Raw genomic sequence first — 55,057 nt, forward strand, 5'->3', positions numbered from 1 at the left:
CCCCCCCCCCCCCCCCCCCCCCCCCCCCCCCCCCCCCCCCCCCCCCCCCCCTTTTTTCAAGCAGAAGACGGCATACGCGATCTACTCAGTCGTCTCGTGGGCTCGGAGATGTGTATAAGAGACAGGTACTCACGCCCGCCGCACCCGCGCCCGCGCCTCCGCGCACCCACGCACGCCGCACCCGCGAACGCGCACGGCACGCGCCCGGCTCACACCCGCGGCCCCCCGCCCGCCCACGCGCACACGCCCGCGGCATCACTCGCCGGGCACGGCACGCCGACGGCCCGGGCCAGGAGCCCGCGAACCGCCTCGCGACGCGTTCTACAGCTTGGTGATGGGCGCGATCTTGACGAGCAGCTTCTTCGGCCCGACCGTGTCGAAGCGCACGTGCGCCACGCGCTTGGCGCCTTCGCCGGTCACGGCGTCTACACGGCCCTCGCCGAAGTCGTCGTGACGGATGCGGTCGCCCGACGCGAGCTGCATGTCGCCGTTGTCACGGACCTTCGCCGGGATGCGGTTGGGGAACTTGCTCGGGTCGGCCGGCGCGCGCTTGGGCAGCGGCACGAGGTCGTCGCCGTAGCGGTTACCCGCGCTCCCGGCCTGGCCGGGGCGTCGTCCACGGGCGTTGAGCGCACGCGACTGCGAGCCCCCGCGGCCGTTGACGTCGCCGGGCGACTGCCGCCAGTCGATGAGGTCGGCGGGGATCTCCTGTAGGAACCGGCTGGGCATCGCGACCGTGACCTCGCCGAACTGCGCGCGGGTCATCGCGAGCGAGAGGTGCAGACGCTTGCGGGCGCGGGTGATGCCGACGTAGAACAGCCGGCGTTCCTCCTGTGGCCCGCCCGGCTCGTTCGCCGAGATGCGGTGCGGGAGCAGGTCTTCTTCGACGCCGGTGAGGAACACCGCGTCGTACTCGAGCCCCTTCGCCGTGTGCAAAGTCATGAGCGACACCGAGCCCGACGCGTCGTCGAGGTCGTCGGCGTCGGCCACGAGGGTGACCTCGGTGAGGAAGTCGATGATCGTGCCCTCGGGGTTGTTGCGCGCGAACTCCCGCGTCACCGCGACGAGCTCGTCGAGGTTCTCGAGACGCGCCTCGTCCTGCGGGTCTTTGCTCGCGCGCAGGGCGTCGAAGTAGCCGCTCTTGTTCAGCAGCAGCGTGAGACCCTCGGTGACCGAGGTGGAGGGAGCGAGCTCTCCGGATGCCGGGAGCATGACCGCCGTGGCCTCGGTCAGCACCGCGTCGAGCTGGTCGATGGCCTTCTGCAGCTTGGGGCCGACGCCGATCTGGGCCGAGTTGGCCAGGGCATCGCGGAAGGTGATCCCGTGCTCTGCGGCGTAGCGGGCGATGGCCGTCTCGGTGACGTCGCCGATACCGCGGCGCGGCCGGTTGAGGATGCGCCGGAGGGCCATCGAGTCGGCGGGATTGGCCACGGCGACGAGGTATGCGAGGGCGTCTTTGATCTCGGCGCGCTCGTAGAACTTGGTGCCGCCCATGATCTTGTAGGGCACGGCCGAGCGGATGAAGATCTCTTCGAGCGCACGCGACTGCGAGTTGGTGCGGTAGAACACCGCGACGCCCGAGTAGTCGACGCCCTTCTTGTGGAGTGCCTCAATCTCGTCGGCGACGAACTGCGCCTCATCGTGCTGCGAGTAGCCGGTGAAGCCGATGATCGGATCGCCGGCGCCGACGTCGGTCCAGAGCTTCTTGTCTTTGCGGTCGAAGTTGTTCGAGATCACCGCGTTGGCCGCGGAGAGGATGTTCTGCGTGGAGCGGTAGTTCTGCTCGAGCAGTACGACCTTGGCGCCCGGGTAGTCGCGCTCGAACTCGCTGATGTTGCGGATGTCGGCGCCGCGGAAGGCGTAGATCGACTGGTCGGAGTCACCGACGACGGTGAGGGATGCGGCGTCTTCGCCCGCCGGCTCGGCGTCGAAGATCATCATGCCGCCCGACGAGAACGGCTCGGCGTCGGCGCCCGGAGGCCGTGTCAGCTCGTGGATGAGCGCGTATTGCGCGTGGTTGGTGTCCTGGTACTCGTCGACCAGGATGTGCCGGAACCGCTTGCGGTACCGGTCGGCCACCTGCGGGAACGCCCGGAACAGGTAGACGGTCTGGGCGATGAGGTCGTCGAAATCGAAGGCGTTGGCGCGCTGCAGCTCGCGCTGGTACGAGCCGAAGATCTCGACGAACACGCGCTCGGCCGGGTCGCTCATGTTCGCGGATCGCGCGTAGGACTCGGCATCCGCCAGCTCGTTCTTCAGCTTCGAGATGCGGCTCTGGGTACCGGCCGGGGTGAGGCCGAACGAGTCGCCTTCGTGCTCTTTGACGAGACGCTTGATGAGGGCACGCGAGTCGCCGGAGTCGTAGATGGTGAACGACTTGGTGAAACCGAACTGCTCGGCCTCGCGGCGGAGAATGCGCACGCAGGCGGAGTGGAACGTCGAGATCCACATACCGTCGGCCTTCTGACCGATGAGCTGATGCACGCGCTCGCGCATCTCGCCCGCGGCCTTGTTCGTGAAGGTGATCGCGAGGATCTGGCTGGGATACGCCTCGCGCGTGCGCAGCAGCGAGGCGATGCGCCGCGTGAGCACGCTCGTCTTACCGGAGCCCGCGCCCGCGACGATGAGCAGCGCCTGGCCGCGATAGGTCACGGCCTCGCGCTGCGGACCGTTCAGCCCCTCGAGGAGGTCGGCGTCGGGTCGGGATGCCGACGGTCCGGGACCGTCGACGATGAGGGGCGTGGAGGCGTCGGTCATGGCGGGGTCAAGTCTAGGCGGGGCCCCCGACATCGGCCCCGTCGGGGCTCAGCTCCGCGCCTCCCCCGCCGCACCCGACGACAACAGCGACTGCGCGCGCGAGAAGTGCTCGGCATCCACCGTCACGTCCCAGCGCTCGGCCTCGAAGCCCTGCACCGACGAGAAGTCGCGGCGTCCGCCCGTGAACGCGTGCCCGGCAAAACCGAAGACGGCACCCCAGACGGCTCCGAGCACGAGGCCCAGCAAGACGAAACCGAGGAAGCCGTTGACGCTGAGCAGACCGATCAGCACGCCGATCATCAGGCCGAACCAGGCCCCCGACGCGGCTCCGAGCCCGGCCGCGCGACCGCGCGTGAGGCGGCCCGTCACCTGCTCGACGATCCGCACGCCGGTTCCGACGATCGCGGTGTGCTCGACGGGGAAGCCCGCGTCGGACAACCGGTCGACGGCGGCTTGTGCCCCGGTGTAGTCGGTGAAGCTCGACAGGACGCGGCGTTCGGGCGTGGCCCGGGTGATGTCGGACATGGCGGTTCCTTCCCTCGGTGGCCCCACGCTAACGGCGCCTCCCGCTCGCCGCGGGGCGGTTGCGCGTCGGGGGAGCCCGGGTTAGGGGCCAAGAGTCAAACCCGCACGCCATTCAGGCGACACCTGGATGATGGAGGCATGCGCCTGATCCTCAACGTCCTCTGGCTCGTCCTCTCGGGCTTCTGGCTCTTCCTCGGTTACCTCGCCGCGGGGGTCGTGCTGTGCATCTTCATCGTCACGATCCCCTGGGGCATCGCGTCGTTCCGCATCGGCCTGTACGCCCTGTGGCCGTTCGGTCGTGAGATCGTGGCGAAGAGGTCGGCGGGAGTCGGCTCGTTCCTCGGCAACGTCGTCTGGGTGATCCTCGCCGGATGGTGGCTGGCCCTGGGCCACGTCTTCACCGGACTGCTGCTGTGCGTCACGATCATCGGCATCCCGCTCGGGATCGCGAACTTCAAACTGGTCCCGGTGTCGCTCATGCCGCTGGGCAAAGAGGTGCGTGAGATCGGTCGCGGCGGGCCGTTCGACCAGACCCTGGGACGCTGACGCTCAGCGCCCGTACACGCGGCGCGGCAGAGCGAGCAGGATGCCGACCACCAGCGCGACCCCGCCGATCACGGCCGTGGTCGTCATGATCTCGAGGGGAAATGCCCCTTCGCGTGCCCCGCTGAAGCGCGCGAGATCCCAGGGAAGCACTCCGATCTGCTCGTTCCAGGAGCGGAGCGCGTCGTGCGCCCCCATCACCGCGATGGTCGCCGCGGGCAGGGCGTAACCGATGCCCATCCCGGCGAGGGCGACGCCCGCAGCACGACGGCGGCCGAGCTGCGCCGAAAGCGACCACCCGGCCACGACGAACACCCACGCCACCAGCGCGAAGGCGACCGCGAGGTAGAGGATGCGCACCCACGGCTGCGCCCAGATCGTCGGCCAGACGCCGTCCGGCCCCGACAGCGACACGGCCGACAGCGCGACCACGCACCGCAGTACGAGGGCCCCGCCCACCGCCGCGATGATCGGCCAGGGCGAGCGGCGCCCGAGCAGCAGACGCACCGTGGCGGCGAACACGAGCCACCCGGCGACGGCGATGAGGATGCCCCACAGCCCGTCGCGCGGCGTCTGGACGACCCGCGTCATCACGAGGAGCGCGCCCGGCACCAGGATCATGAGCCAACGGTCCAGCGGCAGCAGGCCGAGGCTCGACTCCCGCGACCGCCACGGCCGGGTGGAGGCGATCCACGACGCGCGCGCGGCAGCGGCGCCGGGTCGTCGAACCAGACGCGTGCGCGCGGCGATCGCACCGATCAGCAGCCAGACCACGCCGAAGACCAGCAGCACGCGCGCGACCCATTCCGCCGTCGGGTCGACCGTCACCTGCTCGCGCGTGAACGGATCCACCAGCACGGCCAGAACCGTGCCGACGGCGAGAAGGATCACGGCGACGCTGAGGGCCAGGATGCCTCGCCCCGCCGTCGTCGCCATGTACCCACGTTACCCGCCCGTTCCTGGGCTTCCGCCCGGCCGGCGGCGGGCATCGGGGCGGGTGAATTCGGGCGTGGGCCGGGGTGACGGCATCCGTTCCGCTCGAGCATCGCCGTACCGCGGAGTCCACCGCCGACACGCCGTCCCCCAGCCACGGCAACCGGCGTGTCCCGCCCCAACTCCGCCGGACGGCCCCGGATGCCGGGAACCCGCCGCCCCGCCCGGCCGAAACACCCGCAGCCCGACACCGCCCCCGACCGCCCCTCCCGCGGAGTCCACCACCGACACGCCGTCCCTCGCCCCCGGGAACCGGCGCGTCCCGGCCCGACTCCGCCGGACGGCCCCGGATGCCGGGGACCCGCCGCCCCGCCCGGCCGAAACACCCGCAGCCCGACACCGCCCCCGACCGACCGTCCCGCGGAGTCCACCGCCGACACGCCGTCCCCCAGCCACGGCCACCGGCGTGTCCCGCCCCGACTCCGCCGGACGGCCCCGGATGCCGGGAACCCGCCGCCCCGGTCGGGCTCAGCCCCTGTCGTGCACGGTGACGTGGTAGCCGTCGGGGTCGGCGAAGGTGAAGGTGCGGCCGAAGGGGCCGTCGATCGGAGCCGAGACGATCCGGTGTCCGGCGGCGGCGAGCTCGTCGTGCATCTGCTGCACCTCGGTGGCGTGGAGCCAGACGGCGACGCCGACGCCCGGCTGGTCCACGCCGGTGAGGTCGGTGCCGGGCGCGAGGTCGCGCAGAGCGAAGGCGATCGGTGCGGTGTCGAAGACGACGGCGTGAGGAGGGCCGGTGGGCGAACGGCGCAAGCCGAGGTACTTCTGGTAGAAGGCGTGGGAGGCGGCGAGGTCGCGCACCTGCAGAGAGATGAAGTCGGGTCCGGTGGCGGGCATGGCATGCTCCTTGCGTGTCAGTTATCTGACACAGAGCGTATGTCAGAATACTGACATGGCGCAAGAGGCAATCGACTTGGACACCTCGCTCGGCTACCTCCTGAAAGAAGCGGCGAGCGCTCTGCGCGCAGCAATGGAAGACGTGCTACGCCCACTCGGAATGACGATCACGCACTACTCCTGCCTCGAGCTGCTCGCCCAGCGGCCCGGCCTGTCGAACTCCGACCTCGCGCGCGGCGCTTTCGTCACACGACAGTCGATGAACGTGCTGCTGCAGAGCCTCGAGCGCGACGGCATCGTCGAGCGACCGGACACCGCCCCTGTCGGCAAGGCGCTCCCCACCCGCCTCACCGAGAAGGGCCGACGCACCCTCGCTGCGGCGAGCGCCGCCGTCCGGTCCGTCGAGAAGCGCATGCTGAGCGCAATGACGGATGCCGAGCAGGCCGCCGCCCTGCACGCGTTGCGATCGATGGTGACGGCGCTTCGCGACTGAGGTGCGCGGCGACGCGCAGATTGTGTAACAATCCATGCATGCTTCCCGCCCTCGCGATCCTCGCCGCGGCGCTGTGTTTCTCCACCACGGGCACGGCGCAGGCCCTCGCGGGCGTCGACGCCTCGCCGCTCGCGGTCGGGGCGGCACGGATCGTGGTGGGTGGTGGCATCCTGGGCCTTCTCGCCCTGACGCAACGCGCGCCCGTGCGGCCGCACCGCGGCTCTCGAACGTCGACGTCGGCACTCATCGCCATCGGAGCGGTCGGAGTGCTCGCCTACCAGCCCCTGTTCTTCCTCGGCACGCGCGAGAACGGTGTCGCAATCGGCACGGTCGTCGCCCTCGGCTCGGCGCCCATCGCCACCGGGATCGCGGATGCCGTGCGCCTGCGCCGCGCCCCGTCACCGCGCTGGATGCTGGCGACCGCCGTCGCCCTGCTCGGGGTCGTTCTCGTGTCGGGCATGACCGGCGGCGCGACCGCGCTCGCCCCGGCGGGCCTACTCGCCTCGGCGGGCGCGGGAATGTCGTACGCCCTCTATACGGTGTGCGGCAAAGCGTTGATCGAGAGGGGGTGGAACTCCACGCGCGTCATGGGGGCGGTATTCGGGGTCGCCGCCGTGGCGAGCCTGCCCGTGCTCCTGCTCGCCGGAACATCATGGCTCCTCACCCCAAACGCTCTTGCCCTCGCCCTGTGGCTCGGGGTGGTGACGACGGCGATCGCGTACCTGCTGTTCGGGTGGGGCCTGGCGCGCTTGAGCGCCGTCACCGTGTCGACGCTGACGCTGGCCGAACCCCTCGCCGCCACCCTGCTCGGCCTCTTCGTGCTGCGCGAGCAGCTCACGCTGGTCAGCGGCATCGGCCTGGCCCTCATCGCGGTGGGCCTCGCCGTGGTGTCGACTCCGTCTCGTCGTGGTGAGGAGGTTCCGGATGCCGCGGCACGGGCCTGACGCGAACGAAGGCGCTGCGGCCGGGGCGGGCCGCACCCCGCCAGGAGAGGCCGAGCGCATCGCCGCGGATGCCGCGGCACTCACGACCGCAGCCGCGCGCCGATCTTCGCCGTCCGTCCCCGGCCCCCGCACCGCCGACGCGGTCGCCGCCGCTGTGCGCTCCGAGATCCTGTCGGGCGAACTCGCGCCCGGCACCCCGCTGCGGGAAGAGGATCTCAGCGCGGCGCACGGCGTCTCGCGGCACACCGCGCGCACCGCTCTCGCCACGCTGACCGCCGAGCGACTCACCACCGCCGAACCGTACCGCGGAGTCCGCGTGTCCCTTCTCGACGACGACGCCCTGATCGCCCTGCAGCAGTTGCGATGCGCCCTCGAGACCGAGGCCCTGCGGATCGTGCGCGATCGCGGCATCCGCCCCTCCGCCGTCGGTGCCGCGCTCGACGACCTGGCTGCAGCCGAGGCCGCGGGTGACTGGCCCGCCACCCTCGATGCCCACGCTCGCGTGCATCTCGCACTCGTGGACGCGTCCGGCTCTTCGCGCATCGCCGAGGAGTACCGCCGCCTCGACGGCGAGATGCGGCTGCTGCTCACGCACGTGCGGCCGGCGTACGCACCGGGGGCGTTGACGGAGGAGCACCGCGCGTACGTCGAGGAGGCGTTGCGAGACCCGGAGCGGGTGGTCCGCGCGCACCTCGAGCACTCGACACGGGCGATCATCGACGGGCGCGCCGGTCGCTGACGAGCGCCCCGAGCGCCACACGACGACACATCGCGTCACGCCGCGCAACGCCTCTTCGCCCCTCCTGCGCCCCGGGTTAGCGTGGGGACACATCGCGGCGATCCGGGCGGTCCCGGGCCTCGGCTCATAACCGAAGGCGTGGCGGGTTCGACTCCCGCCGTCGCGTCTACGCCTCAGCCGAGACCGCGTCGGCGCCGGCACGTGGAGAGGGTCGCCGCTTTCGCACCTCGCGCAACACAATCTGCTCCGGGCACACCGTCGACAGGAAATCGCCCACCGACAGCGCCAGCCGTTCGCCGACGAGCGAGTACAGGATGCGGTTCGCGTCACGCCGCTCCGAGATGAGACCGGCTTGGCGCAGCACGCCGAGGTGCCGCGAGATGGTCGGCCCACTCGCGTCGAACCGCGCCGCGATCTCACCCGCGGCCATCTCGCCGTCTTTCAGATCTTGCAGGATCTGGCGCCGCGTGGGGTGCGCGAGAGCCGCGAAGATGTCGGATGCCGTGTCGGTCACGGGACCCAATCTAGCACTGTAGCTAAATTGCGTGTAGCTTCTTCGCTAAATAGCGAAGGATGACTCATGACCGAGCAGACGAACACGCGGGTCCGAAAGAACCCCGCATCCCGCCTCCCGCCGATGGCCGCGACGATAGCCCAACGCGTGCTCGTCAACTACCGCGTCGACCCCGACGTCGCCGGGTCTCTGCTACCTCAGGGCTTGCGCCCCCAACTCGTCGCCGGCAGCGCGGTCGCGGGCGTCTGCCTGATCCATCTCACGGCTTTACGCCCCGCATGGTTCACCCCCGCGGTCGGACACCGCAGCCGGAATGCCGCGCACCGCATCGCGGTCGAGTGGAACACCGCAGACGGCCCGCGAACCGGCGTGTACATTCCCCGCCGTCACAGCTCCTCGCGCCTCGTCCGACTCGTCGGCGGTCGCGTCTTCCCCGGAACACACGCCCCGGCGAGCGTCGACTTCCGCACCACCTCCGACGACCTCGCGGTCAGCGTCGATGCCGACGACCTGCGCGTGCGCGTCACGGCTCGCCGGGGTCCCGGCATCCCGTTCCACAGCCGCCTCTTCGAGACGCTCGAAGACTCGTCGACCTTCTTCCGGAAGGATGCCGTGGGGTGGTCCCCCACGCGCTCCGGCCCGCTCGAGGGCCTCCGGCTCGACACCGACGCGTGGCGCGTCGAGCCGCTCGCCGTCGCCGACCTCTCGTCGACCTTCTTCGAGACCCTGCCCGCCGGCGCCGCCGAGTTCGATCACGCCCTGCTCATGCACGACGTCCCGACTCGATGGAGCAGCGTTTCCGAACCCGCACCGGCCCCGTGACTGCTGCCAGACTGGACGCATGACCTCCCCCGAGCCCCAGGACGTACCCGTCGGCAGCGAGGGCATCCGCCTCGGCCAGTTCATGAAGTTCGCCAGCATCCTCGACTCCGGCGGAGACGTGAAAGAGGCGATCATCGACGGCTACGTCGAGGTCAACGGTGAGGTCGACCGCCGCCGCGGCCGCCAGCTTCAGGTCGGCGACGTCGTGACCTTCGAGGGGCGTTCGTTCCGCGTGCAGGCCTGAGCCGCACCGCGACGCGAAAGGCCCGCCACCCCGAAAGGGGAAGCGGGCCTCGAAGCACCCTGCGCTCGTGACACAGGATGCCGCTCGAGCTCAGTGCTCGTCGTAGTGATCGGCGTGCAGCGCGTGACGGTGTCCGTCGTGCACGTAGTCGGCGTGGCCGTCGTGCTCGACCTTCTCGTGACCGCAGTCATCGCCGTGGGCGTGCTCGTCGACGGTGTGCTCGGCCTTCGACTCGTGCTCGTCGTAGTGGTCGCCGTGGAGGGCGTGGTGATGGGTCCCGTGCACGTAGTCGACGTGGTCGCCGTGCTCGATCTTCTGGTGGCCGCAGTCGTCGCCGTGCGCGTGCTCGTCGACGGTGTGCTCGGCGTGGGTCTCAGCGATGCTCATTGTTCGTTCCCCTGGTCGTTCGGTTCCTGGACGTGGGCGATCGCATCGAGCACGACATGAGCGACGTGCTGGTCGGCGAGGGCATAGCGGATCTCTTTGCCCTCGCGTTCCGAGCTGACGAGCCCCGACTGCCGCAGGGTCCGCAGGTGCTGTGACACCAGCGGCTGCGAGAGTCCGGCGCGCTCGGCGAGCGCGCCGACCGTGAGCGGTTCGCGGCTCAGCAGCCAGACGAGCGCCAGACGCGACTCGTTGCCGAGAACCTTGAACAGCTCGGCGGCCTCGTCGAGCCCCGCGATCTTGTCCACGACACCTAGACCACCACACACATGCACGGATTGCAATGTGTTCACCTATCTGGGAACGGTTCTCGTTTCCGTTATCGCAGCGACCCGGCGATCACCCCTGTCGACCCTTGAAGCGCGGGTTGAGCTTGTTGATCACGAACACCTTGCCGCGCCGACGCACGACCTGCGCACCGGGCTGTTTCTTGAGGGACTTGATCGACGCTCGGACCTTCATGGCATCCTCCTTGTTGATAAGCGTTATCAATAACAAGCTAGAGTGTCCCCACTCCCCTGACAAATGAGAGGTGGATGCCATGCCCCGCACGATCGCCATCATGGGCGTGTGCGCCCCCGAGCGCCGGACCTACTCGGAACGGACCGCCGTCGCCCTGTCGCGGCCCCTTCATCTGCTGCGGTACGCCGACCTCCGCGTGCCTCACGCGCTCCCGCTCCCCCGGCCGCGCGCGGACGACACCGCGTCCGTGGTCGATCTCGGCACCGACGTCGACCTCATCCACTCGATCGCGGCACGCGGCGGACCCGAGGTCGAGGCGGTGTGCGTCGTCGACGCCCGCCACATGATCGGCGACCTTCTCGACGACGCCCCCCTGTCGGCAGCCGCGAATCACGGTGACACCCGCGGTGACGTCGGCGCGCGGGCGCGTCAGGCCGCCCTCGCGCTGGAGCTCGCGACCCGCATCGTCTGGGTGAACTGGGAGCAGGTGCCGACCCCGGCGCTGGCGGTGCAGATGGCACTGGCCTCGCACCTGAACCCGACAGCGGTCGTCCGGCTGTCGCGCGACCCGGTCAGCGACCTGCACTCGGCCGCGACGCACGAGGGCGAGATCCTGGAGCGCGCCGGATGGGTGCACGCCCTCAACGGCGAACACGACCCCTACATGCGCGACAACCGCGTGATGACGCTCCGCTACGAGCAGCTGCGACCGTTCCACCCCGCGCGCCTCTCGGCGGCACTCGACCGGCTGGACGCGGGCGCTGCCGGACGCCTGGTGCGCTCGGCGGGCTTCTGCCGCCTGGCGTCTCGCCCCGGCATCCTGGCTCGGTGGGAGCACGTGGGCTCCGCGATGTGGATCGAGCCGCTCGGCACCGACGACGGCCGCATGGGTATGGGCCAGGAGATCGTCTTCACCGGGCTCGATCTGTCGGCACCGAAGCTCGCGCACGTCCTCGACCACGCGGCCCTCACCGACGACGAGCTCGCCGCCGGGCCCTCGGCGTGGCTGGCTTTCGATGACCCCCTGCCTGCCTGGCCCGCGGTGGATTCGTCGATCCCGGATGCCACCGACTGACCGTGTCAAGCCGGTCGCCCGCACCGCATCGGAGGAGGAACGTGAGCGCATGAGCACTCCTGACATCCCCTCCCGCCACTCCGACGACGCTCACGCCGACTCGGCCGCCCCCACCGACGCCGTGACCGACGAGGTCCGCGAAGACGCCGCCGAAGCCGAGGAGCACGTGAGCCTCGACGACCACACCGGCGACGCCCTCGACGGCGACGACGCTCCCGCCGCCGACCTCGGGTTCCCGGCGGCCGAAGGACACGCCTGAGTCTCGCAACGAACCGGAGGGGCGCCCATCCTGATCCAGGAGGGTGCCCCTCGCCCGTTTGCGCGCGCACGGCCACCGTGAGCGATGACCGGCGGCACGCCCGGCGGGCGACGGCGGCCGACGGGCCGCGCTAGGCGATGCGCGTCCCCGGCGGCAGCCTCTTCGCGGGCGTGCGCGTGCGGGCGACGCCCCATGCGAGCAGACCACTCGCCAGCAGCAACTGGACGAACAGCCCGACGAACCAGCTCGGCGCGGTGCCCGCGACTCGCTGCTCGGTGCTCGGGTAGGCATCGACGTTCCACCCGCGGGATTGAGCACATCCGTCGAACGACGTGGTCGCTTCGGGAGCGATCTGCGCCAGACGGACGCCGGAGGCGATCTGCGAGAACAGGTCGGTCGGGTAGCCGTCGACGTACGTCGGCGGAGTCGCGTCGGCGAGGATCACGAAGGGGTTCGCCGCGAGGATCCACCACACGCGATCGAAACGCGGCTGCTCGGAGAGGGTGCGGGACTCGACGCACGGCAACTGGTCGTAACTCGGGCAGTCGGTCGAGCGCACCGGGGCGCCGGGGTCGCACCCGGCAGGGATGGCGTTCCAATCGACCTCGCGGCTGATCGTCGTCGTCTGGGTGCGCAGAGCCGCACCCCCGAGTCCGAAGGCGATCAGCGTCCCCACCGTCAACGCCGCCACCAACAGATACGTCGACGCGACGGAGAAGATCGGCCGGGCGATCACCGCGCTCAGCCCCACCCCGATCGCTGCGACGACGCCGACCTCGATGATCAGGATGCCGAGCGAGGTCACGATCGCACCGGGGTTGAGCACTCCGGCGAGGGTCGCAACGACGAGGAACGGCAGCGCCACTACGAGGAATGCCAGTCCCGAGATCCACGCGGCGAGGAACTTGCCGATGACGATCTCGGCCGTCGTGACGAGAGTGACCTGGACGGGGGCGAGGGTCGCCGCATCCCGATCGCCGTTCACCGCGCTGCCGCTCAGCGTCGGTGAGACCAGCAGCGTGAGCAGCAGCACGAGCATGATGACAAGCGAGAAGAACCATTCGCTGCCGCCCGTTGTGAGCGAGAACGCGGCGAACGAGAGGCTCAGCAAGGCGATGAGGACGACCGCGAAGATCCCGAGCAGCACGTACCAACCGACGGAGCGCACGCGCTGACGCAGCTCGATGCCGATGATCGTGCGAAGGCGATGCAGGTTCACGAGGCGCTCCCGTCGTCGGTACGGTCAGCGGGCGGCTGCCAGGAGCCGGGTGGTGCGGGATCGACCACGGGTGTGGAAGGGCCCTCGGGGGCGGAGGCACCCTCGGGGGCGGACGGCGATGCGTCGGCCCGCAGATCGAGGAACGCGTGCTCGAGATCGCCGACGGCCGGGGCGAACTCGACGATCGGCAGCCCCGCGCTCACGAGCGAACGCAGACCCGCGACGGCGCCCGCCTCGTCGACGAAAGGCACGAGCACGTCACGCCGGTCGACGCGCACCTCGCCGGTCGTGCGCCCGAGGGCGGCCGCGACGTCGTCGCGCACCGCGTCCGGGGAACGCGCGACGTCAGCGGGGACCCGCACCCGCCACACCCGAACGCGGGTCGCCGCGGCCGCGACGCGGTCGGTGCCGACGGTGCGACCGTCGACCAGGAAGACGGCGTCGTCGACGACCTCTTCGAGCTCCGCGAGCACGTGGCTCGAGATGAGGATGGTGCGCCCCTCGGCCGCCAGCCGCCGCAGCAGCACGCGCAGTGCGATGCGCGCTTGAGGGTCGAGGCCCGAGGCGGGCTCGTCGAGCAGCAGCACCCGGGGGTCGTGCACCAGGGCACGCGCCAACGCCAGTCGCTGCTTCTGCCCCCGTGACAGCACCCGGGCGGGAGAGGCGGCGAGCGCGCCGAGGTCGACGAGCTCCAGCAGGTGGTCGGCCCGGGCCCGCGCGTCCTCGCGCGAGAGGTCGTACAGCTGCGCGGTCGCCACCAGCACCTCGCGCGAGGTGAGGCTCGGCCAGGCGCCGAGGGAATCCGGCATCCATCCGAGAAGACGACGCGCGCCGGCGGGGTCGGACACGGGGTCGATGCCACCGATGCGCATCTCGCCCTCGTCGGGTCTCAGGAGCGACGCGAGCATGAGCATGAGCGTCGTCTTGCCCGAACCGTTGGGCCCGACGAGTCCGGTGACCCGGCCGGGCAGGGCCGTGAACGTCACCTGCTGTACGGCGTGCACCGCTCCGAAGGAACGTTTGACTCCCGCGACGTCGATACCGGCATCCATAGCCTCACCATAGAGGGAGCCTCCGACACCGCCGAGGACTCTCGTCGTCGAGCGGCCGTCACGCGCCGATGATGGCGAGGTTCACCAGGGCTTTTCGCTCGGTCGCCGCCCGCGCGTGTCCTCGATGCGCTTCAGGATGCCGCGAGCGCCCGCCCCAGCGCGTCGCCCGAGGTCCACGCGGTGCGGACGGCGGCGCTGTCGCCCCACGCGTCCCCGCAGGCCGAGAGCCCCGGCGAGCGGAAGAACGGTTGCCCGGTCGTTTCGACCGGCCGGGCGAAGGTCCAGCGATGCGCGTGCGTCGACACCGGCTCGACATCGATGCCGAGCAGCCGCCGGGTCGCCGCGAGCACCGGGGCGATGGCCGCCTCGGGGTCGTCGAGGTGCTGTCGGGCGCGATCGGCCGTGGTGTGGACGACGAGCACGGCAGCGTTGTCCCCGCGGCGGTCGCCGTCGTCGGCGAGGAACGACACGTCGGCGTCGCCGTCGGCGAAGGCGCCGTGCAGGTCGGCATCCCACTGCCGCTGATCCCACCGCAGGACGACGGCGATCACCGGATCCCACTCCTGGGCGCCGCCGGGCGCCTCACCGGTCAGTCGCGCCGCCTGCGGAGCCGGCATCGCCAGGACGACCTCGCCCGCATCCTCACCGTCGACCCGGAAAGGCCCCGCGCTTTCGACGACACGCTCCGACGAGACCTCGAGCCCCTCGGCGAGGTCGAGAGCGAGCGAGCGCAACCCGGCGGGAGCGGCCCACCGCATCGGTCCGGGCTTGGGCGTGCACCCGCCATCGGGGTCGATCACCTGGAACGTGTCGGTCCACGGCCGCGCGAGCCCGCGCTCCTCCCAGTCGGCGACGACGTGGGCGAAGCCCTCAGCCTCGCCGACCACGAAGTACGACGCCCCGAGATCCACGGGCCGCCCGTCGATCGTGCGGCTCGACAGACGTCCGCCCACCCGGCGCCCGCGATCGAGTACTCGCACCTCGCGACCGGCCTCGTGAACCGCCCGCGCGCACGCGAGACCCGAGATCCCGCCGCCGATCACCGTCACATCCATCGTCATGCGGCCATCCTGTCGGCTGCGCGCGCGCCGGGCGTCGGGGTTGCGCGGGGCGAAACTCCTGAGAATCGCCGCCTCGACGCGGTTCAGCGATCGAAACGACCGACACGCGGCTCGAAACTCAGGAGTTTCGTCCCGCCCCGAAGAACTGGACGCCCAGATCGGGATGATCCACGAACACCCCGTCGAGTCCGGCGTCGCGCAGCACGGCCCACTCGCGTCGCCAGTCGCCGAACGCGGCGTCGCCGCCCGGCCCCCGATAGGCGGGCAGCAGGAAGGCGTTCTCGGGGCGGCACGTCCACGTGAAGACCCGCAGGCCCCGATCCTGCGCCTCGCGCACGAACCGCGCCGGTCCTCGCGCGACGCCGCGCTCATCGGGCGCGAGCACCGAGCGTTTGTCGGGGCTGATCCCCTGCACCTCGCCGGCGAGAACATCGAGACCCGCCGCAGTCAGCATCGAGGCGTACGAGGCGGCGTCAGTCCCGTCGCGCTCCCGCAGATCCCACGGCGCCCCCTGCGCGTCGATGAGCTGAACGAGCGGGATCCGGATGCCGCGCTCTCGCAGCCGCGCCAGGACCAGGGGCTCGAACGACTCGATGACGAGCGCGTCCTCGGCGTCCTGCCATCCCGCCGCGCGCAGCTCGGCGTCGACGAGCTCGGCCAGGTCGAACCCGAGTCGGGCGAAGAACGCCGCGTGCTTGATCTCGAGCACCACGCCCACCCCGCCCTGCCGGGCGAGGTCGAGGACGTCGCGCAGGCGCAGCAGTGGTTCGGTGTCGTCGTGGGCGGCGCTGTCGGGACGGAGCGCGGGGATCCGCTCGCGGCAGTGCAGGGTCCGCAGCTCCTCCCACGTGAAGTCCTCGACGAACCAGCCGGTCAGCCGCTCCCCGTCGACGATCTTCGACGTGCGCCGCTCGGCGAACTCCGGTCGCGTCAATACGTCCGTGGTGCCTGAGATCTCGTTCTCGTGCCGCACGACCAACACGCCGTCGCTCGAGGGGACGACGTCGGGCTCGACGGCATCCACCCCCTCCGCGATCGCCCGTAGATACGAGCCGCGGGAGTGCTCGGGCAGATATCCGGGGGCACCGCGATGACCGATGACGACAGGCACCTCGACACGCTAGCGAGACCGTGTGACGAGCGGGTGCGCTCAAAGCAGAATCCCAGTCAGCACAAGGAATCTGCCGCCCTGCTCGGCTAGTGTTGTCTGACAGCACGGTGCTGTGATCACCATCTTTGGAGTGTGAGTTCCCGTGGCCCTCAACAACCCGGCATTCAACAACCCGGCGTTCCAGGACCCTCGAGCCGGTGGCGCGAATACGCGCTACAGCCCGCCCCCGGCCGTCGATCCCGCCGCCGCCGCCTCGATCGAAGGCGCGTACGCCGCCCCGTCGGCGAGCGCCGTCGACACCGGCCGTATGACGGTCGAAGACACCGTCATGAAGACGCTCGCCCTGTTCGGCATCCTCGTCGTCACGGCCGTCGTCGGCTGGATCTGGTCGATGGCCGGCGTCAGCGCCGCCAACCCGAACCCCAGCGCTGCGCCGATGATCGTCGGTGGCCTCGTCGGCTTCGTGCTGGCGATGGTCGCAACGTTCAAGAAGAAACCCTCCGTCCCCGTCTTCATCGCCTACGCGGCGTTCGAGGGCCTGTTCGTCGGTGGCATCTCGGCCTTCTTCGAGTTCATCCTCCCGGGCATCGTCCTGCAGGCGACCCTCGGCACCCTGTCCGTCGTCGGTGTGACCCTCGCCCTGTTCGCGAGCGGCAAGATCCGCGCCTCGGCGCGCGCCACCAAGATCTTCATGATCGCGATGGTCGGCTACCTGGTGTTCAGCCTGGTCAACCTCGGCCTCATGCTGTTCAACGTCCCGATCGCCGGTGGCGCGTTCGGCCTGCGCAGCTCGATCGAGATCTTCGGCATCCCGCTCGGCGTGATCATCGGCGTCTTCGTGGTCATCATGGCCGCGTACTCGCTCGTGCTCGACTTCGACCAGATCCAGCGCGGCGTCCGCAACGGCGCTGCCCGGGTCTACGGCTGGGTCGGCGCTTTCGGCATCATGGTCACCGTCGTGTGGCTGTACGTCGAGATCCTGCGCATGATCGCGATCCTGCGCGGCAACAACTGACGCACTCGCTTCACACGAAGGGCCGTCCCGTTTCGGGGCGGCCCTTCGTCGTAGAGTGCCGGCATCCGGGCTCCCCCCTTCTCTCCCTCACTCCCCCACACGCCCACCACCATTGAGTGTCCGAAACACCCGGACCCCTCGAGAAACTGTCCGGGCGCCCTGGCCTCTTAACGCCTCGCAACGCCCCGGCACCCCGCCCCGTTACGAGTGTCCACAACACCCGGACCCGCCGAGAAACTGTCCGGGTGTCCTGGACACTCAACACGCCGCAACGCCCCCGCACCCCGCCCGCAAGGGGTTCGAACCCCGAATGCCGCGGCGCTAGCCTCACGCCATGAGCCCCGCGAAGACCCCGGCCGAGATCCTCGACGTCGACGGCCACGAGGTGCGCGTCACGAGCCCCGACCGCGTCGTCTTCCCCGAGCCCGGCCTCACCAAACTCGACCTCGTGCGGTACTACCTCGCCGTCGCCGAGGGCGCCCTGCGCGGAGCGGGCGGTCGTCCGATGGTGCTCAAGCGCTTCTCGAAGGGTCTCGATCATGAGCCCTTCTTCCAGAAGCGCGTCCCCGAGAACCACCCCGCCTTCATCGACACCGCCACCCTGCACTACGCCTCGGGCACCTCGGCCGAAGAGACGGTGATCCGGGATGCCGCGGGACTGGCGTGGGTCGTCAACCTCGGCTGCCTGGACCTCAACCCGCATCCCGTGCGCGCCGAAGACCTCGATCATCCCGACGAGCTCCGCGTCGACCTCGATCCGATGCCCGGGGTCGACTGGGCCCAGATCGTGGACGTCGCGTTCATCGCCCGCGAGGTGCTGGAGGATCACGGGCTCGTCGGATGGCCGAAGACCTCTGGGTCCCGGGGGCTGCACATCCTCGTGCGCATCCGTCCGGAGTGGTCCTACGCCGACGTCCGCCTGGCCGCCGAGACCCTCGCCCGCGAGGTCGAGAACCGTGCGCCGGGTCTCGCGACCGCCCGCTGGTGGAAGGAGGAGCGCGGCGAGAGCGTCTTCGTCGACTTCAACCAGAATGCCAAGGACCGCACGGTCGCCTCGGCGTACTCGATCCGCGCACTTCCCGACGCTCGCGTGTCGACGCCGCTCACCTGGGACGAGGTGCGCGACCGCCGCCCCGGGGAATTCACCGTTCTCACCGTGCCCGAGCGCTTCCGCAGCATGGGCGATCCCCATGCCGGCATCGACGACGCGGCGGGCTCGCTCGATGCGCTCCTCGCCCTGGCGGAAGAGCTCGGCCCCGCCGAGAAACCCCCGCGCGGCTCCGACGGTTCGGGTCGCCGAGCCTCGACCATGCCGCTCATCGAGGTCGCGCGGACGAAGACCAAGACCGAGGCGCTCGACGCCCTCGAGACCTGGAAGCAGCGGCATCCCGACGCGGCATCTGAGCTCCACCCCGCCGACGTGCTCGTCGACGGTATGCGCGGGTCGAGCTCGCTCTGGTACCGCGTGCGCGTGAACCTCCAGCACGTGCCGGATGCCGAGCGCCCGGCGCAGGAGGACCTGATCGCCGACTACGACCCCTGGGCCGGCCGCTCAGCTCCCTGATCCCGCGTGAGCGAGGCGACCAGGTGGCGCCGACCGTAGCGGTACGCGTCGTCGAGGTCGCCGCCGAGGCGGAAGGCCCCCGCGAGCTCCATCGTGACGAACCCGGTGGCCCACGCCGTCAACAGCCGAGCGGCGTCGAGCGCGTGCGCCTCACCCACCGCCGACGTCGTCGCGCGCAGCACCGGCGCGCTCGTGGCAGCAAGTCGGTCGGCATCCACCACCGTCGTGAACAACAGACGGAACGCCTCCGGCCTGTCGTGCCCGAACGCGCGAAAGGCGACCAGTAGGTCGTCGAGATTCGCGGATGCCGTCTCGAGCCGCACCGTCAGGTCGTCGGCCGCGGCTGCCCCGACGAGTCCGAGCAGGGCCTCGCGGTCGCGCACCCTCTTGTACAGCGACGGAGCCTTGACCCCGACCGCCTGGGCGACGGCCTGCATCGTCACGACGCTGGGTCCGCCCTCTTCGAGCAGTCGCGCGGCCGCCTCGACGATCTCGTCGAGCGACGTTCTCTCCGGTGTGGGCACGGACCCTCCTCATGGCTACGCTTATAAGCTATCATGGCTAATGTTCGTAGCCATCCAGAAAGGCACCCCGTGAGACTCGCTCCATCGCTCCACCGCATCGGCAACGACATCGTCGCCTCTTACCTCGTCGTCGCCCCCGACGGCATCACCCTCGTCGACGCCGGACTCCCCGGCATGTACGCCGACCTGCGCCACGAACTGGACGGCCTCGGCCGAACCCTCGACGACATCCGCGGCGTCATCCTCACCCACGGCGACAGCGACCACGTCGGCTTCGCGGAGCGGCTCCGCCGCGAGCACGGCGTCCCCGTCTTCGTGCATGCGGGCGACGCCGATCGCGCCCGCGGGGGCGACAAGCCGAAGAGCGCGATGGGCCCGTTCCGCCTCGGCCCACTGCTGAGCTTCGCCGCCTTCGGCATCCGCAAGGGGATGCGTCCGCAGTGGCTGACCGAGGTGCGCGAGGTCTCCGACGGCGAGACCCTCGACCTCCCCGGAAGCCCTCGCATCGTCGGCATGCACGGTCACTCCCCGGGTAGCGTCGCGGTCTTCTCCCCCGCGGTGCGCGCCGTGTTCGTCGGCGACGCCCTCACGACGCGCCACGTCCTGACCGGTCGCACCGGCCCCGGACCCGCGCCCTTCACCGACGACCCGGCCGAGGCGCTCGCCTCGCTCGATCGCATCGCGGGACTGGATGCCGACTGGGTGCTGCCCGGCCACGGCCCGGCGTTCCGCGGCTCTCCGGCGGATGCGGCGGACGCGGTGCGGAGGGTCGCGCGCGGCTGACGCGGACGCCTACGCGGCTCGGACCGTGTCGGTCGGAGCGGGACGTACGGGTGGGCGAGGACCCCGGCACCGCCAGGCCGCGCCTCGGCTCGAGCGACAACGCACACGGAACGCAATCCCGGGTTGCGCGATTCAGCGCCGGCGCGACCGCCCCAGCACCTCTTGTGCCACAGCCGCGAGGGTGCTCATCGCGCGCGCCGGGCTCACGGCATCCGCTGCCTGCCGCGCCTCGGCCGCAAGACTCTCACGCAGCCCGTCGTCGGTGAGCACCCGCCGCAGCGCATCGACCAGAGCGTCGTCATCGCCGTCCGGAACCAGGATGCCGCCACCCGACGCGAGCATGTCGCGCGGGCCGTAGCGGATATCCCACGCCACCACCGGCGTCCCGTGCGCGAGAGCTTCAGCGAGAGCGAGCCCCTGCCCCTCGAAGGCGGAGGTCGTCAGGTACACGGCGGCTCGGTCGAGCACAGCGCCCGGCTCGGTGGTGAGCCCGGGCAGCGAGACGGCGTGTTCGTGTCCGTGTTCGGCGACGAGAGCCTCGAGTGCCCCGCGCTGCGCTCCCTCGCCCCAGAGTTCGAGCCGAGCGTCCGGCACGTCGCCGAGAACGCGCGCGAAGGCGTCGATCGCCCGGTCGAGCCGTTTGCCGGGGGCGAGTCTCCCCAGCACCACGACGAGGCCCCGCTCACGCTGCGACGCCGACACAACGGCATCCGGAGCCTCCACGCCGTGCGGTGCGACCACGTCGTTCGCCGCGGTGCCGAAGCGCGCCCGCACGTCATCGCGCTGGTACGCGGTCGGCCACAGCACGGCGTCGAAGCGCGGTGAGATCTCAAACCACCGCGTCCACAGGGGGTTCAGCTCCGAGTCGGCCTGGAACGGCGGCTCGAGGTGGATCGTGTGCACCGTGTGGACGATCCGCACCTTGTCGTCGCCCCAGCCCGCGATGAGCTCGCCGAGCTGCCGCGACTCGCAGATGACGACGATCGGCCGGTCGTTGTCGACACGGAGCCGGTCGGCCAGGTGCGTCAGCCACGCGCGGTACAGCGCCCCGAATCCGTCGATCACTCCGACGGCTTCTGCCGCGGCATCCCGGACCACGATCGGCGCGGTCGTGAGGTGCCAGTCGGGGTCGATGACCACGGGCAGCTCGACCGCTCCCCGAGCCACGCTCCGGTACTCCAGCGCCGGGTCGGCAACGCCCGCGTGCGCCGCTTCGCGCAGCCATCCCGCGGCTCCCCCGTCGGCGTCGACGGCCTCGTCGAAGAGGTTGCGGAAGATCCCGGATGCCGAGGCCGCCCCCCGGTCGACGAAGGTCGCGCGGTGCGCGGAGTGGGCGTCGGCGTCACCGGGGTCGACGGTCAGCAGAAGCGGTTCCGCGCCGGCCTCCGCCATCTGTCGCGCCCGCGCGAGGGTGGCGATGGTGTATCCGCCGTCGAGGTCGGGGATCAGCCGGCTCGACAGGATGAGGTACCACGCGTCGGGGAAGTCGCCGGAAGTCACGCCCCCATCCTCCCCCACCCGCCGCGTCCCCCGCGGCACGCCGGAAGCGCGGCAGCCCTGTCCTTCTTTCCGCCGGAAGCGGCGGAGCGCACGCGCAGCCGCGAACGCGAGGACACGTGACACGCCCTCCCGAGTCGATCGGGCCAGGGTCCCGGTTTTGCATACCCTTCGCGGACAGACAGAGCGCCGCCGACGCCGGACGGCGAAGGGGCACCGTCTTCGGGTCGATCGGGGTAGGGGCCCCGCTCTCGACCCGAAGGCGGTGCCCCGGAGCCGGCCGACGACGTCGGCGCGGGAGCGAGCTAGACGCTCACTCCCATTCGATCGTCCCCGGCGGCTTCGACGTCACGTCGAGCACCACGCGGTTCACGTCGCGCACCTCGTTGGTGATGCGGTTCGAGATCTTCGACAGCACGTCGTAGGGCAGGCGCGTCCAGTCCGCCGTCATGGCATCCTCCGACGACACCGGCCGCAGCACGATGGGGTGGCCGTAGGTGCGGCCGTCTCCTTGCACGCCCACCGAGCGCACGTCGGCGAGCAGCACGACGGGGCACTGCCAGATCTCGTTGTCGAGACCGGCTTTGGTCAGCTCGGCGCGGGCGATGGCGTCGGCCTCACGCAGGATCTCGAGACGGTCAGCGGTGACCTCACCCACGATGCGGATGCCAAGGCCGGGCCCCGGAAAAGGCTGACGGCCGACGATGGCTTCGGGCAGGCCCAGCTCGCGTCCGATGGCGCGGACCTCGTCCTTGAAGAGGGTGCGCAGCGGCTCGACGAGCTCAAACTGCAGATCTTCGGGCAGACCGCCGACGTTGTGGTGGCTCTTGATGTTCGCGGTACCGGCTCCGCCACCCGACTCGACGACGTCGGGGTAGAGCGTTCCCTGCACGAGGAAGCGCACCTGCTCGCCCTCGGCCTTGGCCTCGGCGACGAGGTCGGCCTGCACCTTCTCGAACGCGCGGATGAACTCGCGGCCGATGATCTTGCGCTTCTGCTCAGGATCGCTGACCCCGGCGAGGGCGTTCAGGAACGTCTCACGCGCGTCGACGGTGATGAGCTTCACACCGGTGGAGGCGACGTAGTCGTTCTCGACCTGCTCGCGCTCGCCCTGACGGAGCAGACCGTGGTCGACGAACACGGCGATGAGCTGGTCGCCGACGGCCTCGTGCACGAGCGCGGTCGAGACGGCGGAGTCGACGCCGCCGGACAGCGCCGAGATCACGCGGCTGGTCCCGACCTGCTGGCGGATGCGCTCCACCTGCTCCGCGATGACGTTGCCGCTGTTCCAGTCGGCGGGGAGCCCTGCGGCCTTGTGAAGGAAGTTCTCGAGCACGTGCTGACCGTGGTCGGAGTGCTTGACCTCGGGGTGCCACTGCACGCCGTACATGCGGCGCGCGTCGTTCGCGAACGCGGCGACGGGGGTGTGCGCGGTGCGGGCGAGCACCTCGAAGCCCTCGGGAGCGCGCGAGACCTGGTCGCCGTGGCTCATCCACACGTTCTGCTCGGCGGGCTGCCCCTCGAGCAGCGTGCCCTCGGTGACGACCGTGGCATCCGTCGCTCCGTATTCGCGGAGGCCGGTGTTCGCCACCTCTCCGCCGAGCGCCTTGGCCATCACCTGGAAGCCGTAGCAGATGCCGAGGGTCGGGACGTCGAGATCGAAGACGCCGGAGTCGAGGCTCGGGGCTCCCTCTTCGTACACGGACGAGGGACCACCCGACAGGATGATGCCCACGGGATTCTTCGCCGCGATCTCTTCCGCCGATGCGGTGTGCGGGACGATCTCGCTGTACACGCCGGCCTCGCGCACGCGGCGCGCGATCAGCTGGGCGTACTGGGCGCCGAAGTCGACGACGAGGACGGGGCGCTGGGACGTTTCGGTCTGTTCGGTCACCGGTTGCCTTCCGGGGCGGGAATGGGAGCGGAGGCTTTCGCGGCCTCACGCTCGGCGAGGTAGGCGCGCACGCCACGGGCGGTGCGCACCTCGAGGATGAAGGAGAGGAACGGCACCACGCCACCGAGGGCGAGGAAGACGAACCGACGGAACGGCCACCGCATGAGGCTCCACACGCGGAAGCACGAGATGAGGTAGACGACGTAGAACCAGCCGTGGACCACCAGGATCGCCAGCGAGACGTTCACGCCGTCGCCGGTGGACAGGATCGAACACCCGTTGCCGCCCGGAACGAAGAGCGAGAACCACTGGCAGTCGGGGCCGGGCACGGCATCCGCGAACCACAGGAAGCCACCGGATCCGCCGAGGAACAGCTCCACGTGAATGGGCGTGTACTTCAGGATCATCTCGGCGACCAGCAGCAGCAGGCCGACACCCGTGATGATCGAGCAGATCTGGTAGAACTTCAGGGCTCCGCGGATCGCCGGGAAAGAGGCGAGCTTCGGGGCGCGGGGCATGGAGGCCAGTCTAGTCGCGGGATTCCGCGGCGCCCGCCGCGAGGGCCTCGGACTGTTCGTCCTCGAGATCTTCCACTTCTTTCTCCCAGGCGTCGCGCGCGAGGCGATACCAGAGGTACAGCGCGAAGCCGGCGAAGATGGCCCACTCGGCCGCGTAGAAGATGTTGAGCCAGTTGACGCGCGAGCGCTCATCGGGCGCGGGCGATGCGATCGCGTCGAGCGGGCCGACCGCCGTCTGCGACGCGATGTACTGCCGGTAGACATCGAGACCCTGCGTGTCGTGCCAGCGGCCCAGAAGCATGGCCGGCGACATCTTCACGAGCGTCAGAGGATCGGCGTCGGCGGGAGGAATGGACGCCCCCTCGTCGGAGATGAGACGGCCGGTGACCTCCACCACCGCGGTGGGATCGGCCTCGGCCTCGGCGCGCAGCTCATCGGCGGCCGCATCGGCCTGATCGCGGCTGCTCGTCCACCCGGTGGCGACGGCGATCGACGTCGGCTGAGCCGCGCCGGCGACGCGCAACTGCCCGGTCACCCAGTAGCCCTGGACGTCGTCGTTGTACCGCGACGAGACGACGATGAAGTCGGATGCCACCCAGGTGCCGCTCGTCTCGACCCGCTGTCCCACGAGGGGCTCGGCCAGGTAGCCGCCCGGCTGGACGACGTCGGCGAGCGGTCGCACGATCTCGGTCTGACCCGGCTCGGGGGGTGCGGTGTCGACCGCGCGCCCCAACTGCCACTGCCCCAGCCACGCCAGCGCGCCCGCCACGATGAGCGAGAACGCCAGCAGCGCGATCCAGCGCGGCCGCAGCATGACCTCCCGCAGCGTCGGCGGAAAGATCTGCGGCGGAGCCGGCTCGGTCGTGGGGGTGGAGGTCATGGGGCTCCGGGATCAGTGCCCGTAAGGGGCGACGACGACCTCGACGCGCTGGAATTCCTTGAGGTCGGAGTACCCGGTGGTCGCCATCGACTTCTTGAGGGCGCCGATGAGGTTGGCCGTGCCGTCGGCGACCGGAGCGGGGCCGTAGAGGACCTGCTCGAGCGGACCGACGCGGTCGACCTCGACACGACGACCGCGGGGAAGCTTGGGGTGGTGCGCTTCGGGACCCCAGTGGAAGCCGCGGCCGGGGGCATCGGTCGCGCGGGCGAGCGCGACTCCGAGCATGACCGCGTCGGCGCCCATGGCGAGCGCCTTGACGATGTCGCCCGAGGTGCCCACCCCGCCGTCGGCGATCACGTGCACGTAGCGTCCGCCCGACTCGTCGAGGTAGTCGCGGCGAGCGCCGGCGACGTCGGCCACCGCGGTGGCCATCGGGGCGTGCAGTCCGAGGGTGGCGCGCGTGGTCGAAGCCGCTCCCCCGCCGAACCCGACGAGCACGCCCGCGGCACCGGTGCGCATGAGGTGCAGAGCGGCCGTGTAGGTGGCCGCCCCGCCCACGATCACGGGGACATCGAGGTCGTAGATGAACTTCTTGAGGTTGAGCGGCTCGGCGACCTTCGACACGTGCTCCGCCGACACCGTGGTGCCTCGGATCACGAACAGGTCGACGCCCGCGGCGACCACGGTCTCGTACAGGTCCTGCGTGCGCTGCGGCGTGAGGGCGCCCGCGACCGTGACGCCCGCGGCCCGCACCTCGGCGAGGCGATCGCGCACGAGCTCGGGCTTGATGGGCTCGGCGTAGAGCTCTTGCATGCGACGCGTGGCATCGGCATCCGCGAGCGTGGCGATCTCGGCCAGCAAGGGCTCGGGGTCGTCGTAGCGCGTCCACAGCCCCTCGAGATCGAGCACGCCGAGTCCGCCGAGGCGGCCCAGCTCGATCGCCGTGCGGGGGCTGACCACGGAATCCATGGGGGCACCGAGCACGGGGATCTCGAAGGGGAACGCGTCGATGGTCCACGCGGTCGAGACGTCTTCGGGGTTGCGCGTGCGCCGCGACGGCACGACGGCGATGTCGTCGAAGGTGTACGCGCGGCGGGCGCGCTTGGCGCGGCCGAGATCGATCTCCATGGTCACCCCCTCAGCCTACCCGCGCCCTCCGACATCCCCGTCGGGATCGTCCACCGACGAATGTCGGCCACCCAGCGCGCGTGACAGCGGACCGTCGACGATGTACAGCAGGAACGCCCAAGAGCCCAGCCACGGGCTGAGCGCGACGACACCCGCACCGACGACGACGGCGGTGAGACCGGCCCGCCCGGCGGCGCGCGTCTCGACAGCGGCGCGGTCGGCCACGGCGCCCGACCGCGCCGCCCACAGCCATTGCAGCCAGCTAAAGAACAACGACACCAAGAACACCCCGGGCAGCACGAGTTGTCCGAGTCTCAGGTTCTCGCCGCCGTAGTTGACGGATGCCGCGAACGGCACCAGCACGACGAACAACAACCGCAACGTGTTCAACCACATGCCCAGGGTGTCCACCCGCACGATGTGCTCGAACTGTTCGACGTGCGTCATCCACAAGCGGCAGAGCACCAGGAACGCGATGACGAACGTCGCGAGCGTCGGGGCGAGCTCGGCCAGCGCGGTACCGAGCGCGGCGTCGGAATCCAGCGCCCCCACGGGGTGGTCGGTGAGCCCGAGAACGAGCAGGGTCGCGGCGATCGCGAACACGCCGTCGGTGAAGGCCTCCGTCCGGCGCGCCGAGACCGAAGCTCGCGGGTGACTTCTGCGTCCGATCATGCCGTCAGCGTAACGGCGGGCGATCGGGCCCACCTCGTGACGCCCTCCCGGGTCGCAGAAGGGCCGGGCACTCGTGCACCCGGCCCTTCGCTGCGACGCTTACTTCTTGTAGTTCGGCGCCTCGACCACGATCTGGACGTCGTGCGGGTGCGATTCCTTCAGACCCGCCGACGTGATGCGGACGAACCTGCCCTTGGACTTGAGCTCCTCGACGGTGCGTGCACCGACGTAGAACATCGACTGGCGAAGGCCCCCGATGAGCTGGTACGCCACCGCGGCGACCGGCCCGCGGTACGGGACCTGACCCTCGATGCCCTCGGGGATGAGCTTGTCGTCGCTGGGCACATCGGCCTGGAAGTAGCGGTCCTTCGAGTACGAGGTCTTCTTGCCGCGCGTCTGCAGAGCGCCGAGCGAGCCCATCCCGCGGTACTGCTTGAACTGCTTGCCGCCCTGAAACACGATCTCGCCCGGCGACTCGTCGGTACCGGCGAGGAGCGAGCCGAGCATGACGGTGTCGGCGCCCGCCACGAGGGCCTTGGCGATGTCGCCCGAGTACTGCAGGCCGCCGTCGGCGATCACGGGCACGCCCGCGGGGATCGCCGCCTTCGCGGCCTCGTAGATCGCGGTGACCTGCGGCACGCCGACGCCCGCGACCACGCGCGTGGTGCAGATCGAGCCCGGACCGACGCCGACCTTGACGGCATCCACTCCCGCGTCGATGAGCGCCTGGGCGCCCTCGCGGGTCGCGACGTTGCCACCGATGACGTCGATGTGATCGAACGAGGAGTCTGCCTTGAGACGGCTCACGATGTCGATGACCCCGGCCGACTGCCCGTTCGCCGTGTCGACGACGAGGACGTCGACGCCCGCGTCGCGCAGGGCCTCGGCGCGCTGCCACGCGTCACCGAAGAAACCGATGGCAGCGCCCACGCGCAGTCGCCCCTGGTCGTCCTTGGTGGCGAGGGGGTACTTCTCGCTCTTGTCGAAGTCCTTGATCGTGATGAGGCCGGCGAGCTTGCCGTCGTCGTCGACAAGGGGGAGCTTCTCGACGCGGTGCTTCGCGAACGTCGCGATGACGTCGTTGGCGTGGATGCCGACGTGCCCGGTGATCAGGCCGTCCTTCGTCATGACGTCCTTGACCTTGGTCGTCTGGCGCTCGAAGCCCGAGACGAAGCGCATGTCGCGGTTCGTGATGATGCCGACCAGAACGCCGTCGAGATCGACCACCGGCAGACCCGAGATGCGGTACTGCGCGCACATCGCGTCGACCTCGGCCACCGTGGCATCCGGATTCGTGGTGATCGGGTTCGAGACCATGCCCGACTCGCTGCGCTTGACCTGGTCGACGATGCCGGCCTGGTCCTCGATCGAGAGATTGCGGTGGACGATGCCGATACCGCCCTGACGCGCGATGGCGATCGCCATGCGCGCCTCGGTGACGGTGTCCATCGCGCTCGAGAGCAGGGGCGTGGCCACCGTGATTCGGCGGCTCAGACGCGACGACGTGTCGGCCTCGCTCGGGATGACGTCTGTGTGGCCGGGAAGCAGCAACACGTCGTCGTAAGTCAGTCCGATGAAACCGAACGGGTCGTGCTGCTCCATGAATCCTCCTGCGCGCGCGGCGCCTGCTCGAAAAGGGACGTCGTCGGCCGGGGCGCGTGCGGCGCGCTCCGCCTGAAAGTGTAAGCGCCGTAGGGACCTCTTTTCTTCCCCGCTCGCGCGATATACCCCACATCACACGCCCGCCACTACCCCCGTTGCGCAGGGGTGAAGACGCCCCGAATGCGCAACGCACAGCGAATACATCGCGTCCGGGTATCGTTCTCGCATCGACTGCTGCGATGGAAACAACGCGGCAATAATCCCGGACTACGGTGTCCGGGCGGCGACGGTCCACGTCGTCGAACGACCAGGAGGTTTCGTGACCACTCGGCAAGCATCTCCACGGATGCCTCGCCGTCGACGCTCGATCCTGACGCTGCTGTCAGGACTCTTCGCTGCCGCTCTGGTGCTCGGGTTCGCCCCCGCATCGACGGCAGCCGTCAACGACGAGGATCTTCCCTATTCCATCACGGTGAACGTGCGCTCCGAGGGAGAGCCCGTCGCTCAGGCGAAGGTCACCGCCACCGACGGTTCCTTCACGGGCGAGGCCACGACAGACGAGCGCGGTCGCGCGACAATCAAGGTCCCCACCAAAGAGGGGTCCTGGACAGTGGACCTGGATCGCAACTCCCTCCCCTCGGGCGTGACTGTTCCGGACGGCCAGGAGTTCGAGCGGCAGGTGCAGTTCGGCAGCTCCAGCACCGTCTCCAGCAACTTCACCCTCGGCGCCGCGGAACGCCAGACGGTCGGTTTCATGGACCAGCTGCTCTCGCGCACCGTGAACGGCCTGAACTTCGGCCTCATGCTCGCCCTCGCCGCGATCGGACTCTCGCTCGTGTTCGGCACGACGGGCCTGTCGAACTTCGCCCACGGCGAGATGGTGACCTTCGGCGCCATCGCCGCGTTGTTCCTGAGCGCGGGCACCGGATGGTCGATCTGGATCGCGATCCCCCTCGCGGTTGTCCTCTCGGGGGTCTTCGGCCTCGCGATGGATGCCGGGATCTGGAGGCCCCTTCGAAGGAAGGGCCTCGGCATCGTCCAGCTCATGATCGTCTCGATCGGTCTGTCACTGGCGCTGCGCTACGTCTTCCAGATCTTCATCGGTGGTGGGACGCAGCAGCTCCCGGGGGCCTCGAGCGACATCATCCCGGGTCTCGGGTCGATCCGCATCAGCGTCACCGACCTCACGAGCATGGGCATCTCGATCGTCGTCATCGCGGCCTTCGCGTGGTTCCTCACCCGGACGCGTCTGGGCCGGGCCACCCGTGCGGTGTCCGACAACCCCTCGCTCGCCGCCGCCAGCGGCATCGACGTCGACAACGTCGTGCGCATGGTCTGGATCCTGGCATCCGCTCTCGCCGGTCTCGCGGGCGTGCTGTGGGCCTACTTCCGCCCCGGCATCCGCTGGGACATGGGTTCCGGCATCCTGCTGCTCATGTTCGCCGCCGTCGTGCTCGGCGGACTCGGTACCGCGTTCGGAGCTCTCATCGGCTCGATCGTGGTCGGCCTCCTCGTCGAGGTGTCCACCCTGTGGATCCCCTCCGACATGAAGTATGTGGGCGCCCTCGTCGTGCTCATCGTCATCCTCCTCTTCCGGCCGCAGGGCATCCTCGGCCGCCGAGAGCGAATCGGGTAGGTAAACCATGGACTTCCTGCAGATCCTCTCGAACACGGCCTCGCAGATCCTCGCGCCGGCCACGTTCGGTTACGCCCTTGCGGCCATCGGCCTGTCGATGCACTTCGGCTTCGCCGGCCTTCTCAACATGGGCGTCGCCGGCTTCATGGCCATCGGCGCCTACGGCTTCGCGATCTCGATCCTGACGTTCGGCCTTGCGTGGCCGCTCGCCGCTCTGATCGGTTTCGCAGCGGCCGTCGTGTTCGCGCTCATCATGGGCATCCCGACGCTTCGGCTGCGAGGCGACTACCTCGCCATCGTCACGATCGCGGCCGCCGAGATCCTCCGACTGGTGTTCCTCACCTCGACCTTCCGTGGCGTCACGGGCTCGGCCGACGGCCTGTTCAACTTCCAGTCGGGGTGGCGCGGCGAGAACAACCCGCTCCCGGCAGGGGACTACGGCATCGGCCCGTGGACGTACAACGCCAACCGCTGGTACGTCATCCTCATCGGCCTGGTCGCCGTCGCCGTCGCGGTCCTCCTCGTCTGGATGCTCATGCGCAGCCCCTGGGGTCGTGTCATCCGCGGCATCCGCGAAGACGAAGACGCCGTGCGCGCTCTCGGAAAGAACGTCTTCGCCTTCAAGATGCAGGCACTCGTCATCGGCGGTGTGATCATCGCCGCGGGCGGCATCATCACCGCCATGGACACGAACGTGAACCCGAACGTCTACGTCACCTCGCAGACGTTCTTCGTGTACACGGCGCTCCTGCTCGGTGGTGCGGCGACGATCTTCGGCCCGGTGCTCGGCGCCGTGCTGTTCTGGGTCGTGCGCGCGTTCCTGTCGAACCTGTTGCCGGCGCTGTCCTCGATCGGACTGCTGCCGTTCCTCACCGCAGACCAGTCCCAGATGCTCGTCTTCGTCATCGTCGGCGTCGCGCTCATGCTGCTCGTGATCTTCCGCCCCCAGGGCATCCTGGGCAGCAAGAAGGAGATGACCTTTGTCCGATGAGTCCACGCCGGTCGTGCCCAGCGCCTCGGCGCCGCGGGTGAAGGCGACCGGGCTGCACAAGGGCGAGATCGCCCCCGGCGTCGCGAAGGTCGACCCGATCATCATCGCCGACAACGTCCGCCGCGACTTCGGCGGCAACACCGCCGTCGATGTGAAGCACCTAGAGATCCCACGAAATGCCATCACGGCGCTGATCGGGCCCAACGGTGCGGGCAAGACGACGCTGTTCAACCTCCTGACCGGCTTTGACAAGCCCAACAGCGGCCAGTGGTCGTTCGACGGCCGCAACCTCGCCGGTATCCCCGCGTTCAAGGCGGCCCGCATGGGTCAGGTGCGCACGTTCCAGCTCACCAAAGCGCTGGGTCTGCTCACCGTCCTCGAGAATATGAAGCTCGGCGCGACGAAGCAGAAGGGCGAGAGCCTGCTCTCGAGCATCCTCCCCTTCGTCTGGCGCAAGCAGGAGACCGCCAACGACGAGAAGGCGCGCGATCTGCTGAAGCGGTTCAAGCTCGACTCCAAGGAGACGGATTTCGCCGCATCGCTCTCGGGCGGCCAGCGCAAGCTCCTCGAGATGGCGCGAGCGCTCATGAGCGATCCGACGCTGGTCATGCTCGACGAGCCGATGGCCGGGGTCAACCCCGCGCTGACGCAGTCGTTGCTCGACCACATCCTCGACCTCAAGGACCTCGGTATGACCGTGCTGTTCGTCGAGCACGACATGCACATGGTCCGCCACATCGCCGACTGGGTCGTCGTGATGGCCGAGGGCAAGATCGTCGCCGAGGGGCCGCCCGACACCGTCATGAAGGACCAGGCCGTGATCGACGCGTACCTCGGCGCACACCAGGACGTCGACCTGGGTGTTGTCACCGGCCGCCACGAAGGCACGGTCGACTCGACCGCAGCCGCCGAGCTGCTCGAGACCGCGCAGCAGGTCGACGCCGCGATCGACGCAGAGTCGTCGCACGAGAAGGAGGACGGTCGATGACCGCCAACGTTGTCGAGCTCCGCGACGTGCATGCCGGGTACCTGCCGGGCGTGAACATCCTCAACGGCGCCAACCTGACCGCTGCTCCCGGCGAGCTCATCGGCATCATCGGCCCCAACGGCGCCGGAAAGTCGACGATGCTCAAGGCGATCTTCGGCCAGGTGAAGGTACGCTCGGGGTCCGTTCTGCTGCAGGGCGAAGAGATCACGGGCCTGCGGGCCAACAAGCTCGTCGCCAAGGGCGTCGGGTTCGTCCCGCAGACGAACAACGTGTTCCCCAGCCTGACGATCGCGGAGAACCTTCAGATGGGCCTGTATCAGCGACCGAAGGGGTTCAACGAGCGCGTCGACTTCGTCACGAGCATCTTCCCCGACCTCGCCAAGCGCCTGAAGCAGCGCGCCGGCTCGCTGTCGGGCGGTGAGCGCCAGATGGTCGCCATGGGACGCGCGCTCATGATGGACCCGAAGGTACTGCTGCTCGACGAGCCGTCGGCCGGCCTGTCTCCGGTTCGTCAGGACGAGGCGTTCATCCGCGTCTCCGAGATCAACAAGGCCGGGGTGACCTGCATCATGGTGGAGCAGAACGCCCGCCGCTGCCTGCAGATCTGCGACCGCGGCTACGTGCTCGACCAGGGCCGCGACGCCTATACCGGCACCGGTCGCGAGCTCATGGACGACCCGGCCGTGATCGGCCTGTACCTGGGCACGCTCGGCACCTGAGCCGAGCCCCCGCCGGAAGGCCCGAGTCCCCCAGGGGCTCGGGCCTTCCGCTTTGCCGCCGAGGTGCGCCCGCCCGGCTTCCCCGCCCTAACCGCTTCGAAGGTGACGACGTGCCCTTCTCGGAGGTCAGTGCGCGCCGTCGTCGGGCCGCTCGTTGCAGCGGACGCGATGTCCCGCCCGGGCGAGGCGGGAGAACGGATGCCACGGACCCGAGGCTTCTCATTCGCTCTACGGTCCGCGCCGACTAGCTGGGCCCCTCCGACGCCGCCTCGTGCTGACGTGCGCCTGCCACGAGGCCGCGGTCAGAGCCTGTGGACGCCTCACCGTCCGGGCCTTTTCGAATGCGGACGAACGCACCCCGCCCGGAACCTTCGCGGCCAATCGTTCGAGGTGCGCGCCGCCCGCAGGGAGCTGAAGGTGCGCGGATGCCGTGGCCGCGCCGCGGAACGGTCTCTCCCCCCCCCCCGCGTACGGGAAAGGGCCCCGGGACCGAAGTCCCGGGGCCCTTCACGGGGAACCGATCAACCGGCGCGGAGCCAGCTGTAGTTGTTGTCGTCGCCGTACTCGAAGACACCGATGGTGGCCTGCGTCGGGTCGCCCACGTCGTTGAACGTGATCGGGCCCGAGACGCCGTCGTAGTCGGCCTCGCCGCCGCCGATGATGATGTCGGCGCACGCGGCGTAGGTGGTGCACTTCGTGCCACCGCCCGTACCGCCCGAGACCGCCTGCATGTTGGCAGCCACGTCGGGACCGGCCGCCGAGCCCGCCTTCAGCGCCGCGAGGGCGAGGAGGATGACCGAGTCGTACGACTCGGGGGCATAGGTGAAGTCGTCGAGCTTGGGGTTGCCCTTACCGGTCCAGAACGACTCCAGCGTGCTGCGGAAAGTCGCCGTCGAGTCGGGATCGACGCTCGGGTAGGTCCCCTTGGCGCCGGTGAGGGTGCCGTTCGGGAACTGCGTACCGAAGTTCTTCAGGTTGCCGTCGACGAAGAACAGCTTGTCCTTCGCGAAGCTGGCGGTCAGGTCGGGGATGATCGTCGAGACCTCGTCGAACGTGATCAGGGCGATCGCATCGGGCTTCTGGGCCAGGACGTCCTCGATCTGCGCCGAGAAGTTCGTGTCACCGGTGTTGTAGAGGCTGGTGGCCACGACGGATCCGCCGGCACCCTCGAACGCCTTTTTGGTGAAGCACGCGAGACCGGTGCCGTACGAGTCGTTCAGCACGATCATGCCGAGGGTCTCGTTGCCCTCGGAGGCGATCAGGTTGCCGAGGACCTCGCCTTGGAGCACGTCCGAGGGAGCAGTCCGCCAGTACAGGCCCTTGTCGTTGTACCCGGTGAAGGCAGCCGAGGTGTTGGCAGGCGAGATCTGCACGGCGTTCGCCGCGATGACCTGGTCGATGAACTGCAGCGAGGTTCCCGACGACGCGGCACCGACGATCGCCGTCGCACCCGCACCCAGCAGGCGCGGGATCTCGGTCTCGTAGGCCTTGTTGTCGGTGTCACCCGAGTCGCCCTGGAGAAGGTTGATGTTCACGCCCTTGGCTGCGGCGTTGACATCGGCGGCCGCGAGCTCGGTGCCGGCGATCTCGGGCGGGCCGAGGAAGGCGAGGTTACCGGTGACGGGCAGCGCCGTGCCGATGTTGTACGTGAGGTCTTTGGCGGGGCCGGTCGAAGTCGACGAGTACTCGGGCGTGTACGAGGCGGGTTCGGCGGCGTTGCAGTCGATCGGGAAGTCGCCTCCACCGGCGGCGTTGCCGGAGTCGGACGGAGTGCTGGTACCGGTACAACCGGCGAGGACGAGCGCGGTGACGCCGACCACGGCGAAACCGCCGATGACCTTCGCCGCACGCGAACGGGAGAGGACACTCATATGGGTGCTCCTTGGTGAGTTGGAACCGCGCGGATAACCCGCTCGGATTGTGACAAACCTAATGGCGCACTTGTAGCCGCGATGTTGCAATGTGTTAACGGTCGATTACGCGACCTAATCGTTACTTTTGCGCGGCAATTCCGAGCCGCGAAACGAAAGAAACAGGTCAAACGGGCTCGGACACGTCCACCGCAGCCCGGCGATGACGCCGCGAGGCGACGACGGAGTCGACGCTGAGGATCACGAGCGCCGCCCACACGAGTGCGAACCCGATCCACCGTTCGAGGGTCATGGGTTCGTGCAGCACCCATACGCCGATCCCGAACTGGATGATGGGCGCGACGAACTGCAGCAGGCCGATGACGGTGAGCGGTACGCGCCGCGCCCCCGAGGCGAACAGCAGGAGGGGGACGGCGGTGACGGCTCCCGCGAGCAGGAGCAGACCGGTGTGCAGTGCTCCCGCCGTGCCCAGGGTGATGCCGGTGAGGTTCGCGACGAACCCCAGCTGGATCGCCGCGACCGGGAGCAGCCACAGCGACTCGAGGGCTAGCCCGCTCACGGCATCCACCGCCGGTCCGATCTGCTTCTTCACCAGACCGTAGAAGCCGAACGAGAAGGCGAGGGTCAGGGCGATCCAGGGGAAAGCGCCATAGCCGATGACGATGACCGCGACCGCGACGACCGCCAGGCCGATGGCGATCCACGGCACGACGCGCAGCCGCTCACGGAGCACGATCACCCCGAGCAGCACCGTCACGATGGGGTTGATGAAGTAGCCGAGGCTCGTCTCGATGACGTGGTTCGTCAAAGCGCCGTAGAGGTAGGTCTGCCAGTTGATGTAGATGAGTACGCCCGCCAACGCGGTGAGCCCCATGAGCCGCGGCTGCCGCACGATCGCGAGGAACGGCCGCCACGTGCGCAGCACCGTCAACAGCAGCAGGCAGAACACGAACGCGAGGATGATCCGCCAGGCGACCACCTCGAACGGGCCGGTGGGCTTGAGCTGCAGGAAGTAGAGGGGGAGGACGCCCCAGAGCAGGTACGCGCCGAGCGCGTACAACGCTCCGCGGGTGCTCCCGCCGGTCGGAGCGGGAGGAGCGGGGGTCACCGCTTCAGCCTAGGGGTCCCCTCGACGACTCGGAGCGCCGACCGTCGCGTCTTTCCTGCCACCTCGGACTCCGTCGGCGGGCACGAAGAAGGCCCCGGATGCCGTGGCATCCGGGGCCTTCGAACGATCTCACTCGATCAGCGGACGACGACCGCCAGGACGTCGCGAGCCGAGAGCACGAGGTACTCGTCGGCGCCGAACTTGACCTCGGTGCCGCCGTACTTGCTGTAGAGCACGCGGTCGCCGACGGCGACGTCGAGGGGGACACGGTTGCCGTTGTCGTCGATGCGGCCGGGGCCGACGGCGACGACTTCGCCCTCCTGCGGCTTCTCCTTGGCGGTGTCGGGGATGACGAGACCACTCGCAGTGGTCTGCTCAGCCTCGACCTGCTTGATGACGATGCGGTCCTCGAGCGGCTTGATGGAAACCGACACGGTCTACCTCTTCTTTCTCGTTACAGAAGACTTGTCAGCACTCACGCGGGGAGAGTGCTAATTCGAGTGTAGAGAAGCGCTGGCACTCACGCAACGCGAGTGCCAGCAAGAACCCCCGCCTAGGCTGAATCAGTGGATACCAGCGAGCTGACCGCCCTGCTCACGCCCGAGGGCCTGCGCCTCCTCGACGAGGTGGGCACCCTCGATTCGGTCGATGAGGTCGCCCGGTCGGTGTCGCGCCTGCGGGCCGCCGGCCACTCCCCCGATCTCGTGTCGGCCGTCGTCGGCCAAGCACGCCTGCGGGCGCGCGCGACGGCGAAGTTCGGACCCTTCGCCGACCGCATGCTCTTCACGCGCGCCGGCCTCGAGCAGGCCACCCGCCTCTCGATCGCCGCCCGTCACGCCGGCCGCTTCCGCGCCGCGGGGATCGACAGCGTGGCGGACCTCGGGTGCGGGATCGGCGGTGACGCCCTCGGGATGGCGGGCCTCGGCATCCGGGTCCACGCCGTCGACGCCGACGAGGTGACCGCCGCCATCGCCGCCTACAACCTCGCCCCCTTCGGCGACGCGGCGACGGTGCGGCACGCGCGCGCCGAAGACGTGGACCTGGGCGCGACGGATGCCGTGTGGCTCGACCCCGCGCGACGCACCGCCGGTCATGCCGAGACGCGACAGGTGTCGTCGGCCGAGTGGTCGCCCTCGCTCGAGTGGGTCTTCGAACAGTTGAGGAAGACGCCGGGCGGCGTGAAGCTCGGGCCGGGCTTCGACCGCTCGCAGATCCCCGACGAGTTCGAGGCGCAGTGGATCAGCGCCGACGGTTCGACGATCGAGCTCGTGCTCTGGGCCGGCGCTCTCGCCCGCGAGGGCGTTCGCCGCGCGGCACTCGTCGTGCGCGCCGACGACGCGTGGGAGCTCACCGCCCCGGGCGACAGCCCCGACGTCGAGGAGCGCGAGCTCGGCGAGTTCGTGCACGAACCCGACGGGGCCGTCATCCGCGCGCGTCTCATCGGCGAGGTCGGTCGAGCCCTGGATGCCGGCATGCTCGCTCCCGGCATCGCCTACCTCACCTCGGATGCGGCGTTGACGAGCCCGTTCGTGTCGTCGTTCCGGGTGCGCGAGCAGCTGCCCGCCGACCCGAAGAAACTCGCGCAGGCGTTGCGCGCGCGGGGCATCGGCACGCTGGAGATCAAGAAGCGCGGCGTCGACGTCGACCCGGCGGTGCTGCGGAAGAAGCTCGCTCTGCGCGGGGATTCCTCAGCCACGCTCATCCTCACGCGCGTGGGGTCGAAGCGTCTCGCGCTGCTGGCCGACCGCGTCTGACGGCTCCGCTCACCCGACGGCGAGCTGCGAGAAGCCCCAGACCAGCCAGCCGACGCTGAACGCGACGGAGAGCAGCGCGAGCGCCAGGGCCCACACGGCGACCCGGCGGCTGTCGTGGGCCCGCCGGAGCGAGACCATCGCGAGAGTCGAGCCGATCACACCGACCGGAAGCAGCCAGCCGGTGAACAACGCGGCCGCCAGTGCGATGACCGCCACGCCGAGGGCCCAGGGCGCGACGGACGGCGGCTTCGGAGGGACGGGCGGCGCATACGGGATCAGGTGATCGCCGAACGCCGCCATCTCGAGCTGGGCGGTGGGCAGACGGTTGTCGTCGTCCACCTCGGGGGCGACGATCTCTGACCCCGCGGCGCGGACGCCGGCGGGCAGGGGCGGCACGGGGGGAAGGTCGACTGCGGGGCCGGCCTCTTCCTTGCGTGCGCGGCGGGTGGGCGGCGGCGTGTCGGTCACAGCGTCGTTCCTGCGCGTGGCGCCGGGGCGTCGGCATCCGGATCCTCCGCCACCTGGATCTCGGTGACGGGCAGCGTCGAGTCCGCTCCGAAGGCGAGGGTCGAGGGGCGGCGACCCGACGAGATGAGTTCCGCAGCGAGAGCGGCGATCATCGCGCCGTTGTCGGTGCACAGGCGCAGTGGCGGGATGCGCACGGTCACACCGGCGGCCGCGGCCCGCTCGAGGGCGACATCACGTAGGCGCTTGTTGGCGATGACGCCTCCGCCCAGCAGCAGGCGGGGAACGCCGTGACGCTCGCAGGCGTCGAGGGCCTTGGTCACGAGCACGTCGACGACGGCCTCTCGGAACGAGGCGGCCACGTCGGCGACCGGGACGAGCTCGCCCGCGGCCTCGTGCTGTTCGACCCACCGAGCCACGGCCGTCTTCAGGCCCGAGAACGAGAAGTCGTAGCGGTGGGATGCCATGTCGGAGGCCCGCGAGAGCCCGCGCGGGAATCGGATCGCGGTGGGGTCGCCCGAGGCGGCGACCCGATCGATCTCCGGGCCACCGGGGTACGGCAGCTTCAGCAGGCGCGCGACCTTGTCGAAGGCCTCGCCCGCTGCGTCGTCCATCGTCTCGCCGAGGAGCTCGACATCGCTCGTCAGGTCGCGGACCAGCAGGAGCGAGGTGTGCCCACCGCTGACGAGAAGGGCGACGGTGGGGTACTCGAGTTCTCCCGCGTCGGCGTCGAGGATGTCCGCGGCGATGTGCCCGACCAGGTGGTTGACGGCGTAGAGAGGCTTGTCGAGGGCGACGGCGAGCCCCTTGGCGGCGCCCACCCCGACCATCAGGGCCCCCGCGAGACCCGGACCGCTCGTCACGGCCACGGCGTCGAGGTCGCCGAGGGTGACGCCGGCCTCGGCGAGCGCCGCGTCGATCGAAGGCTGCAGCGCCTCGAGGTGGGCGCGCGCGGCGACTTCGGGCACCACCCCGCCGTAGCGGGCGTGCTCGTCCATGCTCGAGGCGATCGTGTTGCTGAGCAGCTGTCGGCCGCGGACGATGCCGATGCCCGTCTCGTCGCAACTGGTCTCGATACCGAGTACGAGGGGCGCGTTCATCAGCACCAGCCCTTTCCGGAGGCGGTCGGTGGCGTGGATTCGGACGAGGGCAGGGGAATCGAATCTCCCGGCGCCTCCGATCCGATTCCGTGAGACCGGTCCGGTCCTTCGAGACCGGATGCCGGGATGCCCGCGGTCTCCGCCCGCCGCCCGGCCCACCCGCGCAGATCGAGCTGCATGACGATCGCGTCGACGTCGTCGGGTTGGTAGTACCGGGGGCGGCGACCGACCTCGGCGAAGCCCTCGGAGAGATACAGCTTCTGCGCGACGGGGTTGTCGGCGCGGACTTCGAGGAACACGTCGTGCACCTCGCGGCGAACGGCCTCCTCCAGCAGAGCCGTCAGCAGAGCCCGGCCCCGCCCCCGGCCGCGCGCGGCCTCGGAGATGGTGATCGTCTGGATGTCGGCATCCCGGGCCCCGCGCACCGCGCGAAGCCCCGCGTAGCCGACGAGTCGACCCGCCTCTTCGACGACGACGTACCAGCCGTGCGGTGAGGCGAGTTCTTCGCGCATCATCGCCGGGCTCCACGCATCCGTCGGGAACGAGGCGCGCTCGAGCGCCATGATGCCGTCGAGATCGGCGACGGTCGCGGTGCGGGTCGCCATCAGCTCACCCGCTTGGGCGCGTGCGCGGCGACCACATCGGGGCTGCGCAGGTAGAGGGGCTCGGAGTCCGCGAGCGTGCGGCCGGCGTCGAGGGCTCGCGCCGCGGCGAGCGCGATCATCGCGGCCGACACGGTGGTGGCGTCGTATCGACGGGCGCCTGCGGCAACCAGCCGGGCGTCGAGGTCGTCGCGAGGGCTCAGCTGCGCGTCCGACACCCGCACGGGAAGACCGTCGTCGTCGATGCCCTCGTAGACGCTGTAGGCGAACTCCCTGCGCCGCGCGTCGGTGACGACGGCGAAGCGACCGGTGTCGGTCCCCGTGAGCGCGTCGGAGAGGAGGAGACCGAGGGCGATGCCGTCGTGGCTCGGCACGGGGACGGCGGGGATGCCGCGGCCGAGGGCGTACACCCGAGCGGTGGCGATACCCACCCGCAACCCGGTGAAGGGACCGGGGCCCATGCCGACAGCGACGTGCGTGGGGGCGGGGGCTGCGACCGTGGCCCGGCGCAGGAGATCGCCGATCACCTCGGCGTGGCCGAGCGGGTTGGAGCTCTGCTCGTCGGCGAGCACCTCTCCGTCGCGGGCGATCGCGGCGACGGCGGTGCCGAGGGAGGTGTCGATGCCGAGAATCACGCATCCAGCGTATCCGGCCGCTCCTCGGCGGCATCCGAACTCCCCCTCCGCTCCGAAGAGGGGGCATGGATCATGACGACCTCGGCCTCCGCCGCGTCGTCGTCCCCACCGGGGCGGCGCCGATCGTGGTGCACGCGGGTCGGCGGTCGGGGAGCCCCGTCGCCACGATCCTGCTGCACGGCGCGGCCGGGTCGTGGCGTACGTGGCGTCCGATGATCGCGGCGAGCGACCAGCTCCGCCTCCCCCTGTCGGACGTCGTCGCGGTCGATCTCCCGGGCTGGGGCGAGACGCCGGGGCCGGTGCCGGAGCCGGCCGAGATCGCGGTGGCGGTAGCCGGCGTCGCCCGCGCACTCGGCTACCCGAGATGGCGCGTCGTCGGGCACTCGCTCGGGGGCGTGATCGCTCTCGACGTCGCAGCCCGCTTCCCCCGTGAGACCGTCGCGGTCGGGGTGGTCTCCCCCAGCGGCGCCGGTGCGCGCGCCGTCGCCCGGCGGCCGTTCCGTCAGGCTCCGAGGCTGCCGTGGTTGGCGGGGATGGTTCTCGCCATGCGGGTGTTGCGCGGTCTCGGCCCCCTCGCCCGCCCGCTGCTGCGCCTACTGCGTCGCACGGGAGCGTTGCACAGCCTCTCTCGCCCGCTCTTCCGGCATCCGGAGAGCGTTGACCGGTCGGTGACCGACGATCTCGCCGACGAGATCCGTCCCTCGGCCTTCCTGTCCGCGGCCCACCTCTCTCGCGCGCACGACGACGGCGTGTGGCGACGCATCTCGTGCCCGGTGCGCTCCGTCCGGGGTGCGGGCGATGTCTTCGTCGCCGAGCGCGACGCCCGCCAGTGGGAGCGACTGATGCGCGACTACGACGACCGTGTTCTGGAAGAGAGCGGGCACTTCGCCCACGTCGAGCAACCGGTCGAGACCCTGCGCGCGCTGCGCGAGGTGTGGGCTGCGGACCGCGCCCCGGCATCGCGCGGAAGAGGGGGAAGATCCGGCGGCGCCTCTGCGCGTCGAGCGGGGTTCAGGGCAGACGCGAGATCGTGACCCGCCGCGGGGCGTCGGCGTCGAGCTCGACGGTGTGCACGGCGATCTCGCCGCAGGCGTTGTCGACCCCGCGTCCCCCGACCTGACGGTCGATCTCGATCTCCCACCACGTGTCGGCGAGGTACTCCGCGACGCCGCGGCCCCACTCCACGATCACCGCGGAACCCGCGACGTCGATGTCGAGATCATCGAGCTCGACCGCGGCCCCCAGTCGATAGGCGTCGACGTGCACGAGAGGGGTGCCCCCGACCAACGAGGGATGGGTGCGGGCGATCACGAAGGTGGGGCTCTGGACGGGACCCCGGATGCCGAGCCCCTCGCCGATTCCCCGGGTCAGGGTCGTCTTGCCGGCGCCGAGAGGCCCGGTCAGCACGACCACGTCGCCCGGGGCCAGTGCGCGGCCGATCTGCCGGCCCAGCTCCTCCATGTCGCTCGGGCTCTCGATCACCCGCTCGCCGAGCAGTGCGTCGGGAACACTCACGCGCGGACCTCCCGTCGGGGCACGCGCACGCCGACGCGCGTGACGATCTCGTAGTCGATGGTGTCGGCGGCATCCGCCCAGTCCCGCGCCGAAGGCACGCCCAGGGTCGGGTCTCCGAAGAGGACGACCTCGTCGCCCACCGCGACCGGGTGATCGCCCACATCGACGATGAACTGGTCCATCGCGATGCGTCCGGCCACGGTGAACCGGCGGCCGTTGATCGAGACCGGCCCCCGACCCGAAGCCTGCCGGGGCACGCCGTCGGCGTAGCCGAGGGGGACCAGCGCGAGCGTCGTCTCGCGGTCGGTGCGGTAGTCGTATCCGTAGGACACCCCCGTGCCCGCAGGAACCCGCCGGACGGCCGCGACCGCGCCGCGCAGGGTCATGGCCGGGCGCAGGCCCAGGTCGGCCGACGAGCGATGCTCGAACGGGGAGATGCCGTACAGACCGATGCCGATCCGCACGCACCCGAGCCGGGTCTCGGGTAGCGCGATGGCCGCGTTCGTGGCCGCGATGTGCCGCAGCGGCGGATTCAGCCCCACGGACGCCGCGAGCACCACTCCTTCTTCGAACCGGGCGAGAGCGGCGCGATCGTCGGCCTCGCTCGTGTTCGACAGGTGCGAGAACAGCCCGACCACGCGCAGCCGGCCGATGCGCTCGAGACGCGCGGCCTCGGAGAACACCATGCGCCATTCGGCGGGGGCGATGCCGTTTCGAGACAGCCCGGTCTCGATCTTGAGGTGCACGGTCGCGGGTCGCTCACCGTGAGCGGCCTCGGCCGCGCGGAGCAGCTGGTCGATGTCGGAGATACCGAGCTCGATCTCTTCGCGCACGGCCTCGACGAACGATGCGCCCGGAGCGTGCAGCCAGGCGAAGAGCGGGGCGGTGATGCCGGCGCGGCGCAGAGCCAGCGCCTCGTCGATGTCGGACACGCCGATGCGCGTCGCCCCTCCGCGAAGCGCAGCGACGGCTGTGCGGTGAGCCCCGTGCCCGTACCCGGCGGCCTTGACGACCGCGATGATCTCCGACCCCGTCAACGCGCGCAGATGACGGACGTTCTCGGTGATCGCATCGACGTCGATCATCGCTTCGCGCAGCACTCCCGGTGCCATCGTCATGCGTCGTCCTCTCGAGTGGGCGGATTCACGGATGCCGGGGCCTCGGCGCCCGCGCGGGATTCGGCGATGACATACGCCGTCGCCAGCCCCGCGTCGTGCGACATCGACAGATGCAGGGCCGTGATCCCCCGGCGGGCGACCGTGGCAGCCGTCTCGCCGCTGAGCGAGAAGACCGGACGTCCCGACGCCTCCGAGGTGACCTCGATGTCGATCCAGTGCACGCCGTCGGATCCGCCCAGCGCCTTGATCAGGGCTTCTTTCGCCGCGTACCGCGCCGCCAGGGAGCGGGGCTTGAGCGTGCGCTCGGTCGCCGAGAACAGGCGGGGAATGAGCCGAGGGGTACGCCGCAGATGCTCCTCGAACCGCGGAACGTCGACGAGGTCGACGCCGATACCGACGATCACGTGCGCTCCCCTCTCGACTTCACTCTTATTCTGCCGGTGCCTGCGGACACCGAGACGACGAAGGGGCCGGATGCCACGGCATCCGGCCCCTTCGATGCGGTGTCTATTCGACCGTCACCGACTTGGCGAGGTTGCGCGGCTGGTCCACGTCGAGCCCCTTCGCCTCGGCCAGGCCCATCGCGAAGATGTGCAGCGGCACGACGGCCAGGAGCGGCTCGAACATCGGCGCCGCCAACGGGATGCGCAGCACCTCGTCGGCCGCGGGGAGCACGGCGACGTCTCCCTCTTCGGCGATCGCGATGACACGGGCACCGCGGGCACGGATCTCCTCGATGTTCGAGACGACCTTCTTGTGCATCTCGCCCGAGCCGCGAGGGCTGGGAACGACGACGAAGACCGGCTGACCGGGCTCGATGAGCGCGATCGGGCCGTGCTTGAGCTCACCGGCGGCGAAGCCCTCGGCGTGGATGTAGGCGAGCTCTTTGAGCTTGAGCGCTCCTTCGAGCGCGATCGGGTAACCGACATTGCGGCCGAGGAACAGCACCGATCGGGTGTCGGCCATCCAGTGCGCGAGCTGCTCGATCCGGGCCTGCTCGGTCTCGAGCACGCGCGCGATCTTGCCGGGCACCGCCTCGAGCTCGGTCACGGCCTCGACGGCGACGACCGGATCGACCGCACCGCGGACGCGGCCGACGTGCAGGGCGAGCAGGTAGAGAGCGGTGATCTGCGCGACGAATGCCTTCGTCGAGGCGACGGCGACCTCGGGACCCGCGTGCGTGTAGACGATCGCGTCGGATTCGCGCGGGATCGTCGCCCCCTGGGTGTTGCAGATCGACAGGGTCTTGGCACCGCGCGAACGCGCGTACTTGACAGCCATCAGGGTGTCCATGGTCTCGCCCGACTGACTGATCGAGACGACCAGCGTGCGGGGGGTGAGCACGGGGTTGCGGTAGCGGAACTCGTGCGCCAGCTCGACGTCGACGGGGACACGGGTCCAGGTCTCGAGGGCGTACTTGCCGACCATGCCGGCGTACGCCGCCGTGCCGCACGCGATGACGAGGATACGGTCGATGTCGGCGAGGAAGTCGTCCATGCCGTCGAGCTCGGGGATCTCGACCCGGCCCTCGTGGATGCGACCGCGGATGGTGTTGGCGACGGCCTCGGGCTCCTCCGAGACCTCCTTGGCCATGAACGATGACCAGCCGCCCTTCTCCGCGGCCGAGGCGTCCCAGGTGACCTCGAAAGCCTCGACCTCGACGGGGGCGCCCGAGAAGTCCGTGACCTCGACACCCTCGGGGGTGATGGCCACGATCTCGTCCTGGCCGATGGCCAGCGCGTTGCGCGTGTGCTCGACGAAGGCGGCGACGTCGGAGCCGAGGAAGTTCTCTCCCTCGCCCAGACCGATCACGAGCGGCGAGTTGCGGCGGGCACCGACGACCAGGCCCGGGTGATCCTCGTGCATCGCGAGGAGCGTGTACGCCCCCTCGAGTCGCGACACGACCGAGCGGAACGCCTGCACCAGGTCTTTGGTGCGCGCGTACTCGCGACCGATCATGACCGCGGCGACCTCGGTGTCGGTCTCGCTGCGGAACGCGAAGCCGTCGCCGACGAGCTCGCTCTTGAGCTCGGCGAAGTTCTCGATGATGCCGTTGTGGATCACGGCGAGCTTGTCGTCGTCAGCCAGGTGCGGGTGGGCGTTCGCGTCGGTGGGTCCACCGTGCGTAGCCCAGCGGGTGTGACCGATGCCGGTGGTGCCGTTCGGCATGGGCGTGGACTCGAGGTCGTCACGCAGCACGGCGAGCTTTCCCGCGCGCTTGCGCATGTCGAGCCGCCCGTCGCCGTCGATCACGGCGATCCCGGCGGAGTCGTACCCCCGGTACTCCAGACGCGACAGACCCGCCAGAAGGATGTCCTGGCTCTGCCGAGGACCCACGTACCCGATGATTCCGCACATGGATTCGAGTCTACGTGGCGGGGCTGAGCAAACCCCTCCGCGGCCGCTCGGGAGCCGGGCCCGAGCGATTTCGGAGCCGCACGGCGGAGACCAGGTCGCTCCCGGGCCGGCCCGTTCAGAGCTTGCGGAGCAGCACGGTCTCGACCGTGTGGTCGGCACCCTTCTGAAGCACGAGCTTCGCGCGATGGCGCGTGGGCAGCACGTTCTCTTCGAGGTTCGGCAGGTTGATCTCGCGCCAGTATCCGAGCGCACGCTCGACGGCCTCTTCGTCGCTGATGTCGGCGAAGACCTTGAAGAACGAGGTCGGATTGGTGAAGGCGTTGTCGCGCAGCGCGAGGAAGCGGTCGACGTACCAGCGTTCGATGTGCGCCGCATCGGCATCGACGTAGATCGAGAAGTCGAACAGATCGCTGACGGCCACTTCGTTCGGCGACGGCGGCGGCTGGAGCACGTTCAGCCCCTCGACGATGACGACGTCGGGTCGATGAACCGTGACGTGCGCGTCGGGCATGATGTCGTATCGCACGTGGGAGTAGAACGGAGCCCGCGCCTCCTCCGCACCCGACTTCACCTCGCTGAGGAACTCCACGAGCGCCCGCCGGTCGTACGACTCCGGGAAGCCCTTGCGGTCCATGAGACCGCGCCGTTCCAACTCAGCGTTCGAATAGAGGAATCCGTCGGTGGTCACCAGCTCCACCCGAGGGGTGTCGGGCCAGCGGCTCATCAGCTCGCGCAGCAGACGCGCGATGGTCGACTTGCCCACCGCCACAGACCCGGCGACTCCGATCACGAAGGGAGTCGTGGCATCCGGCTCCCCCAGGAAGGTGCTCGTGTCGGCACCGAGCCGACGGGTGGCCCGCGCGTACAGGCTCAACAGACGACTCAACGGCAGGTAGACCTCGGCGACCTCGCGGGGGTCCAGCCGGTCACCGATGCCGCGCAACTGCACGATCTCGTTCTCCGTCAGCGGCTGCTCCAGCCCACCGGCCATGCGAGCCCAGTCGTCGCGGTCGATCTGACGGTAGGGGCTCAGCGACGGCGCGGGAGCTGCGGTCTCGGTCTCGGCGGCGGACACCCGCTCATGCTACCCGGGGCGTCACCCTCCCTCGCCGACCCCGGCCGTCTCTCCGCGGCCACTACGCTCGGGTCGTGCGCCTGGGAGTCCTCGACATCGGTTCGAACACCGTCCACCTGCTCGTCGCGAACGCCCGGGCGGGAGGACGACCGACCGCCACCACCTCGCACCGCTCCGTGCTCCGGCTGATGCGCTACCTGCTGCCCGACGGGTCCATCTCGCAGGAGGGTGTGCGGGGACTGGTGGATGCCGTGACCGCCGCGCGCGATCGCGCCCGCGCCGAGCGGGTCGACGAGCTCCTCGCCACGGCCACCTCCGCGGTGCGCGACGCGACCAACGGAGAGGAGGTCATCGCCCTCATCGAGGAAGCGCTCGGACAGCCCCTCCAGGTTCTGGGCGGGGAGACCGAGGCCCGCTTCACCTACCTCGCGGTGAGGCGCTGGTTCGGCTGGTCGGCGGGGCAGATCCTGCTGTTCGACATCGGCGGCGGCTCCCTCGAGATCGCGGGCGGCGCCGACGAGCTCCCCGATCTCGCCGAGTCCGTGCCGCTCGGCGCGGGACGCTCCACGGTGCAGTTCCTCCCCCACGACCCTCCCAGCGGCGAGGAGATCGACGCGCTGCGTCAGCACGCGGCATCCGTCCTCGCCCCCGTCGCCGAGCGCTTCGCCGCCCTCCCGCGCCCCGACCACGTGGTGGGGTCGTCCAAGGCCATCCGATCGCTCGCGAAACTGGCGGGCTATCCCGTCCCCGGCTGGTCGGGCATCGACCGCATGGTGCTGCCTCGCAGAGAGCTGAAGGACTGGATCCCGCGGCTCGCTCGCATCCCCGCCGACGCACGCGAGGCCCTGCCGGGCATCACCGCCGACCGCACGTTCCAGATCGTGGCCGCCGCGGTCGTCGTCGAGCGCGCCATGAAAGCGCTCGATGTCGAGGAGCTCGAGGTCTCACCCTGGGCGCTGCGCGAGGGCGTCCTGCTGCGCTACATCGAATCGCTCGAGTACTGATCACCGCGGCATCCCTTCGACGGGACCTCCGCGGACGTCAGCGCCGATCGAGGACGGGGCGGGCGTGCTCGACGCACGTCCGCCCCGTCCTCCGGGGTCAGAGGGCGAGGCGCTCCCGCACGACCTCGGCCAGCCGATCGGCGTGTGCGCGGGCGTCCTCTTCGGAGGCCGCTTCGACCATCACTCGCACGAGCTGCTCGGTGCCCGACGCGCGCAGCAGCACACGACCGGAGTCGCCGAGCTCGGCCGTCGACGCGGCCACGGCTCGCTGGACGCCCTCGTCGCTCACGCCGTCGCGATCCACGCCGCGCACGTTCACCAGCACCTGCGGGTAGACGGTCATGATCGAGGCGAGCTCAGCCAGCGTCTTGTCTTGACGGGCCATCTCGGCCACGAGGTGCAGGCCGGTCAAGAGGCCGTCACCGGTGGTGGCGAAATCGCTCATGATCACGTGTCCGGACTGCTCGCCGCCGAGGGAGTAGCCGCCCTCGTTCATCGCTTCGAGCACATAGCGGTCACCCACGCCGGTCTGCAGAACCCGGATGCCGTGGGCCTGCATCGCACGGTGGAGTCCCAGGTTGCTCATGACCGTCGCCACGAGCGTGTCATCGGCGAGCGCCCCGCGCTCCTTCATCGCGACCGCGAGGATCGCCATGATCTGATCGCCGTCGACGATCTTGCCCTGCGCGTCGACGGCGAGGCAGCGGTCGGCGTCACCGTCGTGGGCGATGCCGACGTCGGCGCCCAGACGTACGACGGCCTCGGCGAGCACGTCGAGGTGCGTCGAGCCCACGCCGTCGTTGATGTTCAAGCCGTCGGGCTCGGCTCCGATGACCGTCACCTGGGCGCCCGCGTCCTTGAAGGTCTCGGGCGACACGCCCGCCGCCGCGCCGTGGGCGCAGTCGAGGACGACGTGGATGCCGTCGAGACGGTGCGGCAGAGACCCGAGAAGGTGCAGCACGTAGCGGTCCTCGGCGTCGGCGAAACGACGAATGCGCCCGACTCCCGCGCCGGTGGGCTGCAGCCGCTCGCCTTCGAGGGCGCTCTCGATGCGCTGCTCGACGATGTCGGGCAGCTTGGTTCCGCCACGGGCGAAGATCTTGATGCCGTTGTCAGGGGCCGGGTTGTGCGACGCCGACACCATCACGCCGAAGTCGGCGTCGTGGTCGGCGATGAGGAACGCGGTGGCTGGAGTGGGGATGACGCCGGCGTCGAGAACGTCGACACCGGAGGAGGCCAGGCCTGCGGCGACCGCGGCCGAGAGGAACTCCCCCGAGACACGCGGGTCGCGGGCGACGACGGCCGTGAGGCGACGGCCCTCGGCCTTGCGCGCTTCCGCAGAACGGCCCTGGCCCAGGACGACAGCAGTCGCCTGGGCCAGGTGCAGCGCGAGTTCGGCGGTGAGGAGGCCGTTGGCCAGCCCCCGCACCCCGTCCGTGCCGAAGAGAGGCATACGGAGGATCGAACTCAGCGCTTGGAGTACTGAGGCGCCTTGCGGGCCTTCTTGAGACCGGCCTTCTTGCGCTCCTTGACGCGAGCGTCACGCGAGAGGAAGCCGGCCTTCTTGAGGGTCGGGCGGTTGTTCTCGGCGTCGATCTCGTTGAGCGCGCGAGCGATGCCCAGGCGCAGCGCGCCGGCCTGACCCGAGGGGCCACCACCGGAGATGCGCGCGATCACGTCGTACGAGCCGGCGAGCTCGAGCACCGTGAACGGGTCGTTGATCAGCTGCTGGTGCAGCTTGTTCGGGAAGTAGTCCTCGATCGTGCGGCCGTTGACCGTGATCGTGCCCGAGCCGGGAACGAGACGCACGCGGGCGATTGCCTGCTTGCGACGGCCCACGGCTGCGCCGGGAACCGAGAGCACGGGGCGCTCGGTGGCGACGACCGACTGCTCGGCCGGCGTCTCGGTGCTGTAGTTGCTGGAGTCGATGTTCGACACTGTTTCGTCCTTATCCGGCGGCGCTTACTGGGCGACCTGGTCGAAGGTGTATGCCGTGGGCTGCTGAGCACCGTGGGGGTGCTCGGCGCCACGGTAGACCTTGAGCTTCTTGAGCTGCGCCGCGCCGAGGCTGTTCTTGGGCAGCATGCCGCGGATGGCCTTCTCGACCGCGCGGACAGGGTTCTTCTCGAGAAGTTCGTCGTAGGTGACGGACTTCAGTCCGCCCGGGAAGCCCGAGTGGCGGTAGGCCTTCTTCTGCGTGAGCTTCTGGCCCGTGAGCGCGACCTTTTCGGCGTTGATCACGATGACGAAGTCACCAGAGTCGATGTGGTTGGCGAAGGTCGCCTTGTGCTTGCCGCGGAGGAGGACCGCCGCGTGCGAGGCCAGACGGCCGAGAACGACGTCGGTGGCGTCGATAACGACCCACTCGCGCGTGACCTCAGCGGCCTTGGGGGTGAAAGTGCGCGTCACAGTAGTGCTGCTTTCTTGATCGAACGGAGGAGTTCGTGAATCCCGCTCCGGTGGTCCGTTACCCCGCCGATGGCGGGAGAACAGGGCCGGTGGAGGGCTCACGTTCGGGCGACCCGCTCGCAGAGAGGCGGGCACCAAAGATCGAGACTACGCCATTCGGATGCCATGACCAAACGCTGCCGCCTCCGCCCGGCGGGAATCGGGCCTCTCACTCCGCCCCTGCACGGGACTCCTCCTGCGCCCTCACTCACAGATGCCCCGCCACCGATCGGGTGGCGGGGCATCTCGGCATCCGTCGCGTCCTCCGCGGGTGCGGGCGAGAGTGGGGACGCGTGCGGCGGCGGGGTCAGCGCTTCAGGAAGTCGATCAGCACGCGGTTGAACTCGTCGGCGTGGCTGACGTTGACGCCGTGGGGCGCTCCGGCGACCACGTGCAGCTCGCTGCCGGCGATCGCCTCGTGGGTGCGCTTGCCCGACCCCTCGAAGGGCACGGTTCCGTCGCTGTCACCGTGGATGACGAGGGCCGGCACCGTCACGTTCGGGAGGTCTTCGCGGAAGTCCGTCGTCGCGAAGGCCTCCATCGACTTCAGGGCGGCGTGGTGGTCGGCCTGGTTGGCCAGCCGCTCGGCCTCGGCGCGCTCGGCCTCCGGGACGGCGAGAGTGCCGTCGACGGAGAAGAAGTCGGTGGTGAACTGGTGATAGAACGCCTTCTCGTCGCCCTTCAGACCCTGCTTCATCCCGTCCGCGGTCGCGTCGTCGAGCGGACCCTCGGGGTTGTCGTCGGTCTGGGCGAGATACGGCGGCACCGCGGCCGCGAAGACGACGCTGTGCACACGGTCGGATCCGTGACGGGTCAGGTAGCGGGCGACCTCACCACCGCCCATCGAGAAGCCGACGAGCGTGACGTCGCGCAGGTCGAGAGCCTCGAGCACAGCCTCCAGGTCGTTGCTGAAGGTGTCGTAGTCGTAGCCGGTGTGCGGCTTGTCGCTGCGCCCGAAACCGCGACGGTCATAGGTCACGACGCGGTAGCCTGCGGCTTCGAGGGCGGGCACCTGGTGAGCCCAGGACTCACCCGAGAGGGGCCAGCCGTGGATGAGGACGACGGCGCGGCCCGTGCCGCCGGTGTCGTCGACGTGGAGGTCGATGTCGGTCAGAAGTCCGTGGTGTGCGGTGATCTCGCTCATGGCAGCCATGGTTCGAGTCGAAGCTGGACGCAAGGGAGCGGTTGACGCACTGCGGCCGACTTGGTATTGATCGCGACGGCAGCGTCGGCTGGCAGAACCGCGCACTCGGCGCAACCCCGAACGAACGCCGAAGCGAGACCGGGCGCCCTCACTACACTCGGTGCATGAGCCACGCCTCCGACGGTCACAGTCCAGGCGCCCGGGTGACCCCGGGCGATGTCCTCCCCCTCGTCACGGTGGTGACCCGGTGAACGATCTCGCGCTCAACATCGTGCTGGTCGTGGTCTTCGTTCTGGTCGGCGGCGTCTTCGCTGCGACCGAGATGGCCCTGGTCACTCTTCGCGAGAGTCAGGTGAACGCCCTCGCAGCCCGCGGTCGGCGCGGCCAGAAGGTCGCCGACCTCGCGCGCAACCCCAACACGTTCCTCTCCGCCGTGCAGATCGGGGTGACGGTGGCCGGGTTCGCCTCCGCAGCGTACGGAGCGTCATCGATCGCCCCGTCCGTCACGCCCCTCTTCACCAACCTCGGCCTCGACCAGGGCGCCGCAGCCACGATCGCCACGATCACGTTGACCCTCGTCATCGCGTATCTGTCGCTCGTGCTCGGTGAACTGGTCCCCAAGCGCCTCGCCATCCAGCGCAACGCCGCGTTCGCCTACGCCGTCGCCCCGGTGCTGAACGGCTTCGCGAAGCTCATGCGGCCGGTGATCTGGCTGCTGTCGATCTCGACCAACGTGCTCGTCCGCCTCCTCGGAGGCGATCCGAACAAGACCGGCGAGGAACTGACCGACGAGGAGTTGCGCGACATCGTCTCGAGCCACGAAGGGCTCCCCGCCGACGAGCGCCGCATCCTCGACGACGTCCTCTCGCTCCGGGACCGCCACGTCAGCGAGGTCATGCGCCCTCGACCCGAGGTCGTGACCCTCGACGCCGGCGGCACGATCGCCGACGCCTACGAGCAGGTCCGCGATCTGCCCTTCTCGCGCTATCCCGTGGCGGAGCAGACTATCGACGACGTCGTCGGCTTCGTCCACGTGCGCGACCTCACCGACGACCCGGAGCGTGCCCTGAGCGCGGTCATGCGTGAGATCCGCTACATCCCGTCGACCGCCCGCGTCCTGCCGACGCTCACCGCGATGCGCGCCGAGGGCAGCCACATCGCCGTCGTCGTCGACGAGTACGGCGGCACCGACGGGATCGTGACCCTCGAAGACCTCGTCGAGGAGGTCGTGGGAGAGATCTTCGACGAGTACGACACGGATGCCGAGCAGCCCCTGTCGGAGGGAGAGCACGGGACCGTCGAGGGACGCCTGAACCTCCAGGACTTCGAGGAGGCGACGGGTGTCGCACTGGCTCGCGGAGCCTCCGACACCGTCGGCGGGTTCGTGGTCGAACGTCTGGGTCGCCTCGCCCACGTCGGCGATGTCGTCGAGGTGGACGGCGCGACGCTGCAGGTGAGCGCGGTCGACCGACGTCGCGTAGCGGAGCTGCTGGTGACCCGGCATCCCGTCGATGCAACCGGTGACGGCGGCGAGCGCACCGATCGAGCATGATCATCCCGGCGTGAGCCGACGGCACGAACCCGTCGGCTCGCGCGCAGAGGGCGATCAGGCGCGGTCGCCGCTGAGGGGATCGCTCGGTGCACCGAGCTCGAGATGGTGCCCGCCATGCGCCTCCTGTTGCGCTGTCTCACGGCCGAGTGTCAGAGCCTGACCTCCTCGACCCACCCGACCGATTGCGGGCAGTTTGGTTGTGCACAACCAAGTTGTGTGCAATAGTTCCCTCATGCCCGCCGTCGATCAGCTCGTGTGCTTCGCGCTCTACGCCGCCAACCGCACGACGACGCAGGCCTACCGCGCACTCCTCGAACCGTGGAACCTCACCTACCCGCAGTACATCGCCCTGGTCACCCTGTGGAGCGACGGAGAGCAGACCGTCGGCAGCCTCGGCGAGGCGCTGCAGCTCGACTCCGGCACGCTCTCCCCCATGCTCGCCCGCATGGAGAACGCCGGTTACCTCACCCGCACGCGCCGCACCGATGACGAACGCGTGGTGACCGTGGCGCTGACCGAGCGAGGCATCGCCTTGCGCACCGAGCTGGCCCACGTCCCGCGCTGCATCGCCGCGGGCTCCGGCCTCACCGACGCCAGCAGCGCCCGTGAGCTGATCGATGCGCTGCATCGACTCACCGACGCCATGAAAGACCTGCGCGATCACCCCGATGAAGTGCGCGACGCCGACGCGGCGCGCCACCCGGCCTGACGACCGCACCCCCACCGTCCCTAGAAAGGAACACCATGGACGTTCTCTACACCGCCGAAGCCGTCTCCACCGGCCAGGGCCGCCTCGGCCACGTGACCGCCGGCACGTACATCGACCTCGACGTCGCTCCCCCCAAGGAGCTCGGCGGCTCCGGCGCCGGCACCAACCCCGAGCAGTTGTTCGCCGCCGGGTACGCCGCATGCTTCCACGGCGCCCTGCACTCCGTCGCCCGCGCGCACAAGGTCAAGATCGAGGACTCCTCGGTCGGCGGCCGCGTCCACATCGGCCCCAACGGCCAGGGCGGCTACCAGCTGGCCGTGCTGCTCGAGGTCGTTCTGCCCGGTATCGAGAGCGATCTCGCCCAGCAGCTCGCCGACGAGGCCCACCAGGTCTGCCCCTACTCGAACGCGACGCGCGGCAACATCGAGGTCACCGTCACCGTCTCGGAGGACTGACCTCTCCTGAACCCCGGGGCGAGGCGCTGAGCCCCACGTATCGCGCCTCGTCCCGGCCTGCCGCCCCTCACCCCGGGGCGGCTTCGTCGTCTCGGCGTACAGTGACTGTCGTGATCCGGGTGATTGTCGTCGACGATGAGGCGCTCGTCCGTTCCGGCTTCGCCTTCATCCTCAACGCGGCGGACGACATCGAGGTGGTCGCCGCGGTCGGCGGACCCGACGCTCTCGCCGCCATCCGCACCCTCCATCCCGACGTCGTCCTCCTCGACATCCGGATGCCGGAGCTCAGCGGCCTCGACATCCTCGCCGCACTGCGAGACGACGCGGATCGGCCCGTGGTCGGCATCCTGACGACGTTCGCGGCCGACGAGTCCATCACCCGGGCCCTGCGAGACGGTGCTTCCGGCTTCCTCGTGAAGGACACCGATCCCGCCTGCCTCGCGGCGATGGTGCGCTCTCTCGCCGCGGGTGGGGTCGTCCTGTCGCCGGAGGTCTCCCGCGCTCTGGTCGACGGTTACGCGGGAAGACCCGACCTCGACGCCGCGCGTCGTGTCGCTCTCCTGACCGACCGCGAGCGCGACGTCCTCGAGTGGCTCCCCACCGGCGACTCGAACGCCGACATCGGTCGTCGGCTGCACCTGAGCTCCGCGACGGTCAAAGACCACGTCAGCTCGATCCTGGGCAAGCTGTCGGTGTCGTCGCGGGTCGAGGCCGCCCTGATCGCGGAACGGGCCAGCTCTCCGGCTGAACGACGCTGACGCGAGCAGGGACGGCTCAGATCAACCGGAGCTCGCCCTCCGTCATGCCGTACGAGCGACGTAGCCACTGCCCGAAGCCCGGTTGGGCGAGGCAGGCCGCTGCGGTGTCGCACGTGACCACGGGGTCCTGCGCCGCATAGGTCGCGTAGACCTCGACCTTCGCATCGAGGACCTCCCCCTCGACGTTGATCGGCTCGTGCTGCGAGGGATAACCGATGTAGTAGGTGACGGCCCCCGGCGCGATCCCGACGACCGGCGCCACCGCTCGAACCAGTGATCCGACGCACGAGTGGTCGGGGTGGTCCCCCCGCGCGAACGCGCTCTCGTGCGGGATGTTCGTCGTGACGTGGTCGGGGCGTGCGGCGTGGATCAGCTCCGCGACGGTCTCCGAAAGACGGCGCGCATCGAGCGTCGGACCGTCGTCGATCGGAGCGAGGGCGGGCACCGTGCCGTTGATGAGCTGGGTGAGACCGGCCTCGCCCGTCGTCGCGAAGCCTTTCCCGCTGAGGTTGCCGTCCGGCAGACGGAGAACGGTGATCGAAAGACGAGGATCGTCTGCGGGCACGAAACGCGTGACCCGCGCGCCGCTTCGAAGCGTCAGCTGGGTGGTGTCCCACGGTTGGGTGCTGCCGCGCATCTCGTCGTACGCGGCTCGGATGCCCGCCTCGCGCTGTTGCGCATAAGCGAGGCCCCGGCCGGCGTCGCCCGCGGTCACGAAGATGGTGCGCAGCGTCGCCCCCGAGCCGATGATCCCCGCGAGGTGGGGGTTGGCGAAGATGATGTCGTCGTCGGCGTGGGCCCAGACCGCCACGGTCGTGTCGTCGCCGGGCTCCTCGAAGGCGGGAGAGACGGGACGCGGCGAAGCATCGGGCACCGGCACG

59 protein-coding genes and 1 tRNA gene (1 of these 60 cut by a window edge) are annotated in these 55,057 nt (G+C 70.0%); 23 read left to right on the forward strand and 37 right to left on the reverse strand.

Annotation, left to right across the window (positions count from 1 at the left end; genetic code table 11):
• Positions 1–321 precede the first annotated feature (321 nt).
• Both AB6V29_RS07280 and AB6V29_RS07285 read right to left on the reverse strand, forming a co-directional pair.
• The gene (locus AB6V29_RS07280; protein WP_210072253.1) at positions 322–2,757 is read right to left on the reverse strand and encodes an ATP-dependent helicase; all 2,436 of its coding nucleotides are present in this window, start codon (positions 2,755–2,757) and stop codon (positions 322–324) included.
• 48 nt (positions 2,758–2,805) lie between these two features.
• Positions 2,806–3,282: a general stress protein gene (locus tag AB6V29_RS07285; RefSeq protein ID WP_307315242.1), complete on the reverse strand. Its 477-nt coding sequence runs from the start codon at positions 3,280–3,282 to the stop codon at positions 2,806–2,808.
• Positions 3,283–3,420: 138 nt separating this feature from the next.
• On the opposite strand from AB6V29_RS07285, the gene AB6V29_RS07290 reads away from it, so the two are divergent.
• On the forward strand, positions 3,421–3,828 hold the full coding sequence (locus AB6V29_RS07290) for a YccF domain-containing protein (RefSeq protein ID WP_210072255.1): 408 nt from the start codon (positions 3,421–3,423) through the stop codon (positions 3,826–3,828).
• Positions 3,829–3,831: 3 nt separating this feature from the next.
• Here AB6V29_RS07290 and AB6V29_RS07295 read toward each other — a convergent pair whose 3' ends face one another.
• Positions 3,832–4,761 (reverse strand): hypothetical protein, encoded by a 930-nt coding sequence (locus tag AB6V29_RS07295; RefSeq protein WP_369357835.1) that lies wholly within the window; start codon positions 4,759–4,761, stop codon positions 3,832–3,834.
• Positions 4,762–5,286: 525 nt separating this feature from the next.
• Complete coding sequence (locus tag AB6V29_RS07300) at positions 5,287–5,655, reverse strand: VOC family protein (protein WP_369357837.1); 369 nt, start codon at positions 5,653–5,655, stop codon at positions 5,287–5,289.
• A gap of 55 nt (positions 5,656–5,710) precedes the next feature.
• Between AB6V29_RS07300 and AB6V29_RS07305 the strand changes: the two genes are divergently transcribed.
• The 4 genes from AB6V29_RS07305 to AB6V29_RS07320 all read left to right on the forward strand — a co-directional run bounded on the left by AB6V29_RS07305 (position 5,711) and on the right by AB6V29_RS07320 (position 7,997).
• A complete protein-coding gene (locus AB6V29_RS07305) occupies positions 5,711–6,148 on the forward strand; it encodes a MarR family winged helix-turn-helix transcriptional regulator (RefSeq protein ID WP_369357839.1) in 438 nt (145 codons plus the stop codon).
• Positions 6,149–6,186: 38 nt separating this feature from the next.
• The gene (locus AB6V29_RS07310) at positions 6,187–7,092 is read left to right on the forward strand and encodes a DMT family transporter (protein WP_369357841.1); all 906 of its coding nucleotides are present in this window, start codon (positions 6,187–6,189) and stop codon (positions 7,090–7,092) included.
• Positions 7,073–7,831, forward strand: a complete 759-nt coding sequence (locus AB6V29_RS07315; RefSeq protein WP_369357843.1) for a GntR family transcriptional regulator — start codon at positions 7,073–7,075, stop codon at positions 7,829–7,831. Before AB6V29_RS07310 ends, AB6V29_RS07315 begins: the two co-directional genes overlap by 20 nt.
• Positions 7,832–7,924: 93 nt before the next feature.
• Positions 7,925–7,997 (forward strand) — tRNA-Met (locus AB6V29_RS07320).
• On the opposite strand, the gene AB6V29_RS07325 is transcribed toward AB6V29_RS07320, so the two are convergent.
• Positions 7,998–8,345, reverse strand: coding sequence for a metalloregulator ArsR/SmtB family transcription factor (locus AB6V29_RS07325; protein WP_369357845.1), 348 nt, complete (start codon positions 8,343–8,345; stop codon positions 7,998–8,000).
• A 66-nt stretch (positions 8,346–8,411) separates the two neighbouring features.
• Between AB6V29_RS07325 and AB6V29_RS07330 the strand changes: the two genes are divergently transcribed.
• Positions 8,412–9,167 (forward strand): DUF2071 domain-containing protein, encoded by a 756-nt coding sequence (locus tag AB6V29_RS07330; RefSeq protein WP_369357847.1) that lies wholly within the window; start codon positions 8,412–8,414, stop codon positions 9,165–9,167.
• A gap of 19 nt (positions 9,168–9,186) precedes the next feature.
• Positions 9,187–9,411: an RNA-binding S4 domain-containing protein gene (locus AB6V29_RS07335; RefSeq protein ID WP_210072263.1), complete on the forward strand. Its 225-nt coding sequence runs from the start codon at positions 9,187–9,189 to the stop codon at positions 9,409–9,411.
• A 90-nt stretch (positions 9,412–9,501) separates the two neighbouring features.
• Here AB6V29_RS07335 and AB6V29_RS07340 read toward each other — a convergent pair whose 3' ends face one another.
• The 3 genes from AB6V29_RS07340 to ykgO all read right to left on the reverse strand — a co-directional run bounded on the left by AB6V29_RS07340 (position 9,502) and on the right by ykgO (position 10,317).
• Complete coding sequence (locus tag AB6V29_RS07340; RefSeq protein WP_267786196.1) at positions 9,502–9,798, reverse strand: hypothetical protein; 297 nt, start codon at positions 9,796–9,798, stop codon at positions 9,502–9,504.
• Entirely contained in the window at positions 9,795–10,103 is a 309-nt protein-coding gene (locus AB6V29_RS07345; protein WP_267786195.1) for a helix-turn-helix transcriptional regulator, read from the reverse strand. The genes AB6V29_RS07340 and AB6V29_RS07345 overlap by 4 nt, the downstream gene beginning before the upstream one ends.
• A 91-nt stretch (positions 10,104–10,194) precedes the next feature.
• On the reverse strand, positions 10,195–10,317 hold the full coding sequence (gene ykgO / locus AB6V29_RS07350; RefSeq protein WP_056226526.1) for a type B 50S ribosomal protein L36: 123 nt from the start codon (positions 10,315–10,317) through the stop codon (positions 10,195–10,197).
• 79 nt (positions 10,318–10,396) lie between these two features.
• Here ykgO and AB6V29_RS07355 point away from each other — a divergent pair, with 79 nt between their 5' ends.
• Entirely contained in the window at positions 10,397–11,392 is a 996-nt protein-coding gene (locus AB6V29_RS07355) for a GTP-binding protein (RefSeq protein ID WP_307315226.1), read from the forward strand.
• A 49-nt stretch (positions 11,393–11,441) separates the two neighbouring features.
• The gene (locus AB6V29_RS07360) at positions 11,442–11,651 is read left to right on the forward strand and encodes a hypothetical protein (RefSeq protein ID WP_369357852.1); all 210 of its coding nucleotides are present in this window, start codon (positions 11,442–11,444) and stop codon (positions 11,649–11,651) included.
• Positions 11,652–11,781: 130 nt separating this feature from the next.
• Here the strand turns inward: AB6V29_RS07360 and AB6V29_RS07365 are convergent, their stop codons facing one another.
• The 4 genes from AB6V29_RS07365 to AB6V29_RS07380 all read right to left on the reverse strand — a co-directional run bounded on the left by AB6V29_RS07365 (position 11,782) and on the right by AB6V29_RS07380 (position 16,094).
• Entirely contained in the window at positions 11,782–12,870 is a 1,089-nt protein-coding gene (locus AB6V29_RS07365; RefSeq protein WP_369357854.1) for an ABC transporter permease, read from the reverse strand.
• Positions 12,867–13,922, reverse strand: coding sequence for an ABC transporter ATP-binding protein (locus AB6V29_RS07370; RefSeq protein WP_369357856.1), 1,056 nt, complete (start codon positions 13,920–13,922; stop codon positions 12,867–12,869). The genes AB6V29_RS07365 and AB6V29_RS07370 overlap by 4 nt, the downstream gene beginning before the upstream one ends.
• Positions 13,923–14,053: 131 nt before the next feature.
• A complete protein-coding gene (locus AB6V29_RS07375; protein WP_369357858.1) occupies positions 14,054–14,983 on the reverse strand; it encodes an NAD(P)/FAD-dependent oxidoreductase in 930 nt (309 codons plus the stop codon).
• 118 nt (positions 14,984–15,101) lie between these two features.
• On the reverse strand, positions 15,102–16,094 hold the full coding sequence (locus AB6V29_RS07380; RefSeq protein WP_369357860.1) for a glycerophosphodiester phosphodiesterase family protein: 993 nt from the start codon (positions 16,092–16,094) through the stop codon (positions 15,102–15,104).
• Positions 16,095–16,236: 142 nt separating this feature from the next.
• Between AB6V29_RS07380 and AB6V29_RS07385 the strand changes: the two genes are divergently transcribed.
• Together AB6V29_RS07385 and ligD are read left to right on the forward strand one after the other, a co-directional pair.
• Positions 16,237–17,109: a Bax inhibitor-1/YccA family protein gene (locus AB6V29_RS07385; RefSeq protein WP_369357862.1), complete on the forward strand. Its 873-nt coding sequence runs from the start codon at positions 16,237–16,239 to the stop codon at positions 17,107–17,109.
• A 334-nt stretch (positions 17,110–17,443) separates the two neighbouring features.
• The gene (ligD, locus tag AB6V29_RS07390; protein ID WP_369357864.1) at positions 17,444–18,673 is read left to right on the forward strand and encodes a non-homologous end-joining DNA ligase; all 1,230 of its coding nucleotides are present in this window, start codon (positions 17,444–17,446) and stop codon (positions 18,671–18,673) included.
• On the opposite strand, the gene AB6V29_RS07395 is transcribed toward ligD, so the two are convergent.
• Positions 18,640–19,197 carry a TetR/AcrR family transcriptional regulator gene (locus tag AB6V29_RS07395; RefSeq protein WP_103206701.1) on the reverse strand — a complete coding sequence of 186 codons (558 nt, stop codon included), beginning with the start codon at positions 19,195–19,197 and terminating at the stop codon, positions 18,640–18,642. The two genes, ligD and AB6V29_RS07395, sit on opposite strands and share 34 nt — an antisense overlap.
• 69 nt (positions 19,198–19,266) lie before the next feature.
• Here AB6V29_RS07395 and AB6V29_RS07400 point away from each other — a divergent pair, with 69 nt between their 5' ends.
• On the forward strand, positions 19,267–19,980 hold the full coding sequence (locus AB6V29_RS07400) for an MBL fold metallo-hydrolase (RefSeq protein ID WP_369357866.1): 714 nt from the start codon (positions 19,267–19,269) through the stop codon (positions 19,978–19,980).
• 132 nt (positions 19,981–20,112) lie between these two features.
• Here the strand turns inward: AB6V29_RS07400 and AB6V29_RS07405 are convergent, their stop codons facing one another.
• The 7 genes from AB6V29_RS07405 to guaB form a co-directional block, all read right to left on the reverse strand.
• Positions 20,113–21,480 carry a glycosyltransferase gene (locus AB6V29_RS07405; protein WP_369357868.1) on the reverse strand — a complete coding sequence of 456 codons (1,368 nt, stop codon included), beginning with the start codon at positions 21,478–21,480 and terminating at the stop codon, positions 20,113–20,115.
• 310 nt (positions 21,481–21,790) lie between these two features.
• A complete protein-coding gene (gene guaA, locus AB6V29_RS07410) occupies positions 21,791–23,371 on the reverse strand; it encodes a glutamine-hydrolyzing GMP synthase (RefSeq protein WP_369357870.1) in 1,581 nt (526 codons plus the stop codon).
• On the reverse strand, positions 23,368–23,889 hold the full coding sequence (locus AB6V29_RS07415; protein ID WP_369357872.1) for a DUF3817 domain-containing protein: 522 nt from the start codon (positions 23,887–23,889) through the stop codon (positions 23,368–23,370). The genes guaA and AB6V29_RS07415 overlap by 4 nt, the downstream gene beginning before the upstream one ends.
• Positions 23,890–23,899: 10 nt before the next feature.
• On the reverse strand, positions 23,900–24,769 hold the full coding sequence (locus AB6V29_RS07420) for an SURF1 family protein (RefSeq protein ID WP_369357874.1): 870 nt from the start codon (positions 24,767–24,769) through the stop codon (positions 23,900–23,902).
• A gap of 12 nt (positions 24,770–24,781) precedes the next feature.
• Entirely contained in the window at positions 24,782–25,897 is a 1,116-nt protein-coding gene (locus AB6V29_RS07425; RefSeq protein WP_210072698.1) for a GuaB3 family IMP dehydrogenase-related protein, read from the reverse strand.
• 15 nt (positions 25,898–25,912) lie between these two features.
• Entirely contained in the window at positions 25,913–26,569 is a 657-nt protein-coding gene (locus tag AB6V29_RS07430) for a TMEM175 family protein (RefSeq protein WP_369357876.1), read from the reverse strand.
• Between the two features lie 99 nt (positions 26,570–26,668).
• Positions 26,669–28,171 carry an IMP dehydrogenase gene (gene guaB / locus AB6V29_RS07435; protein WP_307315192.1) on the reverse strand — a complete coding sequence of 501 codons (1,503 nt, stop codon included), beginning with the start codon at positions 28,169–28,171 and terminating at the stop codon, positions 26,669–26,671.
• A 346-nt stretch (positions 28,172–28,517) separates the two neighbouring features.
• On the opposite strand from guaB, the gene AB6V29_RS07440 reads away from it, so the two are divergent.
• From AB6V29_RS07440 to AB6V29_RS07455, 4 genes are read left to right on the forward strand one after another with little or no spacing between them, the layout of a single operon-like run.
• A complete protein-coding gene (locus AB6V29_RS07440) occupies positions 28,518–29,807 on the forward strand; it encodes a branched-chain amino acid ABC transporter permease (protein WP_267786176.1) in 1,290 nt (429 codons plus the stop codon).
• A gap of 7 nt (positions 29,808–29,814) precedes the next feature.
• Positions 29,815–30,798, forward strand: a complete 984-nt coding sequence (locus tag AB6V29_RS07445) for a branched-chain amino acid ABC transporter permease (RefSeq protein ID WP_267786174.1) — start codon at positions 29,815–29,817, stop codon at positions 30,796–30,798.
• Between the two features lie 13 nt (positions 30,799–30,811).
• Positions 30,812–31,786, forward strand: a complete 975-nt coding sequence (locus tag AB6V29_RS07450) for an ABC transporter ATP-binding protein (protein ID WP_369358182.1) — start codon at positions 30,812–30,814, stop codon at positions 31,784–31,786.
• Positions 31,783–32,505, forward strand: coding sequence for an ABC transporter ATP-binding protein (locus tag AB6V29_RS07455; protein WP_056226465.1), 723 nt, complete (start codon positions 31,783–31,785; stop codon positions 32,503–32,505). Before AB6V29_RS07450 ends, AB6V29_RS07455 begins: the two co-directional genes overlap by 4 nt.
• Before the next feature lie 521 nt (positions 32,506–33,026).
• On the opposite strand, the gene AB6V29_RS07460 is transcribed toward AB6V29_RS07455, so the two are convergent.
• The 3 genes from AB6V29_RS07460 to groES form a co-directional block, all read right to left on the reverse strand.
• Positions 33,027–34,376 (reverse strand): ABC transporter substrate-binding protein, encoded by a 1,350-nt coding sequence (locus tag AB6V29_RS07460; protein WP_210072281.1) that lies wholly within the window; start codon positions 34,374–34,376, stop codon positions 33,027–33,029.
• Between the two features lie 166 nt (positions 34,377–34,542).
• On the reverse strand, positions 34,543–35,484 hold the full coding sequence (gene rarD, locus AB6V29_RS07465; protein ID WP_369357880.1) for an EamA family transporter RarD: 942 nt from the start codon (positions 35,482–35,484) through the stop codon (positions 34,543–34,545).
• Positions 35,485–35,621: 137 nt separating this feature from the next.
• The gene (groES, locus tag AB6V29_RS07470; protein ID WP_039394204.1) at positions 35,622–35,918 is read right to left on the reverse strand and encodes a co-chaperone GroES; all 297 of its coding nucleotides are present in this window, start codon (positions 35,916–35,918) and stop codon (positions 35,622–35,624) included.
• A 132-nt stretch (positions 35,919–36,050) separates the two neighbouring features.
• On the opposite strand from groES, the gene AB6V29_RS07475 reads away from it, so the two are divergent.
• On the forward strand, positions 36,051–37,238 hold the full coding sequence (locus tag AB6V29_RS07475) for a class I SAM-dependent methyltransferase (protein ID WP_307315167.1): 1,188 nt from the start codon (positions 36,051–36,053) through the stop codon (positions 37,236–37,238).
• 9 nt (positions 37,239–37,247) lie between these two features.
• Here the strand turns inward: AB6V29_RS07475 and AB6V29_RS07480 are convergent, their stop codons facing one another.
• From AB6V29_RS07480 to tsaB, 4 genes are read right to left on the reverse strand one after another with little or no spacing between them, the layout of a single operon-like run.
• Positions 37,248–37,706 carry a hypothetical protein gene (locus AB6V29_RS07480; protein ID WP_307315165.1) on the reverse strand — a complete coding sequence of 153 codons (459 nt, stop codon included), beginning with the start codon at positions 37,704–37,706 and terminating at the stop codon, positions 37,248–37,250.
• Positions 37,703–38,803, reverse strand: coding sequence for a tRNA (adenosine(37)-N6)-threonylcarbamoyltransferase complex transferase subunit TsaD (gene tsaD / locus AB6V29_RS07485; protein WP_307315162.1), 1,101 nt, complete (start codon positions 38,801–38,803; stop codon positions 37,703–37,705). The genes AB6V29_RS07480 and tsaD overlap by 4 nt, the downstream gene beginning before the upstream one ends.
• Positions 38,803–39,408, reverse strand: a complete 606-nt coding sequence (rimI, locus tag AB6V29_RS07490) for a ribosomal protein S18-alanine N-acetyltransferase (protein ID WP_369357884.1) — start codon at positions 39,406–39,408, stop codon at positions 38,803–38,805. Before rimI ends, tsaD begins: the two co-directional genes overlap by 1 nt.
• The gene (gene tsaB / locus AB6V29_RS07495; protein WP_369357886.1) at positions 39,408–40,040 is read right to left on the reverse strand and encodes a tRNA (adenosine(37)-N6)-threonylcarbamoyltransferase complex dimerization subunit type 1 TsaB; all 633 of its coding nucleotides are present in this window, start codon (positions 40,038–40,040) and stop codon (positions 39,408–39,410) included. Before tsaB ends, rimI begins: the two co-directional genes overlap by 1 nt.
• 65 nt (positions 40,041–40,105) lie before the next feature.
• Between tsaB and AB6V29_RS07500 the strand changes: the two genes are divergently transcribed.
• Positions 40,106–41,074: an alpha/beta fold hydrolase gene (locus AB6V29_RS07500; RefSeq protein ID WP_369357888.1), complete on the forward strand. Its 969-nt coding sequence runs from the start codon at positions 40,106–40,108 to the stop codon at positions 41,072–41,074.
• Here the strand turns inward: AB6V29_RS07500 and tsaE are convergent.
• The 5 genes from tsaE to coaA form a co-directional block, all read right to left on the reverse strand.
• The gene (tsaE, locus tag AB6V29_RS07505) at positions 41,052–41,555 is read right to left on the reverse strand and encodes a tRNA (adenosine(37)-N6)-threonylcarbamoyltransferase complex ATPase subunit type 1 TsaE (RefSeq protein WP_267786164.1); all 504 of its coding nucleotides are present in this window, start codon (positions 41,553–41,555) and stop codon (positions 41,052–41,054) included. The two genes, AB6V29_RS07500 and tsaE, sit on opposite strands and share 23 nt — an antisense overlap.
• On the reverse strand, positions 41,552–42,673 hold the full coding sequence (gene alr / locus AB6V29_RS07510) for an alanine racemase (RefSeq protein WP_369357890.1): 1,122 nt from the start codon (positions 42,671–42,673) through the stop codon (positions 41,552–41,554). The genes tsaE and alr overlap by 4 nt, the downstream gene beginning before the upstream one ends.
• Positions 42,670–43,077 (reverse strand): holo-ACP synthase, encoded by a 408-nt coding sequence (locus AB6V29_RS07515; protein WP_210072289.1) that lies wholly within the window; start codon positions 43,075–43,077, stop codon positions 42,670–42,672. The genes alr and AB6V29_RS07515 overlap by 4 nt, the downstream gene beginning before the upstream one ends.
• A 103-nt stretch (positions 43,078–43,180) precedes the next feature.
• Entirely contained in the window at positions 43,181–45,031 is a 1,851-nt protein-coding gene (gene glmS / locus AB6V29_RS07520; protein WP_307315150.1) for a glutamine--fructose-6-phosphate transaminase (isomerizing), read from the reverse strand.
• A 115-nt stretch (positions 45,032–45,146) separates the two neighbouring features.
• Positions 45,147–46,106 carry a type I pantothenate kinase gene (coaA, locus tag AB6V29_RS07525; RefSeq protein ID WP_210072291.1) on the reverse strand — a complete coding sequence of 320 codons (960 nt, stop codon included), beginning with the start codon at positions 46,104–46,106 and terminating at the stop codon, positions 45,147–45,149.
• 74 nt (positions 46,107–46,180) lie between these two features.
• Between coaA and AB6V29_RS07530 the strand changes: the two genes are divergently transcribed.
• Positions 46,181–47,110, forward strand: a complete 930-nt coding sequence (locus AB6V29_RS07530; protein ID WP_210072292.1) for a Ppx/GppA phosphatase family protein — start codon at positions 46,181–46,183, stop codon at positions 47,108–47,110.
• Positions 47,111–47,207: 97 nt separating this feature from the next.
• On the opposite strand, the gene glmM is transcribed toward AB6V29_RS07530, so the two are convergent.
• From glmM to AB6V29_RS07550, 4 genes are all read right to left on the reverse strand, one after another.
• Positions 47,208–48,563, reverse strand: coding sequence for a phosphoglucosamine mutase (glmM, locus tag AB6V29_RS07535; protein WP_267786160.1), 1,356 nt, complete (start codon positions 48,561–48,563; stop codon positions 47,208–47,210).
• A 14-nt stretch (positions 48,564–48,577) separates the two neighbouring features.
• The gene (rpsI, locus tag AB6V29_RS07540; protein ID WP_269453426.1) at positions 48,578–49,039 is read right to left on the reverse strand and encodes a 30S ribosomal protein S9; all 462 of its coding nucleotides are present in this window, start codon (positions 49,037–49,039) and stop codon (positions 48,578–48,580) included.
• Positions 49,040–49,072: 33 nt separating this feature from the next.
• Positions 49,073–49,519, reverse strand: coding sequence for a 50S ribosomal protein L13 (gene rplM / locus AB6V29_RS07545; RefSeq protein WP_094734663.1), 447 nt, complete (start codon positions 49,517–49,519; stop codon positions 49,073–49,075).
• A gap of 346 nt (positions 49,520–49,865) precedes the next feature.
• The gene (locus AB6V29_RS07550; protein ID WP_267789374.1) at positions 49,866–50,702 is read right to left on the reverse strand and encodes an alpha/beta fold hydrolase; all 837 of its coding nucleotides are present in this window, start codon (positions 50,700–50,702) and stop codon (positions 49,866–49,868) included.
• A gap of 247 nt (positions 50,703–50,949) precedes the next feature.
• On the opposite strand from AB6V29_RS07550, the gene AB6V29_RS07555 reads away from it, so the two are divergent.
• The 4 genes from AB6V29_RS07555 (at position 50,950) to AB6V29_RS07570 (ending at position 54,176) form a co-directional block, all read left to right on the forward strand.
• Positions 50,950–52,254: a hemolysin family protein gene (locus AB6V29_RS07555; protein WP_210072294.1), complete on the forward strand. Its 1,305-nt coding sequence runs from the start codon at positions 50,950–50,952 to the stop codon at positions 52,252–52,254.
• 232 nt (positions 52,255–52,486) lie between these two features.
• Entirely contained in the window at positions 52,487–52,963 is a 477-nt protein-coding gene (locus AB6V29_RS07560) for a MarR family winged helix-turn-helix transcriptional regulator (protein ID WP_369357895.1), read from the forward strand.
• A gap of 35 nt (positions 52,964–52,998) precedes the next feature.
• Positions 52,999–53,418, forward strand: coding sequence for an organic hydroperoxide resistance protein (locus AB6V29_RS07565; protein ID WP_210072296.1), 420 nt, complete (start codon positions 52,999–53,001; stop codon positions 53,416–53,418).
• A 110-nt stretch (positions 53,419–53,528) separates the two neighbouring features.
• Positions 53,529–54,176, forward strand: coding sequence for a response regulator transcription factor (locus AB6V29_RS07570; RefSeq protein WP_210072297.1), 648 nt, complete (start codon positions 53,529–53,531; stop codon positions 54,174–54,176).
• Between the two features lie 16 nt (positions 54,177–54,192).
• Here the strand turns inward: AB6V29_RS07570 and AB6V29_RS07575 are convergent, their stop codons facing one another.
• Positions 54,193–55,057, reverse strand: the 3' portion of a protein-coding gene (locus AB6V29_RS07575; protein WP_307315136.1) for a PIG-L family deacetylase. It continues 116 nt past the right edge of the window; only the last 865 of its 981 coding nucleotides appear in the window; its start codon lies off the right edge, out of view; its stop codon occupies positions 54,193–54,195.

The sequence above is a fragment of the Microbacterium sp. 20-116 genome (assembly GCF_041079415.1).
Taxonomy (GTDB): Bacteria; Actinomycetota; Actinomycetes; order Actinomycetales; family Microbacteriaceae; genus Microbacterium.

Excerpts from the sequence above, each read along its gene's own strand:
- AB6V29_RS07300 (WP_369357837.1), bottom strand. The coding sequence starts at position 5,655 with ATGCCCGCCACCGGACCCGACTTCATCTCTCTGCAGGTGCGCGACCTC.
- AB6V29_RS07425 (WP_210072698.1), bottom strand. The coding sequence starts at position 25,897 with ATGGAGATCGATCTCGGCCGCGCCAAGCGCGCCCGCCGCGCGTACACC.
- ykgO (WP_056226526.1), bottom strand. The coding sequence starts at position 10,317 with ATGAAGGTCCGAGCGTCGATCAAGTCCCTCAAGAAACAGCCCGGTGCG.
- AB6V29_RS07355 (WP_307315226.1), top strand. The coding sequence starts at position 10,397 with ATGCCCCGCACGATCGCCATCATGGGCGTGTGCGCCCCCGAGCGCCGG.
- AB6V29_RS07560 (WP_369357895.1), top strand. The coding sequence starts at position 52,487 with ATGCCCGCCGTCGATCAGCTCGTGTGCTTCGCGCTCTACGCCGCCAAC.
- AB6V29_RS07295 (WP_369357835.1), bottom strand. The coding sequence starts at position 4,761 with ATGGCGACGACGGCGGGGCGAGGCATCCTGGCCCTCAGCGTCGCCGTG.
- rimI (WP_369357884.1), bottom strand. The coding sequence starts at position 39,408 with ATGGCGACCCGCACCGCGACCGTCGCCGATCTCGACGGCATCATGGCG.
- AB6V29_RS07550 (WP_267789374.1), bottom strand. The coding sequence starts at position 50,702 with ATGAGCGAGATCACCGCACACCACGGACTTCTGACCGACATCGACCTC.
- alr (WP_369357890.1), bottom strand. The coding sequence starts at position 42,673 with ATGACGATGGCACCGGGAGTGCTGCGCGAAGCGATGATCGACGTCGAT.
- AB6V29_RS07445 (WP_267786174.1), top strand. The coding sequence starts at position 29,815 with ATGGACTTCCTGCAGATCCTCTCGAACACGGCCTCGCAGATCCTCGCG.
- AB6V29_RS07440 (WP_267786176.1), top strand. The coding sequence starts at position 28,518 with ATGCCTCGCCGTCGACGCTCGATCCTGACGCTGCTGTCAGGACTCTTC.
- AB6V29_RS07335 (WP_210072263.1), top strand. The coding sequence starts at position 9,187 with ATGACCTCCCCCGAGCCCCAGGACGTACCCGTCGGCAGCGAGGGCATC.
- glmS (WP_307315150.1), bottom strand. The coding sequence starts at position 45,031 with ATGTGCGGAATCATCGGGTACGTGGGTCCTCGGCAGAGCCAGGACATC.
- AB6V29_RS07340 (WP_267786196.1), bottom strand. The coding sequence starts at position 9,798 with ATGAGCATCGCTGAGACCCACGCCGAGCACACCGTCGACGAGCACGCG.
- AB6V29_RS07375 (WP_369357858.1), bottom strand. The coding sequence starts at position 14,983 with ATGACGATGGATGTGACGGTGATCGGCGGCGGGATCTCGGGTCTCGCG.
- AB6V29_RS07280 (WP_210072253.1), bottom strand. The coding sequence starts at position 2,757 with ATGACCGACGCCTCCACGCCCCTCATCGTCGACGGTCCCGGACCGTCG.
- AB6V29_RS07370 (WP_369357856.1), bottom strand. The coding sequence starts at position 13,922 with ATGGATGCCGGTATCGACGTCGCGGGAGTCAAACGTTCCTTCGGAGCG.
- AB6V29_RS07460 (WP_210072281.1), bottom strand. The coding sequence starts at position 34,376 with ATGAGTGTCCTCTCCCGTTCGCGTGCGGCGAAGGTCATCGGCGGTTTC.
- AB6V29_RS07430 (WP_369357876.1), bottom strand. The coding sequence starts at position 26,569 with ATGATCGGACGCAGAAGTCACCCGCGAGCTTCGGTCTCGGCGCGCCGG.
- AB6V29_RS07415 (WP_369357872.1), bottom strand. The coding sequence starts at position 23,889 with ATGCCCCGCGCCCCGAAGCTCGCCTCTTTCCCGGCGATCCGCGGAGCC.
- AB6V29_RS07360 (WP_369357852.1), top strand. The coding sequence starts at position 11,442 with ATGAGCACTCCTGACATCCCCTCCCGCCACTCCGACGACGCTCACGCC.
- guaB (WP_307315192.1), bottom strand. The coding sequence starts at position 28,171 with ATGGAGCAGCACGACCCGTTCGGTTTCATCGGACTGACTTACGACGAC.
- AB6V29_RS07290 (WP_210072255.1), top strand. The coding sequence starts at position 3,421 with ATGCGCCTGATCCTCAACGTCCTCTGGCTCGTCCTCTCGGGCTTCTGG.
- AB6V29_RS07565 (WP_210072296.1), top strand. The coding sequence starts at position 52,999 with ATGGACGTTCTCTACACCGCCGAAGCCGTCTCCACCGGCCAGGGCCGC.
- ligD (WP_369357864.1), top strand. The coding sequence starts at position 17,444 with ATGAGCCCCGCGAAGACCCCGGCCGAGATCCTCGACGTCGACGGCCAC.
- AB6V29_RS07305 (WP_369357839.1), top strand. The coding sequence starts at position 5,711 with ATGGCGCAAGAGGCAATCGACTTGGACACCTCGCTCGGCTACCTCCTG.
- AB6V29_RS07455 (WP_056226465.1), top strand. The coding sequence starts at position 31,783 with ATGACCGCCAACGTTGTCGAGCTCCGCGACGTGCATGCCGGGTACCTG.
- AB6V29_RS07315 (WP_369357843.1), top strand. The coding sequence starts at position 7,073 with ATGCCGCGGCACGGGCCTGACGCGAACGAAGGCGCTGCGGCCGGGGCG.
- AB6V29_RS07330 (WP_369357847.1), top strand. The coding sequence starts at position 8,412 with ATGACCGAGCAGACGAACACGCGGGTCCGAAAGAACCCCGCATCCCGC.
- AB6V29_RS07310 (WP_369357841.1), top strand. The coding sequence starts at position 6,187 with ATGCTTCCCGCCCTCGCGATCCTCGCCGCGGCGCTGTGTTTCTCCACC.
- AB6V29_RS07500 (WP_369357888.1), top strand. The coding sequence starts at position 40,106 with ATGGATCATGACGACCTCGGCCTCCGCCGCGTCGTCGTCCCCACCGGG.
- glmM (WP_267786160.1), bottom strand. The coding sequence starts at position 48,563 with ATGCCTCTCTTCGGCACGGACGGGGTGCGGGGGCTGGCCAACGGCCTC.
- tsaD (WP_307315162.1), bottom strand. The coding sequence starts at position 38,803 with ATGAACGCGCCCCTCGTACTCGGTATCGAGACCAGTTGCGACGAGACG.
- AB6V29_RS07420 (WP_369357874.1), bottom strand. The coding sequence starts at position 24,769 with ATGACCTCCACCCCCACGACCGAGCCGGCTCCGCCGCAGATCTTTCCG.
- AB6V29_RS07285 (WP_307315242.1), bottom strand. The coding sequence starts at position 3,282 with ATGTCCGACATCACCCGGGCCACGCCCGAACGCCGCGTCCTGTCGAGC.